This window comes from Sporomusaceae bacterium, from assembly GCA_031460455.1.
Lineage (GTDB): Bacteria > Bacillota > Negativicutes > Sporomusales > UBA7701 > Anaeroselena.
In genome coordinates, this window is record JAVKTQ010000001.1 from 170291 (window position 1) to 227961 (window position 57671).

The 57671-nt window shown below is 60.3% G+C and carries 57 protein-coding genes and 3 tRNA genes (2 of these 60 running past the window's edge); 54 read left to right on the top strand and 6 right to left on the bottom strand.

Annotated elements, in window-relative coordinates; translation table 11 throughout:
• The 35 genes from aroA to fusA all read left to right on the top strand — a co-directional run.
• Positions 1-1089 carry the 3' portion of a 3-phosphoshikimate 1-carboxyvinyltransferase gene (aroA, locus tag RIN56_00960; protein MDR7865351.1) on the top strand. 219 nt of this gene lie to the left of the window's left edge, so 1089 of the gene's 1308 nt are visible here — the last part of the coding sequence; the start codon falls outside the window, past its left edge; the stop codon is at positions 1087-1089.
• Positions 1086-1763 carry a (d)CMP kinase gene (cmk, locus tag RIN56_00965; protein ID MDR7865352.1) on the top strand — a complete coding sequence of 226 codons (678 nt, stop codon included), beginning with the start codon at positions 1086-1088 and terminating at the stop codon, positions 1761-1763. Before aroA ends, cmk begins: the two co-directional genes overlap by 4 nt.
• Positions 1753-2358 (top strand): lysophospholipid acyltransferase family protein, encoded by a 606-nt coding sequence (locus RIN56_00970; GenBank protein ID MDR7865353.1) that lies wholly within the window; start codon positions 1753-1755, stop codon positions 2356-2358. The genes cmk and RIN56_00970 overlap by 11 nt, the downstream gene beginning before the upstream one ends.
• Before the next feature lie 5 nt (positions 2359-2363).
• Positions 2364-4061, top strand: coding sequence for a sensor histidine kinase (locus tag RIN56_00975; GenBank protein MDR7865354.1), 1698 nt, complete (start codon positions 2364-2366; stop codon positions 4059-4061).
• Positions 4058-4822, top strand: coding sequence for a LytTR family DNA-binding domain-containing protein (locus RIN56_00980; protein ID MDR7865355.1), 765 nt, complete (start codon positions 4058-4060; stop codon positions 4820-4822). The genes RIN56_00975 and RIN56_00980 overlap by 4 nt, the downstream gene beginning before the upstream one ends.
• A 423-nt stretch (positions 4823-5245) precedes the next feature.
• The gene (locus tag RIN56_00985) at positions 5246-7114 is read left to right on the top strand and encodes a carbon starvation protein A (GenBank protein ID MDR7865356.1); all 1869 of its coding nucleotides are present in this window, start codon (positions 5246-5248) and stop codon (positions 7112-7114) included.
• Positions 7115-7395: 281 nt separating this feature from the next.
• Complete coding sequence (locus RIN56_00990) at positions 7396-9255, top strand: carbon starvation protein A (protein ID MDR7865357.1); 1860 nt, start codon at positions 7396-7398, stop codon at positions 9253-9255.
• 132 nt (positions 9256-9387) lie between these two features.
• Positions 9388-11358, top strand: a complete 1971-nt coding sequence (locus tag RIN56_00995) for a bifunctional 4-hydroxy-3-methylbut-2-enyl diphosphate reductase/30S ribosomal protein S1 (protein MDR7865358.1) — start codon at positions 9388-9390, stop codon at positions 11356-11358.
• Between the two features lie 14 nt (positions 11359-11372).
• On the top strand, positions 11373-12434 hold the full coding sequence (gene fni, locus RIN56_01000) for a type 2 isopentenyl-diphosphate Delta-isomerase (protein ID MDR7865359.1): 1062 nt from the start codon (positions 11373-11375) through the stop codon (positions 12432-12434).
• Positions 12435-12583: 149 nt separating this feature from the next.
• Positions 12584-13321, top strand: a complete 738-nt coding sequence (locus RIN56_01005; GenBank protein ID MDR7865360.1) for a DUF1614 domain-containing protein — start codon at positions 12584-12586, stop codon at positions 13319-13321.
• Positions 13314-14480, top strand: a complete 1167-nt coding sequence (gene spoIIP, locus RIN56_01010; protein MDR7865361.1) for a stage II sporulation protein P — start codon at positions 13314-13316, stop codon at positions 14478-14480. Before RIN56_01005 ends, spoIIP begins: the two co-directional genes overlap by 8 nt.
• Positions 14477-14890: a hypothetical protein gene (locus RIN56_01015; GenBank protein ID MDR7865362.1), complete on the top strand. Its 414-nt coding sequence runs from the start codon at positions 14477-14479 to the stop codon at positions 14888-14890. Before spoIIP ends, RIN56_01015 begins: the two co-directional genes overlap by 4 nt.
• The gene (locus tag RIN56_01020) at positions 14887-15345 is read left to right on the top strand and encodes a DUF3189 family protein (protein ID MDR7865363.1); all 459 of its coding nucleotides are present in this window, start codon (positions 14887-14889) and stop codon (positions 15343-15345) included. Before RIN56_01015 ends, RIN56_01020 begins: the two co-directional genes overlap by 4 nt.
• 109 nt (positions 15346-15454) lie before the next feature.
• A complete protein-coding gene (locus RIN56_01025) occupies positions 15455-16759 on the top strand; it encodes a DUF512 domain-containing protein (protein MDR7865364.1) in 1305 nt (434 codons plus the stop codon).
• A 1-nt stretch (position 16760) separates the two neighbouring features.
• Entirely contained in the window at positions 16761-17285 is a 525-nt protein-coding gene (gene cobO / locus RIN56_01030; GenBank protein ID MDR7865365.1) for a cob(I)yrinic acid a,c-diamide adenosyltransferase, read from the top strand.
• 23 nt (positions 17286-17308) lie between these two features.
• The gene (gene der, locus RIN56_01035; protein MDR7865366.1) at positions 17309-18637 is read left to right on the top strand and encodes a ribosome biogenesis GTPase Der; all 1329 of its coding nucleotides are present in this window, start codon (positions 17309-17311) and stop codon (positions 18635-18637) included.
• 171 nt (positions 18638-18808) lie between these two features.
• The gene (gene plsY / locus RIN56_01040) at positions 18809-19432 is read left to right on the top strand and encodes a glycerol-3-phosphate 1-O-acyltransferase PlsY (GenBank protein MDR7865367.1); all 624 of its coding nucleotides are present in this window, start codon (positions 18809-18811) and stop codon (positions 19430-19432) included.
• Complete coding sequence (locus RIN56_01045; protein ID MDR7865368.1) at positions 19429-20451, top strand: NAD(P)H-dependent glycerol-3-phosphate dehydrogenase; 1023 nt, start codon at positions 19429-19431, stop codon at positions 20449-20451. The genes plsY and RIN56_01045 overlap by 4 nt, the downstream gene beginning before the upstream one ends.
• A gap of 378 nt (positions 20452-20829) precedes the next feature.
• Positions 20830-22308, top strand: a complete 1479-nt coding sequence (spoIVA, locus tag RIN56_01050; GenBank protein MDR7865369.1) for a stage IV sporulation protein A — start codon at positions 20830-20832, stop codon at positions 22306-22308.
• A gap of 164 nt (positions 22309-22472) precedes the next feature.
• On the top strand, positions 22473-22919 hold the full coding sequence (locus RIN56_01055) for an ACT domain-containing protein (GenBank protein ID MDR7865370.1): 447 nt from the start codon (positions 22473-22475) through the stop codon (positions 22917-22919).
• Positions 22920-22937: 18 nt separating this feature from the next.
• A complete protein-coding gene (locus tag RIN56_01060; GenBank protein MDR7865371.1) occupies positions 22938-24236 on the top strand; it encodes a homoserine dehydrogenase in 1299 nt (432 codons plus the stop codon).
• A gap of 23 nt (positions 24237-24259) precedes the next feature.
• Positions 24260-25177, top strand: a complete 918-nt coding sequence (thrB, locus tag RIN56_01065) for a homoserine kinase (GenBank protein MDR7865372.1) — start codon at positions 24260-24262, stop codon at positions 25175-25177.
• Between the two features lie 37 nt (positions 25178-25214).
• A tRNA-Pro gene (locus tag RIN56_01070) sits at positions 25215-25291 on the top strand.
• Positions 25292-25553: 262 nt separating this feature from the next.
• The gene (locus tag RIN56_01075; GenBank protein ID MDR7865373.1) at positions 25554-25718 is read left to right on the top strand and encodes a hypothetical protein; all 165 of its coding nucleotides are present in this window, start codon (positions 25554-25556) and stop codon (positions 25716-25718) included.
• 89 nt (positions 25719-25807) lie between these two features.
• On the top strand, positions 25808-27061 hold the full coding sequence (locus RIN56_01080; GenBank protein MDR7865374.1) for an aminotransferase class III-fold pyridoxal phosphate-dependent enzyme: 1254 nt from the start codon (positions 25808-25810) through the stop codon (positions 27059-27061).
• Positions 27062-27074: 13 nt separating this feature from the next.
• Positions 27075-27515, top strand: coding sequence for an aromatase/cyclase (locus tag RIN56_01085; GenBank protein ID MDR7865375.1), 441 nt, complete (start codon positions 27075-27077; stop codon positions 27513-27515).
• Between the two features lie 146 nt (positions 27516-27661).
• Entirely contained in the window at positions 27662-28531 is an 870-nt protein-coding gene (htpX, locus tag RIN56_01090; protein ID MDR7865376.1) for a zinc metalloprotease HtpX, read from the top strand.
• 369 nt (positions 28532-28900) lie between these two features.
• Complete coding sequence (locus RIN56_01095; protein ID MDR7865377.1) at positions 28901-29659, top strand: fumarylacetoacetate hydrolase family protein; 759 nt, start codon at positions 28901-28903, stop codon at positions 29657-29659.
• A gap of 126 nt (positions 29660-29785) precedes the next feature.
• Positions 29786-30169: an adenosylmethionine decarboxylase gene (speD, locus tag RIN56_01100; protein ID MDR7865378.1), complete on the top strand. Its 384-nt coding sequence runs from the start codon at positions 29786-29788 to the stop codon at positions 30167-30169.
• Between the two features lie 344 nt (positions 30170-30513).
• Positions 30514-31587 (top strand): M42 family metallopeptidase, encoded by a 1074-nt coding sequence (locus RIN56_01105; protein ID MDR7865379.1) that lies wholly within the window; start codon positions 30514-30516, stop codon positions 31585-31587.
• Positions 31584-32108, top strand: coding sequence for a gamma carbonic anhydrase family protein (locus RIN56_01110; GenBank protein MDR7865380.1), 525 nt, complete (start codon positions 31584-31586; stop codon positions 32106-32108). The genes RIN56_01105 and RIN56_01110 overlap by 4 nt, the downstream gene beginning before the upstream one ends.
• A gap of 17 nt (positions 32109-32125) precedes the next feature.
• Positions 32126-32542 carry a nucleoside-diphosphate kinase gene (ndk, locus tag RIN56_01115; GenBank protein MDR7865381.1) on the top strand — a complete coding sequence of 139 codons (417 nt, stop codon included), beginning with the start codon at positions 32126-32128 and terminating at the stop codon, positions 32540-32542.
• Between the two features lie 13 nt (positions 32543-32555).
• On the top strand, positions 32556-33059 hold the full coding sequence (locus RIN56_01120) for a cob(I)yrinic acid a,c-diamide adenosyltransferase (GenBank protein ID MDR7865382.1): 504 nt from the start codon (positions 32556-32558) through the stop codon (positions 33057-33059).
• 6 nt (positions 33060-33065) lie between these two features.
• Positions 33066-33269, top strand: coding sequence for a zinc ribbon domain-containing protein (locus RIN56_01125; GenBank protein MDR7865383.1), 204 nt, complete (start codon positions 33066-33068; stop codon positions 33267-33269).
• Positions 33270-33660: 391 nt separating this feature from the next.
• A complete protein-coding gene (gene fusA, locus RIN56_01130) occupies positions 33661-35745 on the top strand; it encodes an elongation factor G (GenBank protein ID MDR7865384.1) in 2085 nt (694 codons plus the stop codon).
• A 75-nt stretch (positions 35746-35820) separates the two neighbouring features.
• Here the strand turns inward: fusA and RIN56_01135 are convergent, their stop codons facing one another.
• Both RIN56_01135 and RIN56_01140 read right to left on the bottom strand, forming a co-directional pair.
• On the bottom strand, positions 35821-36438 hold the full coding sequence (locus RIN56_01135; GenBank protein MDR7865385.1) for a hypothetical protein: 618 nt from the start codon (positions 36436-36438) through the stop codon (positions 35821-35823).
• 128 nt (positions 36439-36566) lie between these two features.
• Positions 36567-36641, bottom strand: a tRNA-Gln gene (locus RIN56_01140).
• Positions 36642-37152: 511 nt separating this feature from the next.
• Between RIN56_01140 and RIN56_01145 the strand changes: the two genes are divergently transcribed.
• Entirely contained in the window at positions 37153-38826 is a 1674-nt protein-coding gene (locus tag RIN56_01145; protein MDR7865386.1) for a hypothetical protein, read from the top strand.
• Positions 38827-38870: 44 nt separating this feature from the next.
• On the opposite strand, the gene RIN56_01150 is transcribed toward RIN56_01145, so the two are convergent.
• Positions 38871-38947, bottom strand: a tRNA-Pro gene (locus RIN56_01150).
• A gap of 166 nt (positions 38948-39113) precedes the next feature.
• Between RIN56_01150 and RIN56_01155 the strand changes: the two genes are divergently transcribed.
• Positions 39114-39809 (top strand): NlpC/P60 family protein, encoded by a 696-nt coding sequence (locus tag RIN56_01155; protein MDR7865387.1) that lies wholly within the window; start codon positions 39114-39116, stop codon positions 39807-39809.
• A 95-nt stretch (positions 39810-39904) separates the two neighbouring features.
• Here the strand turns inward: RIN56_01155 and RIN56_01160 are convergent, their stop codons facing one another.
• Complete coding sequence (locus RIN56_01160; GenBank protein MDR7865388.1) at positions 39905-41587, bottom strand: DUF4127 family protein; 1683 nt, start codon at positions 41585-41587, stop codon at positions 39905-39907.
• A 150-nt stretch (positions 41588-41737) separates the two neighbouring features.
• Between RIN56_01160 and rsmD the strand changes: the two genes are divergently transcribed.
• The 3 genes from rsmD to RIN56_01175 are packed head-to-tail and all read left to right on the top strand — an operon-like array spanning position 41738 to position 43272.
• Positions 41738-42292 (top strand): 16S rRNA (guanine(966)-N(2))-methyltransferase RsmD, encoded by a 555-nt coding sequence (gene rsmD / locus RIN56_01165; protein MDR7865389.1) that lies wholly within the window; start codon positions 41738-41740, stop codon positions 42290-42292.
• Between the two features lie 15 nt (positions 42293-42307).
• A complete protein-coding gene (coaD, locus tag RIN56_01170; protein MDR7865390.1) occupies positions 42308-42790 on the top strand; it encodes a pantetheine-phosphate adenylyltransferase in 483 nt (160 codons plus the stop codon).
• Between the two features lie 29 nt (positions 42791-42819).
• Positions 42820-43272: an HrpE/YscL family type III secretion apparatus protein gene (locus RIN56_01175; protein ID MDR7865391.1), complete on the top strand. Its 453-nt coding sequence runs from the start codon at positions 42820-42822 to the stop codon at positions 43270-43272.
• 54 nt (positions 43273-43326) lie between these two features.
• Here the strand turns inward: RIN56_01175 and ylbJ are convergent, their stop codons facing one another.
• On the bottom strand, positions 43327-44577 hold the full coding sequence (ylbJ, locus tag RIN56_01180; GenBank protein MDR7865392.1) for a sporulation integral membrane protein YlbJ: 1251 nt from the start codon (positions 44575-44577) through the stop codon (positions 43327-43329).
• Between the two features lie 96 nt (positions 44578-44673).
• Between ylbJ and RIN56_01185 the strand changes: the two genes are divergently transcribed.
• Positions 44674-45501 carry a patatin-like phospholipase family protein gene (locus RIN56_01185; protein ID MDR7865393.1) on the top strand — a complete coding sequence of 276 codons (828 nt, stop codon included), beginning with the start codon at positions 44674-44676 and terminating at the stop codon, positions 45499-45501.
• On the opposite strand, the gene RIN56_01190 is transcribed toward RIN56_01185, so the two are convergent.
• Positions 45422-46675, bottom strand: a complete 1254-nt coding sequence (locus RIN56_01190) for a nucleotidyltransferase family protein (GenBank protein MDR7865394.1) — start codon at positions 46673-46675, stop codon at positions 45422-45424. The genes RIN56_01185 and RIN56_01190 overlap by 80 nt on opposite strands.
• 200 nt (positions 46676-46875) lie before the next feature.
• On the opposite strand from RIN56_01190, the gene RIN56_01195 reads away from it, so the two are divergent.
• The 13 genes from RIN56_01195 to rnc form a co-directional block, all read left to right on the top strand.
• The gene (locus tag RIN56_01195) at positions 46876-48078 is read left to right on the top strand and encodes an acetate kinase (GenBank protein ID MDR7865395.1); all 1203 of its coding nucleotides are present in this window, start codon (positions 46876-46878) and stop codon (positions 48076-48078) included.
• A gap of 350 nt (positions 48079-48428) precedes the next feature.
• Entirely contained in the window at positions 48429-48932 is a 504-nt protein-coding gene (locus RIN56_01200) for a DUF177 domain-containing protein (GenBank protein ID MDR7865396.1), read from the top strand.
• 71 nt (positions 48933-49003) lie between these two features.
• On the top strand, positions 49004-49183 hold the full coding sequence (gene rpmF, locus RIN56_01205) for a 50S ribosomal protein L32 (protein ID MDR7865397.1): 180 nt from the start codon (positions 49004-49006) through the stop codon (positions 49181-49183).
• Between the two features lie 143 nt (positions 49184-49326).
• Entirely contained in the window at positions 49327-49893 is a 567-nt protein-coding gene (fapR, locus tag RIN56_01210) for a transcription factor FapR (protein ID MDR7865398.1), read from the top strand.
• 1 nt (position 49894) lies between these two features.
• A complete protein-coding gene (gene plsX / locus RIN56_01215) occupies positions 49895-50914 on the top strand; it encodes a phosphate acyltransferase PlsX (protein MDR7865399.1) in 1020 nt (339 codons plus the stop codon).
• Complete coding sequence (locus tag RIN56_01220) at positions 50904-51917, top strand: beta-ketoacyl-ACP synthase III (protein MDR7865400.1); 1014 nt, start codon at positions 50904-50906, stop codon at positions 51915-51917. Before plsX ends, RIN56_01220 begins: the two co-directional genes overlap by 11 nt.
• Positions 51910-52848 carry an enoyl-[acyl-carrier-protein] reductase FabK gene (fabK, locus tag RIN56_01225; GenBank protein ID MDR7865401.1) on the top strand — a complete coding sequence of 313 codons (939 nt, stop codon included), beginning with the start codon at positions 51910-51912 and terminating at the stop codon, positions 52846-52848. The genes RIN56_01220 and fabK overlap by 8 nt, the downstream gene beginning before the upstream one ends.
• A gap of 37 nt (positions 52849-52885) precedes the next feature.
• Positions 52886-53830 (top strand): ACP S-malonyltransferase, encoded by a 945-nt coding sequence (gene fabD, locus RIN56_01230; GenBank protein ID MDR7865402.1) that lies wholly within the window; start codon positions 52886-52888, stop codon positions 53828-53830.
• Position 53831: 1 nt separating this feature from the next.
• On the top strand, positions 53832-54575 hold the full coding sequence (gene fabG / locus RIN56_01235) for a 3-oxoacyl-[acyl-carrier-protein] reductase (protein MDR7865403.1): 744 nt from the start codon (positions 53832-53834) through the stop codon (positions 54573-54575).
• A gap of 38 nt (positions 54576-54613) precedes the next feature.
• On the top strand, positions 54614-54850 hold the full coding sequence (locus tag RIN56_01240) for an acyl carrier protein (protein ID MDR7865404.1): 237 nt from the start codon (positions 54614-54616) through the stop codon (positions 54848-54850).
• 88 nt (positions 54851-54938) lie between these two features.
• The gene (locus tag RIN56_01245) at positions 54939-55892 is read left to right on the top strand and encodes a nitronate monooxygenase (protein MDR7865405.1); all 954 of its coding nucleotides are present in this window, start codon (positions 54939-54941) and stop codon (positions 55890-55892) included.
• 15 nt (positions 55893-55907) lie between these two features.
• The gene (gene fabF, locus RIN56_01250) at positions 55908-57149 is read left to right on the top strand and encodes a beta-ketoacyl-ACP synthase II (GenBank protein ID MDR7865406.1); all 1242 of its coding nucleotides are present in this window, start codon (positions 55908-55910) and stop codon (positions 57147-57149) included.
• A 4-nt stretch (positions 57150-57153) separates the two neighbouring features.
• Positions 57154-57671, top strand: partial view of a ribonuclease III gene (rnc, locus tag RIN56_01255; protein MDR7865407.1) — the 5' portion only. It continues 196 nt past the right edge of the window; only the first 518 of its 714 coding nucleotides appear in the window; its start codon is at positions 57154-57156; its stop codon lies off the right edge, out of view.

The window sequence follows — 57671 nt, forward strand, 5'->3', positions numbered from 1 at the left end:
TTGGGCAATGGTCTCTACGGTCTCAGCGAACCTGAGGAAGTCCTAGATGCAGGCAACTCCGGCACCACCATCAGACTGCTGTCCGGCATCCTTGCCGGCCAGCCCTTCTTCAGCGTCCTCTCCGGCGACGGGTCGCTCCGCCGCCGCCCCATGGCCCGCGTAATCGCCCCCCTGGCCAAGATGGGCTGCCGCATATACGGGCGCGAGCAGTCCCGCTACGCCCCCCTGGCCATCGTCCCCGCCGACGGCATCCACGGCATCGACTACACCATGCCTGTCGCCAGCGCCCAGGTCAAATCGGCCCTGCTGTTTGCCGGCATGTTTGCCGACGGCCCCACCCGCATCACCGAACCCTACATATCCCGCGACCACAGCGAGCGCATGCTCCAGACCTTTGGCGCCAAAGTTACCCGCAGCGGCCTCACGGTCAGCCTCTCGCCGGTGCAGGAACTATCCGCCCCCCAGCTCATCGACGTTCCCGGCGACATCAGCTCGGCGGCCTTCTGGCTCGTCGCCGCCACCATCATCCCCGGCAGCCGGCTGCGGCTCACCAACGTAGGCATAAACCCCACCCGCACCGGCATCATCGATATCCTCCGCCAGATGGGCGCCGACATCGAGATAACCGCCCGGCACCAAGCCGGCGAAGAGCCGGTGGCCGACCTCGTCGTCACCGCGGCCGAACTCAACGGCACAACGATCGAGGGCGAAATCATCCCCCGCCTCATCGACGAGATACCCGTCCTGGCCGTCGCCGCCCTGTTCGCCAAAGGGCGCACAATCATCAGCGGCGCCGAAGAACTGCGCGTCAAGGAAACCGACCGGCTCAGGGCGATCACCCTCGAATTGACAAAAATGGGCGCGCGCATCGAAGAAACGGCCGACGGGCTCATCATCGACGGCCCACAGGCGCTTACCGCCGCCGTCTGCCACTCCCACGACGACCACCGCATGGCCATGGCCCTGGCGGTCGCCGGCCTGGCGGCAGGCGGGGCCGAAATAGAAGAAGCGGCATGCGTGGCCATATCATACCCGCGGTTCTTTGCGCAAATCGCCGCATTCCAGGAAGCAGCCGGAGGAGCGGAATGAAAAAACTCATCATCGCCATCGACGGCCCCGCGGGGGCGGGCAAAAGCACCGTTGCCCGGCTCGTGGCCGAACGCATGGGCTATACCTACATCGACACCGGCGCCATGTACCGGGCCGTTACCTGGGAGACAATTCGCCGCGGCATCGCCGCCGACGACGGCGACAAAACCGCCGCCGTCGCCCGGGCCATCAACCTGCAGCTTGCCACCGTCGCCGGCAAAACCCTCGTCAAAATCGACGACACCGACATTACCGACGCCATTCGCACCCCCGAAATATCGCGCCTGGTATCCGAAGTATCGAAAAACGGCGGCGTGCGCCAAGCCATGGTCCACCTCCAGCGCCAACTCGCCGGCCTCGGCGGCGTTGTCATGGACGGCCGCGACATCGGCACGCATGTTTTGCCAGACGCCGACATAAAAATATTTCTGACGGCGTCCATCGCCGAGCGGGCGCGCCGCCGCTGGCGCGAGCTAACCGACAAAGGCTATGCCGTCGACCTCGACGAACTGCAGGCAGAAATCGCCGGCCGCGACAAGGCCGACTGCGAACGCGCCATTGCCCCTCTCGTCCAGGCGGCGGACGCCGTCCTGGTCGATACCACCGACCTCACCATTCCCCAGGCGGTGGAAGCGATACTTCAGCTATGCGAGGCGAAGACCGGTGTTCTATAAAACCCTCCGCTCGCTCGTGCGGATTATCCTGCGCATCGCCTTCCGTTTCAGCGTCAGCGGCGTCGAAAACATCCCCGCCACGGGCGGCGTCATCATCGCCCCCAATCACATCAGCAACCTCGATCCTCCCGTCATCGGCTGCGCCCTGCCTGGCAACCGGCGCATTCGCTTCATGGCCAAGATCGAGCTCTTTCAAAACGCGGCCGTCCGCTGGGTCGTCACCGCCCTCGGCGCCTTCCCCGTCCGCCGCGGCATGGCCGACCGCACCGCCATCCGCACCGCCCTCGCCTTCCTTGAGCAGGGAGGGACGGTCGGCATCTTTCCCGAAGGGACCCGCAGCAGAACGGGCGCTTTAGGCCGCGCCGAGCCCGGCCTGGGCATGATTGCCGTCAAGGCAGGCGTCCCCGTCGTTCCCGTAGCCGTCTCCGGCACCAACAAACTCTTCCGCGACGGCCATATTCTGCCGCGGATCGCGGTCACATTCGCCGCCCCGGTAATCGTCCCTCCCGGCAGGACTGACAAAGAAGCCGTAGAATACATAAACGAACAGGTAATCGGCGAGATTGCCAGGATGCTGGCCAAGGAAGGAGGCTGACCGCCATGCAAGACAACCTCTCACTCGTGCTTGTGCAGCGCATCGCCATCATCGCTGTCGTCGCCTACGTCTTCTCCCACACCAAAGCCTTCCGGCTCATGTTCAAAGAACAGAGCTCATACCGGGAGAAAGCCGTCCTCATACTTTTCTTCTCCTCGATATCCATCGCCGGTACCTATCTCGGCATACCGATAGAGGACGCCATCGCCAACGTCCGCGATACCGGCACCATCGTCGCCGGCCTGCTCGGCGGCCCCGTCGTCGGCACCGTCACCGGGCTCATTGCCGGCATTCACCGCATATCCCTCGGCGGCTTCTCCGCCGAAGCCTGCGGCGTCGCCACCATCGTCGGCGGCGTCCTTGCCGGCTACATCCACACCCGCATGCAGCCCAAGAGTCCCGACTGGATCGTCGGCGTCATCACCGGGGTCGCCGTCATCCTCTTCAGCATGGGCCTCATCCTGCTCATCAGCAAACCGTACAGCGCCGCTCGCGTCCTCGTAGCCAACGTCATTCTGCCCATGTCGCTCGCCAATGCTGTCGGCATCTCGGTATTCATGATCATCATCCACAACGCCCGCGAACACCAGACCCGCATCGGCGCCCTCCAAACCCACAAAGCCCTGCGGATCGCCAACGCCGCCCTGCCATACTTCCGCCAGGGACTCAACCAGGTATCGGCGGAAAAAGTCGCCGCAACCATCCGCAGCATGACCTCGGCGGCCGCCGTAGCCATCACCAACCGCGAGCGCGTCCTCGCTCACGTCGGCCTTGGCGAAGAACACCACCGCCCGGCAAACCTCCTCATGACCAACGCCACAAAATCCTGCCTCGAAACCGGCCAGGTCACCGTTGCCCAGCGCGCCAGCGAGATCGGCTGCTGCGTAGAGGGCTGCCCCCTGAAATCGGCTGTCGTCGTCCCGCTCCACTGCCGCGACGAGATCGTCGGCACCCTCAAACTTTACTACGCCCGCGAAGAAGCCATGACAGCCCTCGACATCGAATTCGCCCAGGGACTGGGACAAATCTTCTGCACCCAGCTGGAACTAGCCAACCTCGAGCAGATGGCCGAGCTGGCCGCCAAAGCCGAGCTCAAAGCCCTGCGCGCCCAGATAAACCCCCATTTCCTCTTCAACGCCCTCAACACCATCGTATCCCTCTGCCGCACCAACCCCGAAGAAGCCCGCAGCCTCATCATCGAACTCAGCGACTTCTTCCGCCGCAGCCTCAAAACATCGCGCGACTTTGTCACCCTCAAAGAAGAACTCGAACACGTCGAATCCTACCTGACCCTCGAAAAAGCCCGTTTCGGGCCGCGGCTCACCATCGTCAGGATCATCGACGACGAGGCCCTTAACGTCCTCATCCCCACCTTCACCATCCAGCCGCTGGTCGAAAACGCCGTCAAACACGGCCTGCTCGCCCAGGAAACGGGGGGGACGGTCAGCATAACCGCCTGCCGCAACGGCAACTCCGTCGACATCGTCATCGCCGACGACGGGGCCGGCATCTCCAGCGCCACCCTCGCCCAGGTGCTTGTCACCGGCTTCGGCAAAGGCGCCGGCGTCGGCCTGTCCAACGTCAACGAGCGGCTGAAAAACATCTACGGGCCGAAGCATGCCCTGGCGATCGACAGCGTGGAAGGGCAGGGGACCAGAGTCAGCCTCACAATCCCCGCCACCGCGAGGGGGGTTGTTGCGTGACCGCTCCCATCATCCGCGCCATGGTCATCGACGACGAAGAACCCGCCCGCAGCGAAATACGCTATCTTCTCGAACAACACGACGACGTGTGCATCGTATACGAAACCGGCCACTTCCAGGACGCCCTCGCCGCCCTGCGCCAGACAAGACCCCACCTCGTTTTCCTCGACATCGAAATGCCGGGCATGAACGGCATTATCCTCGCCGAAAAAATCCAGGAAATCCTTCAGCCCCTCATCGTCTTCGCCACCGCCCACGAGGAATTCGCCCACAAAGCCTTCGAACTCAACGCCGCCGATTACCTGCTCAAGCCCTTCGCACCCAAGCGAGTCGCCCAGTGCATCGACAAAGTGCGCGCCCTCTTGAGCGCCAGGGCGCCCGTCCCGGTCAGCGGCAAAGCCGGCGAGAGCGAAGCGCCAGCCGCCTGCCGGCAGAAACTCGCTGTCGAACAGAACGGCAAGGCCCAAATCATCAACACCGCCGACATCATCGCCGCCAGCAGCTCGGAAGGCCAGGTCACCATCTATTCCGTACCGAAAACCTTCCAGGTCAATATCACCCTCCAGGACCTCCAGGCCAAGCTGGACGAAAACCAGTTCTTCCGCAGCCACCGCGGCTACCTCGTAAATATCGAGAAAATCCGCGAAGTCATTCCCTGGTTCAACGGCACCTACAATCTGGTGATGGACGGCCTGACCGGCATCGAAATTCCCGTCAGCCGCCAGCAGGCGCCCAAACTGAAGAAAATATTCGGCTTGTGACTGAGTCCGGCAGCTTGCTGCCGGCTGTTTTTCCTTTCCGGGCAGCGGGGGGGAGTATGGCATATTAAAACAGTAAAATATTTATGAAAACTTTACAGAAAATTATAATTATTGCTAAAATTGACACTCTTCAGATTTAAATCTCTGTTTCAGCAATTTATTCAATATTTTGTAATGCCGCGGTTCTGACCGCGGCATTACACTTTGCATGTGAAAAAAACAACAGCACCGTTCACAGCCACAACCAAGCCGTTCACCTGGTAAATAGTGCAATTGAACATAAATATATTGTCGTTTGACATAATGTGCGACTATACTTAAGTATGGCGCGAACTAGATTTTCGCAATATTAAGGCGAAAAGGAGGGAAGAAGAGCAACTAATCCGCAAATCCCAACGGACATACCAAAGGAGGTAATTCTGCGTGGAAAAGATCAACTCCATCTGGCTGCTCATCGTAGCCGCGTGCGCATTCATCCTCGCGTACCGCTACTACGGTGCATTCATCGCCGCCAAAGTCCTCATGCTCAACGACGCCAACGTCACGCCGGCTCACCGCTGCAACGACGGTCGCGAGTATGTACCGACCAATAAATGGGTATTATTCGGCCATCATTTTGCCGCTATCGCCGGCGCAGGTCCGCTCGTCGGCCCCGTCCTCGCCTCCCAGTACGGCTGGGGCCCCGGCTTCGCCTGGATACTGCTCGGTTCGATCTTCGCCGGCGCCGTCCACGACTTCATCATCCTCTTCGCGTCGGTACGCCACAACGGCCAGTCGCTGGCCACCATCGCCCGTAAAGAAGTCGGCCCCATTACCGGCTTTACCACCTCGATCGCCATCCTTTTCATCATCATTCTCGCCATGGCGGGCCTCGGCATCGTCGTCGTCTTCGCGATGATGAAAAACCCCTGGGGCGCCTTCACCCTATTCATGACCATCCCCATCGCCATCGTCATCGGTCTCTATATGTTCAAGATCTCCCCAGGGGCGATCCGCTCCGGTTCGATCGTCGGTTTCCTCCTCGTCCTCTTCGCCGTTTTCGCCGGCCACTGGGTAATGCCCGGCCAGGCGTGGGGCGGTCTTGCCCCCTACTTTAACCTCACCCGCGAGCAGGTCTCCGTCGCCCTGCCGATCTACGGCTTCATCGCCGCCGTCCTGCCGGTCTGGTTGCTCCTCGCCCCGCGCGACTACCTCAGCTCCTACATGAAGATCGGCACCGTGCTCGCGCTGGCCCTCGGTATCCTCATCGTTCAGCCGACCGTCAACATGCCGATGACCACCCCGTTCATCGCCGGCGGCGGCCCCATCATCCCCGGTCCCGTCTGGCCGTTCGTGTTCATCACCATCGCCTGCGGCGCCATCTCCGGCTTCCACGCCCTCATCAGCTCGGGCACCACGCCCAAGATGATTGAGATGGAAAGCCAGGCCCTGTTCATCGGCTACGGCAGCATGCTCGTCGAAGGCTTCGTAGCGATGATGGCCCTCATCTCCGCCGTTGTCATGTACCCCGGCGACTTCTTCGCCATCAACACCCTGGCGCCCGCTTACGCCAAAATTCAGGCCATGTTCCCCACCGTCGAGATCAAGCAGCTCGAGCAAATGGTCGGCATCCAGGTCATGCACCGCCCGGGCGGCGCCGTATCCCTGGCCGTCGGCATGGCCCACATCTTCTCCAGCATCGGCGGCATGAAGAGCCTCATGAGCTACTGGTATCAGTTCGCCCTCATGTTCGAGGCCCTCTTCATCCTCACCACCATCGACGCCGGCACCCGCGTAGGCCGTTACATCCTCCAGGACGTTCTCGGCACCTACGTCTACCCGCCCCTCAAGGAAACCGGCTGGTGGCCCGGCATCTTCTTCACCGGCGCCATCGTAAGCTTCAGCTGGGGCTATCTCCTTTACACCGGCAACGTTGGCACCATCTGGCCGATGTTCGGCGTCGCCAACCAACTGCTGGCCGTTATCGCCCTAGCAATCGGCACCACTGTCATCCTCAAGTTGGCCAAAAACAAATCTTACACCCTCGTAACCCTCGTGCCGCTGGTCTTCCTCGCAGCGACCACCATTACCGCCGGCTACCTCAACATCGGCAACTACCTCAAGCTCAACACCTTCAACGGCAACCTCATGGCCGCCCTCAGCATTATCCTCATTGTCATGGTTGTCGTTATCATCCTAGACTCCGTCCGCCTGTGGACACGCCTCTTCGGCACAGCTAAACCCGAAGGCATGAACACCGAAGTACCGGCTGTATGTCAGTTCGGCGAAACAAAACCCAACATTCCGAGCTAAGAGCCGCTGTAACTCCAAAAGGACCGCGCCATATAGCGCGGTCCTTTTTATATGCAGTTCACCGGCGAATTCGCCCCGTTTAACCGGCAAAATCGGCATTTGGCGCCGAAAGACTTGCCGTTTGACAAATTGGCAGGCTATACTAATAGATGGAGCATAATACACAGATTGAATTGAGTGAATTGTCGTTCTACTTAAAACCCCCTATCTTTAGTGATGAGGAGGTGAGGGACGCAGTCTTATTCCCCCGGTAATTTCACTATTACAAAGGAGGAAAAAGCATGAATTCAGTCTGGTTGCTGGTCATTGCCGCCTGCGCCTTCGTACTGGCGTACCGCTTCTATGGCGCGTTTATCGCCGCCAAGATCCTCATGCTCAACGACGCCAACGTCACGCCGGCGCACCGCTGCAACGACGGGCGCGAGTATGTGCCGACCAACAAATGGGTCTTATTCGGTCATCATTTTGCCGCTATCGCCGGCGCCGGTCCGCTCGTCGGCCCCGTCCTCGGCGCCCAGTACGGCTGGGGCCCCGGCTTCGCCTGGATCGTCCTCGGCTCCATCTTCGCCGGCGCCGTCCACGACTTCATCATCCTCTTCGCGTCGGTGCGCCACAACGGCCAGTCGCTGGCCACCATCGCCCGTAAAGAAGTCGGCCCCGTTACCGGCTTCACCACCTCGATCGCCATCCTTTTCATCATCATTCTCGCCATGGCCGGTCTGGGCATCGTCATCGTCTTCGCGATGATGAAAAACCCCTGGGGTGCCTTCACCCTCTTCATGACCATCCCCATCGCTATCGTCATCGGTCTCTATATGTTCAAGATATCCCCAGGGGCGATCCGCTCCGGTTCGATCGTCGGTTTCCTCCTCGTCCTCTTCGCCGTCTTTGCCGGCCACTGGGTAATGCCCGGCCAGGCGTGGGGCGGGCTGGCCCCGTATTTCACCCTCTCCCGCGAGCAGGTCGCCATCGCCCTGCCGGTCTATGGCTTCATCGCCGCCGTCCTGCCGGTCTGGCTGCTCCTCGCCCCGCGCGACTACCTCAGCTCCTATATGAAAATCGGCACCGTGCTCGCGCTGGCCCTCGGCATCCTCATCGTCCGGCCGGACGTCAACATGCCGATGACCACCCCGTTCATCGCCGGCGGCGGCCCCATCATCCCCGGCCCCGTCTGGCCGTTCGTGTTTATCACCATCGCCTGCGGCGCTATCTCCGGCTTCCACGCCCTCATCAGCTCGGGCACCACGCCAAAAATGCTTGAGATGGAAAGCCAGGCCATGTTCATCGGCTACGGCAGCATGCTCGTCGAAGGCTTCGTCGCCACCATGGCCCTCATCTCGGCCGTCGTCATGTTCCCCGGCGACTACTTCGCCATCAACACCCTCGCGCCTGTATACGCCAAGATTCAGGGCGCTTTCCCGACCGTCGAGCTCAAACAGCTCGAACAACTCGTCGGCATCCAGGTCATGCACCGCCCGGGCGGCGCCGTCTCCCTGGCTGTCGGCATGGCCCACATCTTCGCCAGCATCGGCGGCATGAAGAGCCTCATGAGCTACTGGTATCAGTTCGCCCTCATGTTCGAGGCCCTCTTCATCCTCACCACCATCGACGCCGGCACCCGCGTAGGCCGTTACATCCTCCAGGACGTTCTCGGCACCTACGTCTACCCGCCCCTCAAGGAAACCGGCTGGTGGCCCGGCATCTTCTTCACCGGCGCCGTCGTAAGCTTCAGCTGGGGCTACCTCCTCTACAGCGGCGAAGTCAGCACCATCTGGCCGATGTTCGGCGTCACCAACCAACTGCTGGCTGTTATCGCCCTGGCCATCGGCACCACAATCATTCTCAAGGTTTCGGCCAAAAAGGCCCACACTCTCGTCACCCTCGTGCCGCTGACCTTCCTCGCTGCGACCACTATCACCGCCGGCTATAAGAACATCGCCGTCTATCTCAAACTCAACACCTTCAACGGCAATCTCATGGCCGCGCTCAGCATCGTCATCCTCATCATGGTGGTTATCATTCTCATCGACTCCATCCGGGTATGGTCGCGCCTCTTCGGCACCGCCAAGCCCGAAGGCATGAACACCGACGTTCCGGTGGCCTGTCAGTTCGGCGAAACAAAACCCAACATTCCGAGTTAAGCTAGTTCATTAAGAAGGTCCGCGCCGTCGGCGCGGACCTTCTTCTTTGATAATTAAAATTTGCCGGGAAAAGGAATTATATTAAAAGTGGACGAATACCAATAAAAAACCTTTCCACCAGGGAGGCCAACAGTGAAGATCCTGCTTGCCGAACACCGCGGCTTCTGCTACGGCGTCGAACGGGCCGTCGCCATGGCCCGCGGCTGCGCGGAGCGACCAGGCAAAGCCGCCACCCTCGGCCCCATCATCCATAATCCCCAGCTTGTCGCCCGGCTAGCCGCCGAAGGCGTCGGCACCGTCGACAACCTTGATGCCATCGAAGGCGACACCGTCATCATCCGCTCCCACGGCGCCCCGCCGGAAACATACAGCCAGGCGGCCGCCAAAAACCTCACCGTCGTCGACGCCACCTGTCCCCATGTCAAAAAAGCTCAGACAGCCGCCCGCGAGCTGAGCGAAAAAGGCTACACGATCGTCGTGGTGGGGGAGAGGGGCCATCCCGAAGTAAACAGCATCGTCGCCTGGGCCGGCGACGGCGCCGCCGTCGTCGAAACCGCCGCAGAGGCGGCAGCCTTGCCTTCGATTCCGCGCCTGGGGGTCGTCTCCCAGACCACCTTTCCGCCGGCAAAGTTCGCCGACATCGTCGCCATCCTGAACACTAAATCCACCGACATCCAAGTCAACAGAACAATCTGCACCGCCACCGAACTGCGCCAGCAGGCGGCCGTCGACCTGGCGGCGCGCGTCGGCGTCATGATCGTCGTCGGCGGGCGCGGCAGCGCCAACACCACCCGCCTGGCCGAGCTATGCCGCGAGGCAGGCAGCAGGGTGTATCACATAGAAACAGCGGCTGAACTGGACCCCGCGTGGTTCAGGGGAGCGGAGGCGGCTGGCATAACCGCCGGCGCATCCACCCCCGAATGGGTTATTGAGGAGGTATATCGGAAAATGCAGGAATTCGATCAGGCAATGGAGCAAGAAATCAACCAGGTGGAGAAAGGCAGCATCGTCAAAGGCAAAGTCGTACGGGTGCGCGACGACGAAGTGTTCGTCGACATCGGCTACAAGGCCGAGGGCGTCATCCCGCTCGCCGAACTAGCCTACCCGCAGCCCGCCAAGGCCGATGAAGCCGTCAAGGAAGGCGACGACATCGACGTCTACGTCATTGACGCCGACAGCAGCGAAGGAGCCATCAAGCTATCCAAAGTCCGCGCCGACAACGTCATCGCCTGGGACAAACTCGAAAATGCCCAAAACGCCCGTCAATCGGTCGAAGGCAAAGTCATTGAAGCGGTAAAAGGCGGTCTCTCGGTGGCCGTATTCGGCGTACGGGGCTTCATACCAGCCTCTCAGGCCGACGTAAGGTTCGTCGAGGACCTTGGCATATTCTCCGGTCAGACCCTTACCGTCCTGCCCATCGAAGTGGACAGGGACAAAAAGCGGGTCGTCCTCTCCCGGCGCGCCGTTCTTGAAGAAGAACGCCGCCGCCGCGAGGAAGAAATCTTTGCCCGCTTCCAGCCCGGCCAGACCGTTCACGGCACTGTGCGCCGCCTCGCCGACTTCGGCGCCTTCGTCGACATCGGCGGCGTCGACGGGCTCGTCCACATCTCCGATCTTTCCTGGCACCGGGTCAAAACAGCCTCCGAAGTCGTCAATGTCGGCGACGAAGTTGACGTCGTCATCCTCAAACTCGACCCGCAGACCAGGAAAATATCCCTCAGCTTAAAAGCCGTGCAGCGCGATCCCTGGTTCGACATCGCGGGAACGCTCGCCGTCGGCTCCGTCGTACCCGGCAAGGTAACCAAAACCTCCAAATTCGGCGCTTTCGTCGAAGTTGCCCCTGGCGTCGAAGGACTTGTCCATATTTCCGAACTCGACGACCGCCGGGTTGAAAAAGCCGAAGAAGTCGTCACCGCCGGCCAGGAAGTCAACGTCAAAATCCTCGGCGTCGACCAAAAAACCAAACGCATCTCCCTCAGTATCGCCCAGGCCAAGCAGGACCGCGACCGCGCCGAATACAGCAACTACCTCCAGGAAAGCGGCAAAGGGCTGGGCTTCACCATCGGCGACAAACTCGGCCATCTCTTCAAACGCGAAGACTGAAGGGTTGTGGACCTGTGCGCCAATCGCGCAAACTCGACCATCTCAAATATTCCCTTGCCCTTGCTGACGGGCCGGCCGCCAACGGGTTCGCCGACTTCTCCCTCGTCCACAATTGCCTGCCGGGGTTAGCGTTCTCAGCCGTCGAACTGACCACAGCCGTCGCCGGCATACCCCTGCGCCACCCGGTCATCATCAACGCCATCACCGGTGGCGCGGCCGACGTCACCGCCGTCAACGCCCAATTGGCCGAACTCGCCAGGCGAACCGGCGCAGCCATGGCCGTGGGCTCGCAGTACGCCGCCCTTGAAAACCCGGCGGTAAACGAATCATATCAGGTCGTCCGTTCCGTCAACCCTAACGGCGTTCTGTTCGCCAATCTCGGCGCCCACGCCACCCCGGACCAGGCCGTCCGGGCGGTGGCAATGATCGGCGCCGACGCCATCCAGATCCACCTCAACACCGCCCAGGAACTTGCCATGCCCGAAGGCGACCGCGACTTCAGCGGCTACCTGGAAAACATCGCCGCCATCGTCGCCGCCAGCCCCGTGCCCGTCATCGTCAAAGAAGTGGGCTCCGGCGTCGCCCGCGAGCAGGCCGAGGCCCTGGCGGCGGCCGGCGTCAGAGCCATCGACACCGGCGGCGCGGGTGGCACAAACTTCGTCGCCATCGAGGCGGCCCGCGGCGCAGCCGAACTGCCTGCCGATACTTTGGCGTGGGGGATACCCACCGCCGTCAGCGCCGTCGAAGTAGTCTCCGTACTGCCCGCCACCGTCGACCTCGTCGTTTCCGGCGGCATCCGCAGCCCCCTCGACGCCGTCAAAGCCCTGGCCGTTGGCGGTCGCGCCGTCGCCATCGCCACCCCGGCTATCCGACTGCTGCAAGAAAAAAGCCTTGCTGACGCCGTCGCCTGGTTCGAAGCCTTCCTCCTCGAAATGCGCCGTTACATGCTCCTTGTCGGTGCGCGCAATATCCCCGCTCTGGCGAAAGTTCCGGTGGTCATCACCGGGAAGAGCAGGGAATGGCTCGACGTCCGCGGCATAGACACAGCCGGCTTTGCAAAGTACGGTCGCCGATAACCTCCATACGCTCGCATAATGTGTTAAGTTAAAGCATGGCCGCAAGGCCATGCTTTTGCATGTTTTCCCTCTGCCCAGGGCAAGCTAAATCCGTGCAAGCCATCATACTGGATGTGAGGTGAAAAACCACAATGAGTTTGCCGGTAGGAATGATCCTGCTCCTGGTGGTCGGCGTCCTGGTATATTTCGGGCTCGCCCAGCGCCTGCTCGACCGCATGCGGCTAACCGACAAGCAAGCGCTCTTCTTCATCGCCGCCATCGTCGTCGGCAGCTTCGTAGACATACCGCTGATGCGCTCGCCCGTCGAGCTGAGCGTCAACGTCGGCGGCGCCCTTCTGCCGGCCGCCCTGGCCATATGGCTGCTCGCCACCGCTGACGAGGCTGCGGAGCGGGTGCGGGCGGTCGTCGCCAGCGTCCTCGTCGCCGGGGCGGTGATGCTCGGCTCCCTATACCTGCCCTATGAACCGGAAAACATGTTCCTTGACCCCAAGCTGATCTACGGCATCGCCGCCGGCCTGATCGCCTACATCGCCGGCCGCTCCCGCCGCGCCGCTTTCATCGGCGGCACCCTCGGCATAATCATCAGCGACGTCTACCACTTCGCCACCATAGCGCGCGCCGGCATCCCCGGCACCACCGACATCGGCGGGGCTGGGGCGTTCGACGTCGTCATCATCGCCGGCCTCGTCGGCGTAATGGTAGCCGAACTTGTCGGCGAAACGAGGGAAAAGCTCCAGGGCGGTCCCGTACTCGGGCCCAACCGCCCCGAAGGCCTGTACGAATTCAGCAAAGAACTCGGCCATCACGGCACCAAACACAACAAAGACAAATCGCTCACAGCCGCCCAAAAAACCGAACAGCAGGACAGGGGGGAAGACAGTGAATAGGCTAGTCATCGCCGCGGCCCTCCTCATCGCCTGTCTCATCGTCGCGCCCGTCCAGGCGCACGAGCGCAACGACGGCGGTTACTACACCATCGTCGACGAACTGGGCCGCCCCGTCTTCATGACCGGCTGGAAAGTCAGTATCGGCGACCAGTGCCTCACCGCCGACAACAAGCGCTACGAAGTCACCGGCATCAGCGGCGACACCGCCCAGGCCAAATTCGTCGGCGAAGTCAACCTCGGCGCCTACACGCCTGCGAACGCCGTCCGCTACCACGCCTTCGCCGTCCACCTCGCCCCGCGGGTAGCGAGCGCCCAGGGCAACAAAGTCGCCATCTACCACACCCACTCCGACGAATCCTATATCGAAGGCGACGGCAGCGAAAGCATCCTCGGCAACGGCGGCATATACAAAGTAGGCAAATCCTTCGGCGACGCCCTCCAGGCCCAGGGTCTGCAGCCCGTTATCTCCAACGCCAAGCACGACCCGCACGACAACATGGCCTACGAACGTTCCCGCCGCACCGCTGCCGACCTCATCAAGCAGCAGCCGGCGGCCGTCTTCGACATCCATCGCGACGCCCTGCCGCCCGAAGGTTACGCCACCAAACTCAACGGCCAGGAGATGACCAAAGTCCAACTGGTTGTCGGCAAATACGGGCCGACCGGCAAACAAATCGAAGACTACGCCCTCAAGATCAAGGCCGCGGCCGACCAGAAGCACCCCGGGCTCATCAAAGGCATCTTCTTCGCCAAGGGTGGCGACTACAACCAGGATCTCCACCCGCGCTCCATGCTGCTCGAAGTCGGTTCCCACACCAACAGCCGTGAAGAAGCCCAGCGCGGCGCCGCCCTGTTCGCCGACGTCATCCCGTCCGTCCTCGGCCAGACCTCCGGCCAACAAGGCACTCCCGCCGGAGCCACCGGCCTCGGCACCCAGCAAGCCGGCCCCTCCGGCGCCAGCAAATCGATCGGCTGGATCGTCGCCCTGCTCGTCGTCGGCGTCATCGCCTTCCTGTTCATCAGCACCGGCAGCGTCAAAGAAGCCGGGGCGAAGCTAAAACGCTTCACATCCACCGAATTTGCCAACTTCCTCGGCCCCAAAGTCAGGCGCAAACGCCGGCAAGACGAACCTGACGACAAAGGCGACGCCCCGAAATGAACATCATCTACCACGCGAAGCGGCCCTACCTGCCGCTGCTGGCCTGTGCCCTTCACCTCGGCCTTGATAATGAGGCCGAGCCTTTTTTGCCTGCAAACCTACAGCGCGACTGGCGGACTGAGCCCCTCCTCGTCGCCGGCCGCGATGGCGCCGGAGCCTGCATATGTTGCCTCGCGCACGGGCGGCACAGCGGTCTATACCGGCGGACGCTGGCCGGCATGGCCGGCATATTTTCCTTCTCCCTCGCCTGGGTCGACCTCGACCGGGAGATTGCCGCCCGCGGCCTGCCCGCGCAGCTATGCGTCCTTCTGGCCGACCGCTGGCCGGCCGCCTTCGGTCGACGGTTCCGGCCGCGCATCCTCGCCGCCCTGCGCTCCAGTCTGCTCACCAGCCGGGAGGGCTGCCGTTGAACATCATCTACTACTGCTTCGCCGGCGCCCACGCCTCAGTCGTCGCCAGCGCCATCCACTGCGGCCTCCTGCCCGCCGACCGCGTCCCCGCCTACGGCGAATTCGTCGCCCTGCCGTACTACGACCGGACCGCTCCCCGGCTCATCGGCAGCCCCTACCTCATGGGGCAGGACGAATACGGTCACAGCGTCTACTTCCTGGGCCTGTGGGACCAGCGCCAGCCCCTCATGGCCGCGGCCCAAGCGCTGCTCGCCACCGCCGGCGTCGACGAACAGGACCGCCTCTTCCAGGACGCCTTCCCGCTCATCAACTTTTCCACCAAACTCGGCGGCCTGCTCTCCAAACGCTACCGTCTCACCAACATCGGCAGGCGGATGACCGTCTGGGGCATGCAGCGGCAGTACCCGGCCTTCGTAGCCATGGTCGCGGACGTCAAAAATAGATTACGCCAGTGAGGGCAGATTGGCCGTTTTTTTCCGTCCGGCAGGAAAAGCCTGCAAAAGACGGAATACATAGTAAAGGCCGAATCAAACGAGCCGCCCCTACCAGAGGTGAGAAAAAACTTTGACCAAAGGAACCATCAGCCGGGTTACCGACGGCAGCATCGCCGCCGAACTGGGGCTTCTCCCCGGCGACGCCCTGTTAGCCGTCAACGATAAACCCGTCAGCGACATAATCGACCTCAGCTTCGCGCTGGCCGACGAATACGTAGAGCTCCTCGTGAAGCGGCAGAGCGGCGAAGAGGAGCTTTTCGCCGTCGAAAAGGACTACGACCAGGACCTCGGGCTGGAATTCGACAGCGCCGTCTTCGACCGTGTCCGCCCCTGCGCCAACAAATGCGTCTTTTGCTTTGTCGACCAAATGCCCCCCGGCATGCGGGAAAGCCTCTACATCAAAGACGACGACTACCGGCTCTCCTTCCTCTACGGCAACTTCATCACCCTCACAAACCTCGCCCCGCGCGACCTCGCCCGCATCCGTCGCCTCCACCTGTCGCCCCTCTACGTCTCCGTCCACGCCACCGACGGCGAAATCCGCGCCATGCTGCTCGGCAACAAGCGCGCCCAAGACATATTGGGCCGCCTCAAAGACCTCACGGCCGCCGGCATCGAGCTTCACACCCAGGTCGTGCTCTGCCCCGGCCTCAATGACGGCCCTGTCCTAGAGCGCACCATCGCCGACCTCTACGCCCTCGCCCCCAGCGTCCTCTCCCTCGCCATCGTGCCCGTCGGCCTAACCCGCCACCGGGAAAAATGTCAGCCCCTGCGCGGCTTCACCCCCGCAGAAGCCACCGGCGTCATCGCTGCCGTCGCCGCCTGGCAGCGCCGCTGCCGGGCCGAAACAGGCGCCTCCTTCGTCTACCTCGCCGACGAATTCTACCTCGCCTGCGGCCAGCCCATCCCCGAATACGACCACTACGACGGCTTCCCCCAGCTCGAGAACGGCGTCGGCATCGTCCGCTCCTTCCTCGCCGAATGGGATGAGACCGCTGTTACAAGTGAAGGCTACTCCGTTCCACGGCACATCGACGTCGTCTGCGGCGTATCGGCCGCCGCCGTCCTTGCCCCCTTGGCGGCGGGCCTTTCCCTGCCCAACCTCACCGTCAACATCCTCCCTGTCGTCAACGCCTTCTTCGGCCCTGCCGTCACCGTCACCGGCCTCCTCACCGGCGCCGACATCATCGCCGCCCTCAAAGCCGCCGACCGGCCGCAAGGCGGCGTCATCATCCCCGGCGTCGCTCTCAGGAAAGGCGAAAACATCTTCCTCGACGGCCTCACCCCTGAAGACATCGCGCGGGCCAGCGGCCGCCCCGTGCGCATCGCCCACTTCGCCGCCGATCTCAAACAGCAGCTTGCTGCCTGGAGGTAACATGAAAGACCTCGGCCTCATCCAAGTGTATACCGGCAACGGCAAAGGAAAAACTACAGCTAGCCTCGGCCTGGCCTTCCGGGCCTCGGGCCACGGCTTTAAAGTCTGCATGCTCCAGTTCATGAAAGACTGCGCCGAATACGGCGAAGCCAAAGCCGCCTGTCTGCTGCCCGGCTTCGTCCTCCTCCAGGTCGGTCGCAACGACTTCGTCGACCTCGCCAACCCCGACCCCATCGACATAGAGCTTGCCCAAAAAGGCTGGGAGCGGGCCAAAGCCGTCATCGACTCCGGCGACTACGACATCGTCATCCTCGACGAAATAAACGTCGCCATGGCCTGCGGCCTCCTCGCCGCCGACGACGTTGCAGCCTTCCTCACCGCCGCCCGGCGCAGCGTCGAAATCATCCTCACCGGCCGCTACGCGCCGCCGGAAATAATCGCCGTCGCCCACCTCGTCACCGACATGCAGGAAGTGAAACACCCCTACCATAGCGGCGTCAAGGCCCGCCAGGGCATAGACTACTGAAGCAACGCGAAAAGGTGATGACAATGAGCAAACCGATCGTAGCCATAGTCGGCCGGCCCAATGTCGGCAAATCCACCCTCTTCAACCGCATCGCCCAGAAGCGCGTCTCCATCGTCGAAGACATCCCCGGCGTCACCAGGGATCGCATCTACATGGACGCCGAATGGCTCGGCCACGAATTCACCATGATCGACACCGGCGGCATCGAAATCGAATCCGCCGATAAAATCCTCACCTCCATGCGTCACCAGGCCAAGCTCGCCATCGAAGAATCCGACGCCGTCCTCTTCGTCGTCGACGCCAAGGCCGGGCTGACCGCGGCCGACGAAGAAGTCGGCCTCATCCTCAAGAGCGCCCACAAACCCGTCCTGCTCGCCGTCAACAAAGTCGACAGCGCTAAAGACGAAGCCGAAATATACGAATTCTACAACCTCGGTCTCGGCGAGCCCTATCCCATCTCGGCCGCCAACGCCCTCGGCCTCGGCGACCTCCTCGACCAGGTCATCGCCGTCCTGCCGCGGGAAACCGCCGTCGTCGACGAAACCGACACCATCAGGGTCGCCTTCATCGGCCGCCCCAACGTCGGCAAATCCTCCCTCGTCAACGCCCTGCTCGGCGAAGAACGGGTCATCGTCAGCGACATCCCCGGCACCACCCGCGACGCCATCGACACTCACTACTCCAAAGACGGCACCGACTTCATCCTCATCGACACCGCCGGCATGCGGCGCAAAGCCAAGATCGACCAGCCCGTCGAACGCTACAGCGTCATCCGCTCCCTCCGGGCCGTCGACCGGGCCGACGTCGTTCTCATGCTCATCGACGCCGTCGACGGCGTTACCGAACAGGACAAGAAAATCGCCGGCTACGCCCACGATGCCGGCCGCGCCGGTATCATCGTCGTCAACAAATGGGACCTCGTCGAAAAAGACAGCAAAACCACCCTCCGCTACACCGAAACCATCCGCAGCGAACTGGGCTTCATGCAGTACGCTCCCGTCCTCTTCGTATCCGCCCTCACCAAACAGCGCGTCCAGCGGGTCAGCGAACTGGTCAAATTCGTCGCCGACCAGCACGCCATGCGCGTCGCCACCAGCGTACTCAACCAGGTCGTCGAAGACGCCGTCGCCATCAACCCCCCGCCGTCCGAGCGGGGCCGCAAACTAAAAATCTACTACACCACCCAGCCGGGCGTCAAACCGCCCACCTTCGTCTTCTTCGTCAACGACGCCGAAATCATGCACTTCTCCTACCTCCGCTACCTCGAAAACAAACTGCGGGAAGCCTTCGGCTTTGAAGGCACGCCGCTGAAGCTTGTCGTGCGAGGCCGCAAAGACAAAGAAGAAGAGTAGCGGCCGTTGATAAGCGCCCATCTGCGGCGTTAGGTCTGCGGGCGCTTGCTAGCGTACAACCGAGTACGCGTCGCTGTGCGTCCTCGACCTGCCTTGCATCTGGGCACTTCTGAACGGCCTGAGCCAAAACTATTTGTAAGTTTTGCAAGCTTTATTTTGTGGGGTGAGAAAATGGACTACTTTATCATAATAGCCCTCAGCTACGTCATTGGCTCCATCCCCAACGGCCTTATCGTCGGCAAAACGTTCAAGGGCGTCGACATCCGCCAGTTCGGCAGCAAAAACATCGGCGCCACCAACGTCTACAGGGTGCTCGGACCATGGCCGGCCTTCTGGGTCCTCATCACCGACATCGCCAAAGGCGTCGCCGGCGTCTACATCGGCAAAGCCGTCCTCGGCACCCCGCCAGCGGCCCTTCTTGGCGGCATCGCCGCCATCGCCGGCCACAACTGGTCGCTCTTCCTCGGCTTCAAAGGCGGGCGCGGCGTCGCCACCGCCCTCGGCGTCATCGCCGTCCTCATGCCCAAAGTCACCGCCATCGTCTTCGTCGTCTGGGCGGTCATCGTCTTCCTCACCCGCTATGTCTCCCTCGGCTCGATCGTCGCCGCCGCCATCGCCCCGCCCCTCATCTGGTTCTTCGGCGAGCGGACGGAATACCTCTACTTCGGCCTCGTCGCCGCCGCCTTCGTCATCGTTCGCCACCGCCCCAACATCGAGCGCCTCCTCAAGGGCCAGGAGCTCAAGATCAAAGCCGGCAGCTCGGCGCCGGAAAAGAAGGACAGCGACAAACCATGAAAATAGCCGTAATCGGCGCCGGCGGCTGGGGCACCGCCCTCGCCGCCGTCCTCGGCGAAAACAACCACCAGGTAGCGCTCTGGGCCCGCAGCCAGGAGGCCGCCGCCGAACTCGCCGCCACCCGGCGCAACCCGCGCTACCTCCCCGACGCCGTCCTCCCGGCCGGCGTCGCCTGCACCGCCGACCTGGCCGCCGCCGCAGCAGGCGCGGCCATCGTCATCCTCGCCACTCCGTCCCACGCCGTCCGGGGCGCAGCCGCCGCTCTCGCGCCGCAGCTCGCCGCCGGCGCCATCGTCGTCAGCGCCGCCAAAGGGCTCGAAGTCGGCACCCTGAAACGCATGACCGAAGTCATCGCCGAAGAGATACCCGCAGCGGCCACGCGCCTTGTCGCCCTCTCCGGCCCCAACCACGCCGAAGAAGTAGCCCTCCGCCATCCCACCGCCACCGTCGCCGCCTCGCTCTCCCGCCCGGCCGCCGAGGCCGTCCAGGAAGCTCTCATGGCGCCCTACTTCCGCGTCTACACCAACCCCGATATCATCGGCGTCGAGCTCGGCGGCGCCCTCAAAAACATCATCGCCCTCGGCGCCGGCATCGGCGACGGTCTGGGTTTCGGCGACAACGCCAAAGCCGCTCTCATGACCCGCGGCCTTGCCGAAATAACCCGCCTCGGCGTCGCCATGGGCGCCCGGCCGCTCACCTTCGCCGGCTTGGCAGGCATCGGCGACCTCATCGTAACCTGCACCAGCCGCCACAGCCGCAACCGCCGCGCCGGCCTCGCCCTCTCCGCCGGCAAAACGGTGGGGGAGATAGAAGGGGAGAGCGGCATGGTCGTCGAAGGCATCCGTTCCGCCCTTGCCGCCCATCAACTCGCCGGTCACCTGGGGGTCGATATGCCCATCACCGCCGAGATCCACCGCGTCCTTTACGAGGGAGCCGACCCGCGCCAAGCGGTTGCGCGGCTGATGGGGAGGGGGAAAACCCATGAACTCGAAGAAGTCGCCCCCAGTTGGGACGCTTAGACTTTTGCAGACATTGATAAGCCCCCATCTGCGGCGTTGCTCCTCAGAACGCTTGCTTGCGTACATTCCGAGTACGCGGCGCGGCGCGCTCTTCCGGTGCGCCTTGCATCTGGGGGCTTCTGAACGTCTGCTCGCCGGTTAAAGAAAAAAAAGTATAAATAGGACGAGAAGAGTATGGTAGTTACCATACTCTTTTTTGTGTTTCGTCATATTCTTATTGGCATGTCATATATTTGTAATGATTAATCGGGCAATTCCCAGTAAGGACCTGAAGCTTCTGCGGCCCGTCGCGGAAGACGTTTTTCGGGGAGGGGTGACAGGCCAACGGAGCAAACTGTGCTCATACATACGAACATAGGGGGAGGGAAACGAAGACAAATGGAAAAGTTTGACCTGTTCCGGGACATTGCCGAGCGGACCGGCGGCGATATATACGTCGGGGTCGTCGGCCCCGTGCGCACCGGCAAATCCACCTTCATCAAGCGGTTCATGGAGACGATGGTGTTGCCGAACATCACCGATCCTTACGACAAAGAGCGGGCCAAGGACGAACTGCCCCAGTCCGCCGCCGGCAAAACAATCATGACCACCGAGCCCAAGTTCATCCCCAACGAAGCGGTCGAAATCGTCGTCAAAGAAAACGTCAAAGTCCGCGTCAGGGTCGTAGACTGCGTCGGCTACACCGTCGACGGCGCCCTCGGCTACGAGGAAGAGGACGGCCCCCGCATGGTCCTCACCCCCTGGGACGACCAGGAGATACCCTTCCAGCAAGCCGCTGAGATCGGCACCCGCAAAGTGATCGCCGACCATTCCACCATCGGCCTCGTCGTCACCACCGACGGCACCGTCACCGACTTGCCGCGCGAAAATTACATCGCCGCCGAGGAGCGGGTCATCGCCGAACTAAAAGAACTGCAGAAACCGTTCCTCATCATCCTCAACACCGGTCAGCCGACCGCCAAAGAAACCAGGGAGCTCGTCGCCAAGCTCGAAAACAAATACGACGTCCCCGTCATCCCCGCCGACTGCCTCCAGCTCACCACCGACGACGTATACGCCATCCTCCAGGAAGTCCTGTACGAATTCCCCGTCAAGGAAGTCAACATCACCCTGCCGCGCTGGGTCGAAGAACTCGAAGCCGACCACTGGCTGCGGCAGAAGTTCGACGGCGCCGTCCACGACATCGTCCAGTACGTGCGCCGCCTGCGCGACATCGACCGGGCCATCGACGACCTCTCTGGCTACGACTTTGTCGCCGACGTCATCCTCCACGACATGGACCTCGGCAGCGGCATAGCCGTCATCGAGATGACCGCCCGCAGCGAACTCTTCTACCAAGTCCTCGAAGAACTCACCGGCTTCACCGTCAGCGGCGAGCACCACGTCCTCCGTCTCATGCGCGATCTGGCCGTCGCCAAGCGCGAGCACGACAAAATCGCTTCCGCCCTGGAGCAGGTCCGTCAGACCGGCTACGGCATCGTTCCGCCCCAGGTCGACGAGATGGTCCTCGAAGAGCCCGAAATCATCCGCACCGGCAACCGTTTCGGCGTGCGCCTCAAGGCATCCGCGCCCTCGCTCCACATCATCAGGACCGACGTCCAGGCCGAAATCTCGCCCATCATCGGCACCGAAAAACAGAGTGAAGAACTCATCCACTACCTGCTGCGCGAATTCGAAGGCGAACCGGAAAAACTGTGGCGCACCAACCTGTTCGGCAAATCCCTCAACTCCCTCGTGCGCGAAGGCATCCAGAACAAGCTCAACACAATGCCCGAAAACGCCCAGATCAAACTGCGCGAAACGCTCCAGAAAGTGGTCAACGAAGGCAGCGGCGGCTTGATCTGCATAATCTTTTGAGCATAACGGGTCAATTACTTGTCAGACCCGCGATTTATCGGCGGCCGTCAACGGCCGGCCTTTTTTTTGCCCTTTATCCCCTTGTCTTGGTAGTAACCTAATGTTATAATGTCTACGATACGGGGATAATTATCCTTTTGTGCAATACTAAAGGAGGGAAAAAAATGTCCGGCCTTAAGTCGACATTTTACTTGGTGCGGGAAGAAATCCTGCCCGAAGCGATCAAGAAGACCATCAAAGTCAAAGAGCTCTTAAAACGCGGCGAAGCCCGCACTATCAACGAAGCTGTGGAAAAGACGGAGCTCAGCCGCAGCGCTTATTATAAATACAAAGACTACGTCTTCCCCTTTTACGAAGCCAGCAAGGAAAAAATCGTCACCCTTGCTCTGCTTTTAGAACACAAACCCGGCGTCCTGTCCCGCGTCCTCAACACCATTGCCAACGAACGGGGCAGCGTCCTTACAATCAACCAGGGCATCCCCCTCCAGGGCGTAGCCAACGCCACCATCTCCATCGAAACCGTCGAACTGGCCATCGACCTTGAGGCCCTCCTCGACAAACTCAGGATGGTAGACGGCGTCAAGCGCCTGGAAGTGCTGGGACAAGCTTAACAATAGGAGATGACCTCAATGAATGCCAATTCGCACAAGGATACGATCAATGTAGGCATGCTCGGACTAGGCACCGTCGGCACCGGCGTAGCCAAGATCCTCGACGCCAACGCCCACAACATCGCCCAGAAAGTCGGTTCGCCCGTCGTCCTCAAAAAAGTTCTCGTCCGCGACGCTGCCAAACCTCGGCAGATCAAACTTGCCGGCCTCACCACCGACCCGGCCGCCGTCATTGACGACCCCGACATCGACATCGTCGTCGAAGTCATGGGTGGCGAGGAACCGGCCAAGGATTACATTATCCGCGCCCTCCGGGCCGGCAAACACGTCGTCACCGCCAACAAAGACGTAGTGGCCAGACACGGCCGCGACCTCTTCGCCGCAGCCGAGGAAAACAACGTCGACCTGCTCTTCGAAGCCAGCGTCGGCGGCGGCATCCCCATCATCCGGCCGCTCAAGCAGTGCCTGGCTGGCAACCGCATCAGGCAGGTCATGGGCATCGTTAACGGCACCACCAACTACATGCTCACAAAAATGACCGTCGACAAGAGCGACTATAACGCCGTCCTCGCCGAAGCCCAGCAAAAAGGCTACGCCGAGGCCGACCCCACCGCCGACGTCGGCGGCTTCGACGCCGCCCGCAAAATCGCCATCCTCGCCTCCATCGCCTTCGGCACCCGCGTCACCTTGGACGATGTCTACGTTGAAGGCATCACCGGCATCACCCCCCAGGACATCGAATACGCCGGCGAATTCGGCTATGTAATCAAGCTGCTGGCCATCGCCGGCGAAACCGAATGCGGCGTCGACGTCCGCGTCCACCCCGCCTTCATCGCCAAAACCCACCCGCTGGCCTCTGTCAACGACGTCTTCAACGCCATCTTCGTCAAAGGCGACGCCGTCGGCGAAACCATGTTCTATGGCCGGGGAGCGGGGGAGATGCCCACCGCCAGCGCCGTCGTCGCCGACATAATCGACGTCGCCCGCGACATCAAGCATGGTGTCGCCAGCCGCGTCCTCTGCACCTGTTTCGACAGCAAACCCATCTGTCCCATCGCCCAGACCGAAGCGCCCTACTACATCCGCCTGCTCGTCGAGGACAAACCCGGCGTACTTGCGGCTATCGCCGGCGCCTTCGGCTGCCAGCACGTCAGCCTCAACTCCGTAGTTCAGAAACGCAAGGTGGGAGACTGGGCGGAAATCGTCCTCATCACCTATCGCGTATCCGACGCCAACATGCGCCTCGCCCTCAGCACCCTCGGCGGCATGCCGGTCGTCAACAAAATCAGCAGCGTCATCAGAGTGGTCGAGGAATAACGGCCACCCCTCATGGAGGATATATGGAATCGACAATCACGGTACGCGTGCCGGGAACGACAGCCAACTGCGGTCCCGGCTTTGATACGGTAGGCATCGCCTGCACCATCTACAACGACATGACCCTCACCCTCAGCGAACAGCCGGGCTTTACCCTCGCCGTCACCGGCGAAGGCGCCGGCGCCATCCCAGCCAACGAGCGCAACATCGCCTACATGGCCGTCAGCGCCGTTCTGAAGAAAGTCGGCGTCACCAGCCCGGGTATAAGCATAACAATGCACAACAACATCCCGCTGGCCCGTGGCCTCGGTTCGAGCGCCGCCGCCATCGTCGGCGGCCTGGTCGCCGCCAACGCCGCCACCGGCGGCAAACTCGGCAACGACGAACTGCTAGCCATGGCCACCGTACTCGAAGGCCACCCCGACAACGTCGCCCCGGCCATCTTAGGCGGCATCACCGTCAGCTTCACCGCCGGCGGCGTCCCGCAAACCCTCCGTTTCAACCCGCCCGAGCCGCTCAGGCTCGTCGTCGCCGTACCCGATTTCGGCCTCTCCACTAAAGCGGCCCGCCAGGTCTTGCCGAAAGCCGTCCCCTACGCCGACGCCGTCTTCAACGTCAGCCGCGCCGCTCTCCTTATCGGCGCCCTCTGCCAGGGCAAACTCGACTTCCTGCGCAGCGCCCTGGAAGACCGTCTGCACCAGCCCTACCGCGCCAAACTCATCCCCGGCATGGACGAAGTCCTCGCCGCCGCTGTCGAAAACGGCGCCCTCGGCGCAGCCCTCAGCGGCGCCGGCCCCTGCCTTATCGCTTTTGCCCGCCGCGAAGCCGCCGGCGCCATCGGCGGCGCCATGGTCGCCGCCTTTGCCCGCCACGGCGTGAAAGCCAAATCCCTCGACTTAGACATCGACGGCGACGGCGCAAAGATAATTATGGTGCCTTGACAGCGCCCCGAAAAAAGGGTACAATAGGTTTTGTCGTCGGGGCGTAGCGCAGTTTGGTAGCGCGCTTGCTTGGGGTGCAAGAGGTCGTGGGTTCAAGTCCCGCCGCTCCGACCATTTATATCAACATCAACAGGCCTCGCCGTCAGCGGCGGGGCTTTTGCTTTCTCGGTGAAATAAAGTAATTAAGCATATAATTACAACTAGCCAAATCCGCACATACCGGCAGGCCGCACCCTTGCAGCGCTAATATCGACACTCTTATAGGCAGCCGATGAAAGCAGGGCAAGGCTCGGCGGGCAAAACGCCATGACTAGGCAGCCCATTGGGTGTCAATACTATCCATGCAATCAAATATATACCAAAAAGAGGTTCTGCCATGAGTGAGTACATCTACATAACCGCCGCCCTCCTTGCCGCCCTCCACGCCCTCACCTACGCCCGCTGGCTTAGAATGAACGGCAATAAAACAGGCGCCTTCGGCGTCCTTGTCATAATTCTCATATCGCTTATTCTCCCTGTTTATCGGCTGCTTTTGCAGTAGGCGAAATTTCTTTGCCCAGACTGAGGGGAAGAAGGGTTTACCCCCCGGATTATAGAAAATAATACCAGTAAATCGAGGAGGTGTAGACGGTGGATAAAGAAAAAATTATCGCCGAAACCATCGAAAAATACGAACAATTCATCAACCCGGCCGTCGCGCGGCTGTTCCGCTTCATGGGGCTCGCCACCGTCGAGTGGCAGGCCGAAGGCGACATCATCCGCGACCTGGACGGCAAGGAATACATCGACTGCCTGGGCGGCTACGGCGTATTCAGCCTTGGCCACCGGCACCCCAAAGTCGTCGCCGCCGTTAAAGAACAGCTCGACATGATGCCCCTCTCCAGCAAAGTGCTGTTTGACAAGCCGCTGGCCGACCTCAGCGCCGCCCTGGCGGCGATAACCCCCGGCGACCTCACCTACAGCTTCGTAGTCAACAGCGGCGCCGAGGCCGTCGAAGGCGCCCTAAAGCTCGCCCGCATCCATACCGGCCGGCCCAAGTTCGTCGCCACCGCCGGCGCCTTCCACGGCAAAACCCTCGGCGCCCTCACCGCCACCGGCCGCGAACTCTTCCGCTCGCCGTTTCAGCCGCTTATGAACGGCTTCAGCCACGTTCCCTTCGGCGACACCCTCGCCTTGGACGCGGCCGTCGACGACGAGACCGCCGCCGTAATCCTCGAACCCATCCAGGGCGAGGGCGGCATCATCGTACCCCCGGACGACTACCTGCCTGCCGCCAGGCGTATCTGCGACCGCCACGGCGCCCTCCTCATCTGCGACGAGGTCCAGACAGGCCTCGGCCGCACCGGCGCCATGTTCGCCGTCGACCACCACGGCGTCGTGCCCGACGTCATCACCACCGCCAAAGCCCTTGGCGGCGGCGTAATGCCCATCGGCGCCTTCACTGCCCGTCCGCACCTATGGGACAAATACATAACCGCCCCCTTTCTGCACACCACCACCTTCGGCGGCAACCCCCTGGCCTGCGCCGCCGCCCTTGCCGCCATCGCCGTCACAAAGGAAGAAGACCTGCCGGCGCGCGCCGCCGCAACCGGCGGCTACTTCCTCGCCGCCCTCCGCCGCCTGGCTGCCGCCTTTCCCGAAGTAATCCGCGAAGTCCGCGGACGCGGCCTCATGATCGGCCTCGAACTCACCAAAGAAGGCATCGGCGGCCTGCTCATGTCCGAATTGATAGGCCGCGGCATCCTCGTCGCCTACACCCTCAACAACCCCAAAGTCATCCGCATCGAGCCGCCGCTCGCCATCAGCCGACAACACGTCGACTATGTCCTGGACTCTTTCAAACAGGCGGTCGAAGCCGCCCAGGACATGATAGAGGATCTATAAAGGAGGCGCCCCCATGCCGTACGTTGAAGTATCTCTGCCCGTAAACGCCAGCCGCGAAGCCATTTATCCCATCCTCAAGGAAATGGAAAAATACCCCGACTTCATGGCCGACCTCGTCAGCGTCGAAGTCATCGAACGCGCCGCCAACACCACCGTCACCAAATGGGTCTCCAACGTCGACGGCCGCATCATCAAATGGACCGAACGCGACACCTTCGACGACGCCAACTGCCACATCGCCTACGAGCAAATCGCCGGCGACCTCAAAAAGTTCTCAGGCGAGTGGATCCTCACCCCTGTCGAGGGCGGCGCCACCGAAATAAAACTCACCGTCGACTTCGAATTCGGCATCCCGATGATTGCGGGCCTGCTAAACCCCATCCTGAAGAAGAAAGTGAAGACCAACAGCGAAAATATGCTCAAAGCGATAAAAGACCGTTTGGAACGGCCGTAATTGACTGTTGTTAATTATAAGCATTTTACTTATAATTAATATCAGCAAACAAATAGGAGGGATTTCCGCGGGTGGAATAAACGACAGTCACCAAGCTATATAATACTACTGACATATCGGCTCAAATAAACGGAGGTGGATTCTCCATGAATTCGCTAAAAACAACCTTATTGCTGGCTGCCCTCACCGGCTTGCTGCTGGCCATAGGATACTCCTTCGGAGGCACCAGGGGCATGACCATCATGTTCGTGGTCTCCATCCTCATGAACTTCGTCAGCTTCTGGTACAGCGACAAAATCGTTCTCAACATGTACGGCGCCAGAGAAGTCAACCCCCAGCAAGCCCCTGACCTCATCCGCATGGTCTCCGGTCTGGCCCAGAAAGCCAAACTGCCCATGCCCAAAGTCTACATCATCGACACCGACGTCCCCAACGCCTTCGCCACCGGCCGCGACCCCGAGCATGCCGCCGTCGCCGTGACCACCGGCATCATGCGGGCCCTTAACTACGAAGAACTCGAAGGCGTCGTCGCCCACGAACTCGCCCACGTCAAAAACCGCGACACCCTCATCAGCACCATCGTCGCCACCATCGCCGGCGTCATTACCATGATCGCCCAGATCGCCCAGTGGGCTGCCATCTTCGGCGGCCGCTCCGGCGACGACGAAGAAGGCGGCGGCCTCGGCGGCATACTGGAATTCGTATTCCTCGCCGTGCTCGCCCCCATCGCCGCCACCCTCATCCAGCTCGGCATCTCCCGCGTCCGCGAATTCAAAGCCGACGAAACCGGCGGCTCCGTCAGCGGCAACCCGCTGGCTCTCGCCAGCGCCCTGCAGAAAATCGAAAACTACGCCCAGCATCGCGTCATGAACGAAGCCACGCCCGCCACCTCGCACCTGTTCATCATCAACCCCTTCTCCGGCGTCGGCGGGTGGCTCACCGGCCTCTTCAGCACCCACCCCGCCACCGCCCAGCGGGTGGCGAAATTGCAGGAACAAGCCAAGCGCATGCGCTAAACAGCCCAAAGGCCCCGCGGCCAATACCGTCGCGGGGCCTTTTCTTTGCGGCCGTTCAGAAGCCCCCATCTGCGTCGCACCCGCAAGGGGTAGGCCGCCGTTCTAAGGCGCTGATGCGCCAAGAACGGCGCACTTGCTCCTCAAGTCGCTGGCTAGCGTACGTTCCGAGTACGCTTACGATGCTGTTAAACGTGCCTGTGCAAACCAATCTAACAAACTTGGTCGCAGAGGAAACGGTGCCGCGCCCTTCCGGTGCGCCTAGCATCTAGGGGCTTCTGAACGGCCTTGGCCTTTTCTTTTTTCCCCGGCAGGAATAAACCGGTCGGCAAGGAATCAATATATATCCACATGGAACAGGGAGGTAAAAAAATGAAATTCGTCAGATTTCAGCAAGGTGCGGCCATCCGTTACGGAGTGCTCGAAGGCGAAAACATCCGTATCGTCGAAGGCGACATCTTCGGCAAATGGGCCATAGGCAACCAAATCATCAACCCCGGCACCGTCAAACTGCTGGCGCCATGCGCGCCCTCCAAGGCCGTCTGCATCGGCCTCAACTACCACGGGCACGCCAAAGAAATGAATGCCGAACTGCCCGCCCAGCCGCTCATGTTCCTGAAGCCGTCCTCCGCGCTCACCCATCCTGGCGGCGCCGTGGAATACCCGGCCATCTCCCAGAACCTCCACTTCGAAGCCGAACTGGCCGTCGTCATCGGCAAAGAAGCGCGCAAAGTTCCCGCCGCCGCCGCCCGCGAATACATCCTCGGCTACACCTGCGCCAACGACGTCACCGCCCGTGACATCCAAAAAGGCGACGGCCAGTGGACGCGCGGCAAATCCTTCGACACGTTCCTGCCGCTCGGGCCTTGTATCGCCACCGACATCGACCCCGCCGCCACCGACATCAAGCTCTACCTCAACGGCGAAATCAAGCAAACATCGAACACCCGCGACCTCATCTTCAAAGTCGAGGAACTCGTCGCCTTCGCCAGCCAGGTTATGACCCTCTACCCCGGTGACGTCATCCTCACCGGCACTCCCTCCGGCGTCGGCCCCATGCAGGTCGGCGACACCGTCGTCGTCGAGCTTTCCGGCGTAGGCAGGCTCGAAAATACCATCGTCAAAGGCTGAAAAAGGTCGTAATCGACCGTCAACGCGCACAAACCGCCGGGAAAGCGATATATTATAAATATATATTGACTTTCCCGGCGAATTTGCTACAATTTATCTGGAAATTCGTTTAAGGTGAAGGAGGTATTGGATGAGTTGAACGCCTTAGGTCGGCACATCCTGGCGGAATTTTACGGCTGTGACGCCACCGCCCTCAACGACCCCGCAAAGGTGGAACGCGCCATGGTCGACGCCGCCCTCGAAGCCGGAGCAGAAGTACGCGAAGTAGCCTTTCACAAATTCAGTCCCCAAGGCGTTAGTGGAGTCGTCGTGATATCCGAATCTCATCTGGCAATCCACACCTGGCCCGAACTCGGCTACGCCGCCGTCGACGTATTCACCTGCGGCGACAGGGTCGATCCCTGGGAAGCCTGCCGCTACCTCGTCGATAGCCTCAAAGCGGCCGAAGTGGACGCCACAGAAGTCAAACGCGGCAAATTGACCGGACAGTTGGCGCAAAAAGTATCTTGAGGAGGGATTTTTATTTTACTCCTGGCAAGTAGTAGGAGATTGGCGGAAGACTGACATTCCTGTTGTACGAAGTGTACAGCAGGATATTTTTTTGTTGGGCTCAATTGAAAACTGTAAGAGTCGTTTCAAAAGCTCCAGATGCAAGGCGCACCGGAAGAGCGCGCCGCGACGCGTACTTGAGGCGTACGCTAGCAAGCGCTCTGAGGAGCAACGCAGCAGATGGATTTTTGAAATGGCGACACCGTTTTGACAAGAGTATATCCTCTCCATATAATGGTAGTGTGGGAATAGCACCCCCCACTTCGCAGCACACTACGCATAAAGATAGGAGGGGACATACATACATGGACAAAACACTCTCATGGCTCCAAGAAATCAGTGAAGTCGCCGGCCCGTCCGGCTACGAACAACGGGTCAAAGCCCTGTTGGCCGCGCGCCTCGCGGGAAAAGCCGAAGTATCCTACGACCGCATCGGCAGCATCATCTTCAAAAAACAAGGCACAGCCGAAGCGCCCCGCATCATGCTCGCCAGCCACATGGACGAAATCGGCTTCATGGTCAAACACATCACCAAAGACGGCTACCTCAAATTCACCACCCTCGGTGGCTGGTGGGAACAGGTCATGCTCGGCCAGCGGGTAACCGTCATGACCGCCAAAGGCGACCTCCACGGCGTCATCGGCAGCAAGCCGCCCCACATCCTCACCCCCGACGAGCGGAAAAAAGTCGTCCAGAAAAAAGAAATGTACATCGACATCGGCGCCGCCGACGAAAAAGACGCCAAAGAACGGTTCGGCGTCCGCCCCGGCGACGCTGTCGCCCCCTACAGCACCTTCACCCCCCTCGCCGACGAAAAATACCTCATGGCCAAAGCCTGGGACAACCGGATCGGCTGCGCCGTCATGACCGACGTCATCGAAGCCCTCCACAACGAAATCCACCCCAACACCGTCTACGGCGTCGGCACAGTCCAGGAAGAAGTCGGCCTGCGCGGCGCCAAAACAAGCGCCAGCGTCATCGACCCCCACTTCGCCTTCGCCGTCGACACCTGCGTAGCCGGCGACACCCCCGGCGTCAGCGACGACCAGGCCTCCAGCCGCCTCGGCAAAGGCGTCGCCATCTCCATCTACGACGCCAGCCTCATCCCGCTGCCCAAGCTTCGGGACTTCGCCGTCGCCATAGCCGAAGAAAACAACATCCCCTACCAGCTCGAATTCACCGAAGGCGGCGGCACCGACGCAGGGCGCATCCACATCCACGGCCAGGGCGTCCCCAGCCTCGTCCTCAGCCTGCCCACCCGCTACATCCACAGCCACAACAGCGTCATCCACCGCGACGACTACGACGCCGCCGTCCGGCTCGTCGTCGCCATCCTCAAAAAACTCGACATCGCCAAATACGAGGAACTGATAAAATGAGCGGCCTGCTGCCCTACAAAGGCGTCTGGCCGAAGCTTGACGGCGAAGTATTCGTCGCTCCCGGCGCTCAGGTCATCGGCAACGTCGCCATCGGCCAGGGCAGCGGCATCTGGTTCAACAGCGTCGTCCGCGGCGACGACGCCCCCATCGCCATCGGCCGCTACACCAACATCCAGGACGGCTCCGTCGTCCACGTCCAGGACGCCGCCCGCCCCACGCGCATCGGCGACTACGTCACCGTAGGCCACAACGTCATCCTCCACGGCTGCACCGTCGGCGACAACTGCCTCATCGGCATGGGCGCCATCATCCTCACCGGCGCCGTCATCGGCGACAACTGCATCATCGGCGCCGGCTCGCTCGTCACCGAAGGCAAAACAATCCCCGCCGGCTCGCTCGCCGTCGGCTCGCCCGCCCGCGTCATCCGCGCCGTCAGTGACCAGGACATCGCCACGATCCGCGAGTCCGCCCGCCACTACTGCGAAAAAGCAAAAGACTATACCACAATCAATACTAGATAAAAAGGGGAGAGGACCAAATGGAAAAAACACTCGTACTCGTCAAACCCGACGGCGTCGCCAAAGGCCTGACCGGCGAAATCATCGCCCGCTTCGAGCGGCGCGGCCTCACCGTAGCCGCCCTCAAAATGCTCAAACTCTCCAAAACCAAAGCCGAAATCCACTACGCCGAACACAAAGAACGCCCCTTCTTCGGCGAACTTGTCGCCTTCATCACCTCCGCGCCCATCGTCGCCATGGTCATCAGCGGCGAAAACGCCGTCAAAGTCGTCCGTACCATGATGGGGCCCACCAACCCCGTCGACGCCGCTCCCGGCACCGTCCGCGGCGACTTCGCCCTCAGCATCGGCCAAAACATCATCCACGGCTCCGACAGCCCGGCCAGCGCCGCGCGCGAAATCGAAATCTACTTCACCCCCGACGAAATCGTCCAGTAACAGGGGGCACGAAATGAAAATTTACACCAAAACCGGCGACAAAGGCGAAACCTCGCTCTACAGCGGCGAACGCGTACCCAAAGACAGCCCGCGGGTCGAAGCCTACGGCACCATCGACGAACTCGACTCCGCCCTCGGCCTCGCCCGCGCCCTGTGCGCCAAAGAAGAAGTCCGCGCCGCCGTCTACGACCTCCAGAAACTCCTCTGGGCCGTCATGGCCGAAGTCGCCACAACAGGCGACCAGCCGCGCGTCACCGCCGCCGAAATAGCCGCCTTAGAGGCAACCATCGACAAATTCGACGCCGCCCTGCCGCCCCTCACCGCCTTCATCATCCCCGGCGACACCCCCGGCGGCGCGGCCCTCGACCTCGCCCGCACCGTTGCCCGGCGGGCCGAACGCCAGCTATGGCGGGTAGCCCGCGAGGAACCAGTCGGCGAACATATCCTTATCCTCGTAAACCGCCTGTCAGACCTGTGCTTTACCCTCGCCCGGGCGGAAATGGCCGGCAAACGGTGACCTAAAATGCCCATCTACGAATTCAAGTGCAATCAATGCAAAGCCAAATTCGAACAGCTCTGCCGCCACGACTGGCAGGGCGCCGTCTCCTGCCCGGCCTGCGGCGGCACAAACCTCGCCAAAGCCCTGTCCGCCTTCAGCTCGCCAGGCAGCGGCGGCGGCAAAAGCTGCGGCGGTTGCGCCGGCGGCAACTGCGCCACCTGCAAGTAGCGCCCGCAGGGCAGACAACGCGGTTGGAGCCTTATCGACAGCCGCGGCAAATAGTTGTCACAGGAACGCCCCCTACGTCATAAACTTATAGCGAGTATGTTGGGGAAGGGGCGAGGAGCAGTGAAGCTGAAAGTCTACTCAATGTCCGTGCCGCGGCCACTGCGGAGATTTTTGCGGATTTTTTGTAAAAATGGCTAAATACGGCAATACTAATAACCGCCTAAAGCAGGCGGTTATTCATTTCCTGCCTGCCTGCGACCGTCACCCGGCCATATTCTTTCCCAATCCAAAAGCAGGAATATTTGCATTTGACAGAGAATTAAGAGTACCGCATTTACTCGCGCCGCACTACCGTGTGGGACAGGAACTATACCAGCAGGGGGGACTTGATTTGAAAGAGTACAAAACCGACAAAATCCGGAATGTGGGCATCTTCGCTCATGGTGGCGCCGGCAAGACTTCACTCGCGGAAGCGCTCCTTTACAGCACCGGGGCTGTAAACCGTCTCGGCAAGGTAGACGACGGCACGGCCACCACCGACTTCGAGCCCGAGGAAGTCAAACGCAAAGTAACGATCAGCACCGGTCTGGCCCCTTGCGAATGGCGCGACCATAAAATAAATTTCCTCGACACGCCGGGTTACGCCGACTTCGTCGCCGAAGTCAAAGGCACGCTGCGGGCCGTAGACGCCGCGCTGATCGTCCTCTGCGCCGCCTCCGGGGTCGAGGTCGGGACCGAAAACGTCTGGAAATACGCCGAAGAAGACGGCGTGCCCCGCTTTGCCTTTATCAACAAAATGGACCGTGAAAACGCCGACTTCTACGCCACCCTCGACCAGATGAAAGAAAAATTCGGCAACAACATCTTCCCCATCCAGATACCCATCGGTGCCCAAGACAGCTTCAAAGGCATCATCGACCTCGTCAAAATGAAAGCCTACACCCCGGCCAACGCCCAGGGCACCCAGTACACCGAAGGCGCCATCCCCGCCGACCTCCAGGACAAAGCCGACGAAGCCAGGCTCGCCATGATCGAAGCGGCGGCCGAAGCCGACGACGACCTCCTCGCCAAATACCTCGAAGGCGAAGAACTCAGCGACGAAGAAATCCGCACCGGCCTTGTAAAAGGCGCGGCCCAGGGCAAATTCTGCCCTGTCCTGTGCGGCGCGGCCTATAAAAACATCGGCGCCCAGCAGCTCCTCGACGCCGTCATCGCCTACGCCCCCTCGCCGGAAAACACCGTCGCCAAAGGCCATCATCCCACCACCAAGGACCCCGTCGAACGCAAAACCGGCGACCCCTTCGCCGCCCTCGTCTTCAAAACGACCGCCGACCCCTTCGTCGGCCGTCTCAGCTACATCCGCGTCTTCTCCGGCCAGCTCAAGCCCGACTCCACCCTCTACAACGCCAGCCGCGAAAAAAGCGAGCGCATCGGCAACATCTTCACCATGCGCGGCAAAACCCAGGACACCCTCACCGTAGCCAACACCGGCGACATCGTCGTCGTTGCCAAGATGGCCGAGACCAAGACCGGCGACACAATCTGCGAAAAAGACAAACCCGTCATCTTCGAGCCCATCGCCTACCCCAAACCCATGTTCACCCTGGCCGTCGAAGCCAAAAACAAGGGCGACGAAGACAAAATCGGCAACGCCCTCGCCCGCATGGCTGACGAAGACCCCACCTTCACCCTCGAAAAGAACCTCGAAACCCACCAGCTCCTCGCCAGCGGCATAAGCGACATGCACATCGACGTCATCGCCGAGCGCATGAAACGTAAATTCGGCGTCGACGTCAAACTCAGCGACCCGCGCATCCCCTACCGCGAATCCATCCGTTCCAGCGTCAAAGTCGAATACAAACACAAAAAACAAAGCGGCGGCCACGGCCAATACGGCCACGTATGGCTCCAGCTCGACCCGCTGACCACCGGCGCCGGCTTCGAATTCGCCGAATCCATCTTCGGCGGCGCCGTCCCCCGCCAATATTTCCCGGCCGTCGAAAAAGGCGTCCGCGAAGCCATGGCCAACGGCATCATCGCCGGCTACCCCGTCACCGACATGAAAGTCACCCTCGTCGACGGCTCTTATCACGACGTCGACTCCTCGGAAATGGCCTTCAAAATCGCCGCCTCCGGCGCCATCAAAAAAGGCGCCCTCCAGGCCAAACCCATCCTCCTCGAGCCTGTCTACGGCGTCGAAGTCATCGTTCCCGAATCCTACATGGGCGACATCATTGGCGACTTCAACAGCCGCCGCGGCCGCATCCTCGGCATGGAGCCGATAGGCGGGGGCCTCGGCGTAGTCCGCGCCCAGGCGCCGCTCACCGAAGTCGTCCGCTACTCCATCGACCTCCGCTCCATGACCCAGGGGCGCGGCAAATTCGACATGTCCTTCGACCACTACGAAGAAGTCCCGCAGCGCATCGCCGAAGGCATCATCGCCGCCTACAAAAAAGACAAAGAAGACGAAGAATAACCAACGCAAAAACGCCGCCAATCACTGGCGGCGTTCTCTTTTCTTGTCGGGGCGGTTGAGTGACAACCACGTCAACTACCAGCGATGCCAGGGGCGATGCCGGTGATGATGCCAGGGCCGGTGCCAGTGCCCCCGGTAATAGCCATGGTGACCGCGGTACCACCAGTAATTGTGGCCGACGATGATAACCGTCCGGCTAGGAACGTAGCGCACCTGTTCGCTTTCCTGCTGCAGCGTGAACTTATAATCGCCGGGGTGCCAGCCATCCCGGCCGATAAATATCGCGGCCGGATCGGACTCGGCGCCGTCCAGCGACAAATTGAACGCCACATAACTGCCGCCGTCGATAAACATGTCGATAGCAGCCGTGTCGCCGAGATTGGTGAACTGGAAAGTTACCTTATCCCGATCGCCGCTCACCCGGAAAAAATCGTCGCCCCCCTTAGACTTCCCGAAAGTATCCCGGAACGCGCCGTCGGTGCGGATAGTGCCGCTGAACACATGCCTGCTCCCGTCGGTACTCGTCCGCAGATGCAAACCATCTCTATCCTGCCAGATAAAAAAGCCAGTATTGCGTCCCGGATCGAACGCCTCCGGCCTGTCCTCCAGATTGGGCGAATAAGCCGCCGCAAACCCTGTAAATCCGAGCGCCGCCAGCAGCACCAAAACAAAAACCGTCATCCGTTTCATCATATCCGCTCCCTTCAACAAATACAGAATATAACAATAATATGACAAGAATATGACAAAAACGCCCACCTGCGCTTGCCCTCAGGCAACGCAAAAACGCCGCCAGCATATCTGGCGGCGTCTCTTTTCTTTGGCAGGGGCGGCTGGATTCGAACCAACGCATGACGGAGTCAAAGTCCGTTGCCTTACCACTTGGCGACGCCCCTATATGAAGTTCCTTTAAATCCAATATACCACGGCAGTACGGTACGCCGCAACTCTTGCGGAGAACGCAGGCTGTGCGCCGGAGCTGCGGCTGAACGCGCCGTAAGGCTCGGGCCGACACAGCCGTACCGTCGCCAACGGACATCCGTGTCCGATGGCTCCTCGCCCGGCCGTCCATGGCCGGGCGTACGTTCGCGTTACCGGCTTCCTTCGCCAACGGCGCGGTAACAGCCTCCGCAACGGCGCATACGCCTGCGTTCTCCGCCGCCTCCGTCGCCACTGATTCAAGGTTATTTTGCTTACGATGTTCTCGTGAGGGTCTTATTCTTGGTTGGTCAGGGCGACAGGAATTAAACCTGCGGTCTCCGGCTCGACCCCAAGTGCACCATTTCCACCAAAAAGTTGAAATTATTGTATATTATAGGTACAAATAATATAATGAATTTGTTAAATAAAAGCAAATTATGCAATATAAAGGCGGTTGTTATGGTGAAATATGCTACACCTCGTATAATGGCAATTGACCTCGACAAAGATGCGATTACAAAACTAAAAGAAGATGGCTTCAACCTCTATAAGGGGACTTATGGATATAGGTATGAAACTGAAAAAAATGCAACCGTTGAATGTTTCCCAAACCACAAGTTGCAGCTATTGCATGAGATGGAGATCGCTATCGTCGATCTTAGTACACATAGTACAGGTCCTCAGACAATCCATGTAGGTAAAAGTCAGCAGGCAGAAAGAGAAGCCCTTATCTCTCCATATGGACAAAATTATTTTGATCCTACTTTTTTAGCAGCTAAATCTCATCAAGATTCGCTACAAAGTGTTCTTGATTCAGGAGGGGTAGTTATTGTTTTTGCTTCCCCCAAAAGAGAAGAAAAGTACTATACCGCGACTTATGAGAATGATTCGCGTGAGCGCGAATCTTCTTTTGAGATTTGTAATTATGAGTTTATAAACGAAAATATTTACATTAACGAATGCCTATTTGGAAAGGAAGTATACCCTGACGAGAAAGCTGACAGAAATAGGGAAATGGCGTCGTCGATTTCCGCTGGTTGTAACGACATTTCCTATGAATGTACATTCTATCTTGGAGATCAGGATATCTCTTTATTTAAAAACAAAGCAGGTAAAACAGTAGGTTTCTTACGGGTAAAGGATGTGAAAGGGAAACTCTGCCTGATGTTTGTCTTGCCACAATTTAGTGACAAGTACCGAGTTCTAAAGAATCTCTTTACTAATGTAATTCCCGATTTAAATCCAGATCTATTTCCTGACTTTGCCAAGAATAATTGGATGAACGATGATGAGTATCTTTTTCCAGAAGAAAAAGCGTTACTGTCTGAAAAAGCTCTAGTTGAAATGGAGTATAAGGATAAACTTGCTGGATACGAAAAACAAGTTGGCGATGTAAGGAGAAAATATGCGTTTTTATCTAACATTCTTTCAGTTGAAGGCTTCGACGATTACTTAGTCGATAATGTTGAAACAACATTGAATTATATAGGATATGAAAATGTCGTTAACATGGATACTGATAAGGAAAGGAAGGGAAACAAGCGAGAAGATTTACAAATCAGAGAAAAGGACAGACTGTCTATTATCGAGGTGAAGGGGCTAAAGAGCATTCCTTCAGAAAACGATTGTCGCGAAGTACAAAAATATGTAACTCGAGCTTTGAGAAGTGAAGACAGACCTCCAATTGTTCATGGTATTTTTATTGCTAACCACAAAAGGATATTACCTCCTTTAGAGAGAGATAATCCAGCTTTCACTCAGCCTCAAATTGAAGATGCTCTTGGAGAGAGATACACTCTTGTTTCGACCTGGGAACTGTTTCAAGCTACAAGACTACTACAAGAAGGGATACTGTCTTTTAACGATATCGACTTGGCGTTACATACTCCAGGCTTATTCCGGGCTATTCCTCCGTCCGCGACTTCAATAGGAAAAATTGAAGCACTTTACCAGGATACTGTTGCTTGTGTGATATTAGCCGCAGAACATATCAATAAAGGAGACGAACTGATAATAAAGAGCGGCAATGAATACTTCAAGCAAACGGTTAATGAAATGCGAGTTGATGACAAGCCTGTCAAGACAGCACAGCGAGGTGATAAGGTGTCAATCAAGATGAATCAGCCTATTAGAAAGTCAGCACAAATATACCTGAAATAGGAAAAGACCCTCACGATACGACTCGTGAGGGTCTTTACTTTCCATGGTCGGGGCGACAGGATTTGAACCTGCGACCTTTCGGTCCCGAACCGAACGCGCTACCAAACTGCGCTACGCCCCGTCATTCAACGTTTCTTAGTATACACCAAGGCGACGGAGAAAGTCAACTAGATACGCCTGGAAAGAAGGGACGAAAAATATAAAAAATATGGCCAATTGTTGGACAGGATTTTTCCTATTTTGGGCGAATGATTCAAATTACCACTCTAAAAGCGGGGGTCGATTGCATGAGGCGAACGAAAAAGGTTGTATTCACCGTGATAATTGCCCTGCTCATCGCCACTGCCGCCGCCCTGGCCGCGCCGTCCCCGCTTCTCAAACAGGGAATGAGCGGTGACGACATATACAAGCTTCAGATAAAATTGCTGGAGATCGGCTACTACGAAGACACCCCCGACGGCACATTCGGATCGCGGACCAAGGCCGCCGTCCAGGAATTCCAGCTCGACATCGGCATAGCCGCCGACGGCGTCGTTGGCCCCGCCACCCTGGCCGCCCTGCGCGACTACAAACCCGCCGCCGGACAGGCGAGCCGCGCCCCTGGCGACACCCGCAAGGGCCAGCAACTCGTCGCCTTCGCCAAACAATTCATCGGCGTCCCCTACGTCTGGGCCGGCCGTTCGCCGGGCGGCTTCGACTGCTCGGGCTTCATCTCTTACGTCTACGGCAATTTCGGCGTCCAACTGCCGCGGATGGCCGACGGCCAGTTCGAAGTCGGCGCCCCCGTCAGCCGCCGCGACCTAACATACGGCGACCTCGTCTTCTTCAGCACCTACGAACCCGGCCCGTCTCACGTCGGCATCTACATCGGCGGCGGCAAATTCATCCACGCCAGCTCCGGCGCCGCCGAAGTCGTCATAACCCCGATGGGCAAGCAGTATTATCTCGAACGTTATCTCGGCGCAAGACGCGTAATTAGATAGGCAATACCAAAACCGGGGTAATCCCCCGGTTTTTTTGTCGTCCATTTTCTGCACAGCATTTTTAGAAGGCCGAATAGGGTGGGGGAGGGCTATTTCTATTCATCCATTACCACGAAACTAAGCGTCGGCTCCAGCCACACCTCGAACGTCCGCTGCCAGGGCAGGCGGCTCTTCACCGTCAGCCCGTTCACCACATACCGCTTCCCGTCGGCGCTCGGCACCGGCAAAGACCGTCCCGCCAGCCCCTCGCGCAGCAACGCATTGGCCCGATCGGCCATCAGGCCGCTTATCCAGCCGTCGACCCGCGGCAGGTGTCCGCCGAGATTATAAGGATCGACCTTGAACTTCTTCAGCCGGCCGTTCACATACGGCTGGACATCCTTCTGATAATACCAGTCGTCCAGCATCCGGCTCGTCAGAAACTCCAGCTGGTGCTTATACAGCGCCAGCGATGCTTTCTCCTGGCCCTCGCGCTCCAGCGCCGCGGTGAAAATCGCCGCCTGGGTCACCGCCGTCCCCACCGAATTGCTCGTCGTGTTCCAGCCCGCATATGCGGCCAACCGCGTCAGATCGACACCTTCCTTAATGAGGTGGGGCAGCAGCGTCTCCTCGGCAAAGAAATGCTCGCTGAGATCCACCACCGCCACGCGGTGGCCGGCCGCCATCAGCTCGCCGACGGAGCGGGCGGCCGACGCCAGCAGCCCCGGGCCCGTCCTGGCGGTGCCGACATGGACGTAAAGAACGAAATCGGCATCTTCCGCCCGAAGGGCCGGCACGCCGCCGATCAGGCCGACCTTCTCGGCGATTGTGCGCGCCACCGAATGCGGCATATACGGCATCACCATCCCCGGCGCCCCCGCATGGGAATACTGCACAAATACCCGCGGCCGGTACGCGGCCGACAGCGACGCCACCCGTCCCAGCAGCGTCAGCGCCACCTCGTCCGTCCCGCGCGTTATAAACACCCGCTCCGCCAGAACGGGACGATGGCTGACATAATAATTCAGGCGGCTCTTCAGCATATTCGGCAGCCCGAAGGGGAAGCCGTCGTCCTGGCCGATCACCAGCCCGGACAGCACGCCCTCCTCGGCCATCGCCACCAGGCGGAAATTAAGCTGCGTGTTGGCCTCGTACAACGAAAGATAACGGTTGACCACCGCCGGCGGAATCTGGGCCGACACCCGCGCCAGCTTATCCCTGTCCAGCGGGTTCTCGAACGTCAGCACCACGTCCTTGAGGACCGAATACTCCAGCATCTTTTTCTGATAGCGGGCCGAATCGGCATTGTCGGCGACCAGCAGGCGGGGAATAATACTGAAAGCATAAATCTTCAGCCGCGGGTTTTGCCTGTGCAGTTGCGCCAGCGCCCCTAAAGTCGCCTCGGCGTCGGCCGCCGTGCCTTCGCCCAGCCGCGATGCCAGCAGCCCCCCGTGCAGCAGCATATCCACCGACACGATCGCCGCGTCGGCGGTCGGCGCCTTGTCGCGCAGCCAGTCGCGCAGGCCGGCGCGGTCAGCCGGTGTACGGTACTTGTCCAACAGCTCCGGCGGCGGCAGCACGAGGCGGATGCCGGCCAGCCTTGCCAACTGCTCCACGAACTGCGTGCACGGCGGACGGCTGTCGAGCGGCACCAGCAGCACCGTCATAGCGACTGGCGCCGACGCGGGCAGGACCACCGGCTGCGCGGTGCGGATATGGCCGAAATTGAACTGCAGCGCCGCCGCCGCGGCGGCAGCCGCCAGGATAATCGTCAGGCAGCACAGGAAACGTCTGAACATAAATCACCTCAGAACATGCTTAGCCTACAAGGATTTCGACCCCGTCGTCCGAAATCCTGTAAACGCGGGAATTTCTCACGGGAACTTGACAGAAGCTATCAATATTTTGTATAAATGTGGTAAGATATAAAAGATGAATGGTAACAAAAAATGCGGATAATCACCGGAACCGCCAAAGGGCTCAAACTCAAAACCCCTCGCGGCCAAGACGTCAGGCCCACCACCGACCGGGTAAAAGAATCGCTGTTCGCCATCCTGGCCGACCGCGTCGCGGGTGCGGCCGTAGCCGATCTTTTCGCCGGCACCGGCAACCTCGGTCTCGAAGCCCTCAGCCGGGGTGCGGCCGCCGCCGTCTTCGTCGACGCCAGCCCCGCCAGCATCGCCCTCATCCGCGACAACGCCGCCAAGGCCAGGCTTGCCGAGCGGGCCGAAATCCACCGCAAGGACGCCCTCGCCGCCGTCGGGCACTTCGCGCGCTCAGGCCGCACCTTCGACCTCATCTTCTGCGACCCGCCCTACAACAAGGGCCTGGCCGCAGCCATCATAGAGAAACTCGACGCCGGCAACATCCTCAGGCCAGGTGGCGTCGCCATAATCGAACACTCGCGCCACGAGCCTCTGCCAGCCGGACTGGTCAACCTCACAGTCAGCCGCACCGAACGCTACGGGGAAACATTGCTCACATTTCTCGAACACACCACCTGAATGGAGGGCTCAGCAGTGCGTATCGCAGTATGCCCCGGCAGTTTCGACCCAGTGACTAACGGCCACCTCGACATCTTCGCCAGGGCCAGCAGCATCTTTGACAAAATCGTCGTCGCCGTATTCCACAACCCCAACAAAAAGCCGTTCTTCACCATGGAAGAGCGCGTCGAAATGCTGCGGGTAGCCACCGCCCACATCCCCAACGTGCAAGTCGACTGCTTTTCCGGACTGGTCTACGAATACGTGCGTCGCCAGAACTCAACCATCATCGTCCGCGGCCTCAGAGCCCTGTCAGACTTCGAATACGAATTCCAACGCGCGCTGCTCATTAAAAAAATTGACCCCCAGATGGAAACAGTATTCATGATGACCACCGCCGACTACTCCTTCGTCAGCTCAACCGGCGTCAAAGAACTTGCCAGATTCGGCGGCGACATCGCCGGGCTTGTCCCGGACGCCGTAGCGGCGAAGATTATCGAGCGGCTTAACCAGGACTGAACCCCAAGGCAGGGGAGGAGGAGAATGGCATGACAGTAGAAGAGATCTTGGAAGAAATGGAAGGCTTACTCCTGGAAGCGTCGCGGGTGCCCTTCACCAACAAACGGGTCATCGACGAAGACGACCTCGGCCGCCTGATCGACGAACTCAGAGAAGTGCTGCCCGGCGAACTGATGGAAGCCAACCGCATCATCAGCGAACGGCAGCGCATCATGGAAGACGCCCAGAAAGAAGCCCAGGGAATCGTCGACCAGGGGAAAAACTACATCCACCGTCTCACCGACGAAAACGCCATAGCCCGCCAGGCCCAGGAACAGGCCAACGAAATCCTCCAGCAGGCCCAAAAAGAATCGCGCGACCTGCGTAGCGATGCCGTGGCCTACGCCGACGACGTCTTCTCCTACCTCGAAGAAAACCTCGTCAAAGCGCTCGAAGTAGTTCGCCAGAGTCACGGCAAGATTCACCAGGCCAAAAAGGACTAGCCGCCCCCAGGGCGACAGCCAGAACGATAACACACTTCGGGAGCCGCGCGCTCCCTATTTTTTTATCAGCACCCGCACCCCGCGGCCGACGTGACACGCCAGCGACAGCGCCACCAACAGCGCCGTGAACAGCAGCGCCACATACCCCATCTGCTCGAAGCGGGTCAGCCAGAACACCGGCGACCAGCCTCCCCCCGGCATCACCGCCACCGGCACACTGAGCGCCGCCGGCATAACTCCCCCCGCGTCCATCATCAGCAGCGTGATTAACGCCGCCAGCACGGCGTGCAGCGCTCGGCCGAAAATATACGGCGTAATCCTGATACCCGACTCGATAACGATACTGGCCACCTGACCGTGGACCGACAACCCGCTCCAGGCGATGATCGCCCCGGCCACCGCCACCTTCTCCACCAACGGGGCGTCGGCCTGGCTCGCTGCCATCGTGCCGATATCGATCTCGAAAAAACCGCTCACCAGCGACGGAGCAAGATTAGTGCTGAAGCCCACGGAGCTCAGCACCCAGGCGAACGCCGCCTCCAGGACGCCCGTCACCCCCATCACCGACACGATCCGCAGAAATACCGAAAAAACGATAATAAACCCGCCGATTAAGAGAATAGTATTCATCGAAGACTTCACCGCGTCGCCCAAAAGCTGCCCCATCGACCGTTTATCCTCCTGCCTGGCGCCATACAAAGCCCTAAACGCGCGGAGCACGATATTGCCGGGCGGCGTCGCCGCGTCGGGAGAATGCCGGTCGCGACCGCGGGCATGGAAACGGAAAACAATGCCCACGAGAAAACTCGACAAATAGTGCGCCAGCGCGATCGTCGCCCCCAGCTCAGGCATCGCGAACATCCCTACAGCCACCGCCCCGAACATAAACAGCGGATCGGCCGTATTCGTGAACGACAGCAGCCGTTCAGCCTCAACAGCCGTACACAGCTGATTCTTGCGGAACTTGCTCGTAATCACCGCATCCATCGGATACCCCGACGCCAGCCCCATGCTCAGCGCGAAAGCCCCGACCCCCGGCACGTTGAACACCGGGCGCATCAGCGGTTCCAGCAGCACGCCGATAAAATGCACCACCCCGAGCCCCATGAGAATCTCCGACAAAATAAAAAAAGGCAACAAAGCGGGGAAAACGACGTTCCACCACAGATTCAGCCCCATAATCGCCGAATCGAAAGCGTCTTTGGGGTACTGCACCATAGCCACAGTCACGAAAACCGTGGCGAAAGCCATAAAAAACGTCAGCAAGCGGGAACGGTAACGCCGCCCTTTTCCCCACAAGCCCATGCGAACCCTCCTCCTCAACCCCGGCGTCTGCTAATATATATATTGGGGCGGGAGAGGTAATATACCCCGACACACAGCCGTAGACAGGAGGCACACATGACCCGACCGACCATCGGCCTCGCCCTGGGCTCAGGCGGCCTGAGAGGCTTGGCCCACATCGGCGTCCTCAAAGTCCTCGAGCGCGAAGAAATTCCCGTAAACTACATAGCCGGCTGCAGTATCGGCAGCCTCATAGGCTCCCTCTACGCCGCCGGCCTGGACAGCGAAACAATATTCAAACTGGCGAAAAACCTCAAGCGCCGGCATTGGATCGACTTCGTCATCCCCAAAATGGGCCTCGTCTCCGGAGACCGGACCCTCGAAACAGTACAGCTCCTCACCCAGCGCAAACACTTCGAACAACTCGCCATCCCCCTTGCCGTCGTCGCCGCCGACCTCAACACCGGCCAGGAAGTCATCTTCCGCACCGGCGAAGTGGCCCACGCCGTCAGAGCAAGCATATCCGTTCCCGGCGTCTTTGTCCCATACAACTACGACGGGCGGCTCCTCGTCGACGGCGCCGTCGTCAACCCCACCCCCATGGACATCGTCCACGACATGGGCGCCGACATCGTCATCGCCGTCGACCTAGTACCCACCGGCGACGTCGCCGCCTTCGCCAACATCTTCGACGTCATAATCCAGACCATCGACATCGTCGAGCGGCAGCTCTTCAAACAGCGCGAACACTACTGCGACCTGCTCGTCAAGCCCGACGTCGGCCACATCTCCCCCAGCTCCTTCGACAGCCTCGACGAATGCGTCGACCTTGGCGCCAAAGCCATGGAAGCCGGCTTGCCCCAGCTCAGACAACTCCTGGCGGACAAACAACATACAGCGGCGACTGGCGGAAATCCCGCCCCCCGCGCCGCCACTCCGGAATAGGCATCCCCAGACTGTAAACATCCGTCGCCAGCGAATCCAGAGCCAGCATCCCCTGCAGCGGCGTCAGCTCCGACCCGTAAAGCTCGCGGCCATGGAGAAAATGCGTCGTCTTCGTCACCACCGGCACAGTTGCCCGCCGCGCCACCGTCCGCAGCAAGCTACGTCCGCGCTCGCCGAACGCCAGCACCCGTGCGTACAGCGGCCCGCTCTCATCCCAGGCCGCCACCTCCGCCCGGCGGGTCAGCAGCAGCGCGTGCACCATCATCCTCTGCAAACGGGTCAAAGAATACCGCTTACTCTTGAGGATCGACCAAAGCTCCTCCAGGCTGCCCGCGCCACCGGCCGCCTTCAGCTTAAACTCCAGGCCCTCGGAAACATCGGGAAGCTCAGCCAGCTCGGCCACACTCGCCCGGCGCAGCGCCGCCAGCAAAACCAGCGCCAGATCGCCCCACGCCACCGGGCCGCGGCCCGCCGCCAGGCAGCGTTCGGCCACCTCCCGGCAAGCGACAGGCAAGGCCCCATAGGCCTCCTCCGACCGGCCGCCCAGCAGCGCCCAGCGGACCGCCGTCGCGCTCGCGATCTCCCCGGCCACAACCCGGTCGTGATAATGCGCCGCGCGGCGGGCGACAGGGCAGGGGACAATAGCAGGCGCGTAGCGCCCGATAGCGCGCAAATACTCCACCGCCAGAATATTGTTCGGCGAAGCCACCATCGCCGGCGGCAGACCGCTGGCGGCGGCCAGCGAGCGCCCCAACGCCGCCGCATACGTCTCGCCCGCATCCAGCCGCTCGCGCATCACCGTCCGCACCGCCTCATCATCAATCGCCGCCGCCAGGCGCCGCAGCGCCCCGAGATCAGGATGCTCCGCCCCGAAGCTAAGCCTGTCCACCACCCCGAGAGAAGCGAGGAGGCGGACCGCGCCGGCCGCAAAAAACTGGGCGCTGCGCACCGCGAACGCCGCCGGCAGCTCCAGCACCACATCCACGCCCCCGAGCACCGCCATCTCCGCGCGGGTCCACTTATCGAACAGCGCCGGCTCGCCGCGCTGCACGAAATTGCCGCTCATCACCGCCACAATCGCCGCATCGCCGGCCTGGCGGCGCGTCTCCTCCACATGAAAGCGATGCCCGTTGTGGAACGGATTATACTCAGCCACAATACCGACCGCGCGCATACCCGGACACCTCCGAAAACATCGTAATTGCCACAGCCTTCGCCCTGCGGCGCGCCAAATCCTTCCACCAGGACAATACATATTTTTGATAATAGTTTCACAAAAAGGCAGGGAAAATAATACTGGTGTCGAAGAAACTAACTGAATATGTAGTCTGGTGGTCAGACCAGATATGACGAAACAGCACTGGAGGAATTGTCATGATAATCCTAGTGGTCAATTGCGGAAGCTCGTCGATCAAATACCAGCTTTTCAACATGGCCGACGAGTCGGTATTGGCCAAGGGCTTGGTAGAGCGCATCGGACTGGAAGGTGCACTTTTGACCCATCAGCCCGCCGGCAAAGAAAAAGTAGTCCTTACCGCTGACATCAAAAACCACAGCATCGGCATCAAAATGGTCCTCGAAGCCCTCACCAATCCCGCCCACGGCGTTCTCAAAAGCATGTCCGAAATCAACGCCATCGGCCACCGTGTCGTCCACGGCGCCGAAAAATTCGCCGACTCCGTCCTCATCACCCCCCAAGTCATGGACGCCCTCGAAGAATGCATCGACCTGGCCCCCCTCCACAACCCGCCCAACATCCTCGGCATCAACGCCTGCACCGAACTCATGCCGAAAACTCCCCAGGTCGGCGTCTTCGACACCGCCTTCCACCAAACCATGCCCAAACACGCCTTCCTCTACGGATTGCCCTACGAAGCCTACGAAAAATACGGCGTCCGCCGCTACGGCTTCCACGGCACCTCGCACCGCTTCGTCTCCCAGAAGGCCGGCGAAATGATGGGCGAGCACATGACAAACCTGCGGATCATCACCTGCCACCTCGGCAACGGCGCCAGCCTTGCCGCCGTCAAAAACGGCAAATCCGTAGACACCAGCATGGGCTTCACCCCCCTCGAAGGCCTCGTCATGGGCACGCGCTGCGGCGAAATCGACCCGGCGATCATCACCTACCTCATGAAAAAAGAAGGCCTGACCCCCGACCAAATCGACACCTACCTCAACAAAAAATCCGGCGTCCTCGGCCTCTCCGGCATCTCCAGCGACTTCAGGGACATCGAGGAAGCCGCCAACGAAGGCAACGAGCGGGCCCAACTGGCCCTCGACGTCTTCGCCTATAAAGTCCGCAAATACATCGGCGGCTACGCCGCCGCCATGGGCGGCGTCGACGCCATCGTCTTCACCGCCGGCCTCGGCGAAAACTCCATCTCCATGCGCGACAAGATCTGCCTCGGCCTCGAATACCTCGGCACCCGCATCGACCCCGTCAAAAACAACATCCGCGGCAAAGCCGCCGAAATCAGCGTCGACGGTGCCAAAGTCAAAATATTCGTCATCCCCACCAATGAAGAGTTGGTTATTGCCAAAGACACAGAGCAAATCTGCGCCAACCTGGTTTAAGTTACCAAACATAGTGGCCGTTGATAAGCCCCCATCTGCGTTGTTGTTCCTGCGGGCGCTTGCTAGCGTACGTCGAGTACGCGTCGCTCGCGTCCTCGGAGCCGCCTAGCATCTGGGGGCTTCTGAACGGCCTGCAAAATGAAACTACCGAAGAGAAACAGGATAGGGGAGGGGAGACCCTCCTCTTTTCATCCTAATCTATAATGAAGAAAACCCGTTTTCTTCCCCTCGAAAATACGTTGTCCAGCGGCGAAAACGGCCGGCGACGGGAATAATAACCGATAACAAGCCGATTTCTTGACAAACCCCGGTCCTATCGCTATAATTAATGAGGGTTAGGGTGGAAAATGATGAAAATAAACATCGCGCAGCTTCGACAAGCGATTGGCGCCAGCCAATCATTTAGTTTTCATACCCCCGTCGAAGACCTTGCCGGCGCAGCCGGCGAACTCTGGCTTACCGGCCGGATCGAAGTCACCGGGGAAGCAGTCAACACCGGCCGCCTGCTCGCCGTCTCAGGCGTCATCAAAGGCGCCGGCGGGTTAAACTGCAACCGCTGCCTGGCCGACTTCACCCGCGAAGCGGTCATCCCCTTCAGCGAAACCTTTCGCGAAGCAGGCTCCGCCGCCACCGACCCGGACGCGCTCGTCTACCAAGGCGACGAAATCGACATCGCCGAAATAGTGCGCGAAGCTATCATCGTCGCCGAGCCCCTCAAAGCGCTCTGCGACGCAGAATGCCGCGGCCTGTGCCCCACCTGCGGCGTAAACCGCAACGAAACGCCCTGCGACTGCGTCACCACCAGCATCGACCCGCGTCTCGCGGCGCTGGAAAAATTACTACCGAAAAAATAGCGCATCCCAAAACGATGCAAAGACACGAACGGCGGCCCTTTAGCCCGCCCGCAAGGAGGTGGATACGGACCATGGCAGTACCCAAGCGCAAAATGTCCAAAGCCCGTCGCGACAAGCGCCGCGCCAACTGGAAACTCACCGCTCCCGGCTACGTCGAGTGCCCCCAGTGCCATCAGATGAAAATGCCGCACCGCGTGTGCCCCGAATGCGGTTACTACAAAGGCAAGGAAGTAGTCAAAGTCGCCGAGTAACCCCCGCATAAAAAGGTTCCGAATGAGCAAGATAAAAGGCAAAATGCCATTTTTATCTTGCTTTGTTTTTTTCTTGCAAAACACAAAAACCCTCGCTATACTAGTAATAGGTTATAATACTTGCTGATAAAAAAGGTGATAATGTGACACGCCCCGAGAAAAAGCTCAGGCATGAAGCCCTGCTGGAAAAACTGCAAACCAGCCCCTTTATGACCGACGAAGCGCTGTCGGAAGCGATGGGGGTCAGTGTCCAGACCATCAGGCTTGACCGCCTGGCGCTCGGCATACCCGAGCTGAGGGAAAGGACCAAACAGATGGCCGAGGCGGCGCGCACCAAGCTCAAAGCCATCGGCACCGGTGACGTCATCGGCGAACTCGTCGACCTTGAGCTCGGCCGGTCCGGCATCTCCGTCATGACCGTCGGCGACAGCATGGTCATGGAAAAAACCCATGTCGCGGGCGGCCACTACATCTTCGCCCAGGCCAACTCCCTCGCCCTTGCCGTCCTCGACGCGCCGGCGGCCGTCACCGGCGTCGCCAACATCAAGTACAAAATCCCCGTAGCATCAGGCGAAAAGCTCATCGCCAAAGCCGAAGTCGTCAAAAAAAGAGGCAATAAATATTTTGTTTGGGTAAAGACTAGGAACGAAAAACAGGAAGTATTCCGCTCAAAATTCATAATGGTCTCACTAGACAATGAGGGGAGATAAAATGAAGGTTGCCATTGATGCAATGGGTGGGGACTTTGCACCAGAGGAAATCGTTCGCGGCGCCATCGACGCCGCCCGTGAATACCGCTGCCAAATCGTCCTTGTAGGCGACGAAGCGAAGCTAATCCCCCTGCTCGACAACGCCGGCAACTGGCGGGACATCGGCATAAGCGTCCACCACGCCAGCCAGGTCATCGAAATGACCGACCATCCGGGCGCCGCCGTCCGCAAAAAGAAAGACGCCTCGGTAGTAGTAGCCACCCGTCTCGTCAAACAAGGCGAATGCGACGTCGTCATATCGGCCGGTAGCACCGGTGCGGCCGTAGCCGCCGCCCACTTCGGCCTCGGCCGCATAGCGGGCATCGAACGCCCGACCATCGCCACGCCCATGCCCAACCTCTCAGGCACCACCGTCCTTCTGGACTCCGGCGCCAACACCGACTCCAAACCCAAGCACCTCCTCCAGAGCGCCGTCATGGGCTCCATATACGCCGAATACGTCCTCGGCATCAAAAAACCCCGCGTCGGCCTCCTCAACATCGGCGAAGAAGAAACCAAGGGCAACGACCAAGCCCTCGCCACATACCCGCTCCTGCAGCACGCCAAAACACTCAACTTCATCGGCAACGTCGAAGGGCGCGACATACCCAAAGGCGGCGTCGACGTAGTCGTCTGCGACGGCTTCGTCGGCAACATCGTCCTCAAATTCGGCGAAGGACTGGCCAGCGCCATCCTTCAGCTCGTCAAAGACGCCATCAAAAACGCCGGATTCCTGGCCAAAGCGGCCTCGCTCCTCGTTCTCCCGGCCCTGCGCGGCCTCAAGAAAAAACTCGACTACGCCGAATACGGCGGCGCGCCGCTGCTCGGCGTCGACGGCGGATTCATAATCTGCCACGGCAGCTCCAAAGCCAAAGCCATAAAAAACGCCGTGCGGGTCGCCAAAGAATTCGCCGAAAAGAAAGTAGTCGAACACATCCGCGAAAACATTGCGAAGGAGGGCAATATCGCCAATGAAGACTGAAATGGGAGTAGGAATACTTGGCCTGGGAACCTATGTGCCGGAAAGAATACTGACAAATAAAGACCTCGAAAAAATGGTCGACACCTCCGACGAATGGATCGTCGAACGCACCGGCATCCGCGAACGGCGCATCGCCGCACCCGATCAGGCCACCTCCGACCTTGCTACCATTGCGGCCGAGCGGGCCCTGGCCGAAGCCAAAACCAGCCCCGACGAAATCGAACTCATCATTGCCTGTACCGCCACCCCCGATATGTTCTTCCCCTCGGTCGCCTGCCTCGTCCAGGCCAACCTGCGAGCTACGGGTGCCGCAGCCTTCGACCTGGCCGCAGGCTGCTCCGGCTTCATGTACGGCCTGGCCACCGGCGCCCAGTTCATAAAAACCGGCCTTTATAAAAAAATCCTCGTCATCGGCGCGGAAACCCTCAGCCGCATCATGGACTACACCGACCGCAACACCTGCGTCCTCTTCGGCGACGGCGCCGCCGCCGTCGTCCTCGGCGAATGCCAGCCCGGCTGCGGCGTCATCGGCATCAACATCGGCGCCGACGGCGCCGGCGGCGACCTCCTCAAGCTGCCTGCCGGCGGCTCCCGCCTGCCCGCAACCGCCGAAACCGTCGCCAACCGCCAGCACTTCGTTCATATGAACGGCAACGAGGTATTTAAATGGGCCGTCAAAGCAGTTGGCGAATCGGCCTTCAAGGCGCTGGAATCGGCCGGCGTCGACGCCAGCCAGATCGATTGGCTCATTCCTCATCAGGCCAACATCCGCATCATCCAATCGGCCGCCAAACGCCTTAAGATGCCGATGGATAAAGTCATCGTCAACATCGACCGCTACGGCAATACCTCGGCCGCTTCCATCGGCATCGCCTTGCGCGAGGCGATCGACGACGGCCGCATCAAAGAAGGCGACATCATCGTGGCCGTCGGCTTCGGCGCCGGCCTGACCTACGCCTCCTGCGTCATAAAGTGGTGCAAGGAGGATAAAACTATTGCTTAAAAGCAGGCTCTGCGAGCTACTGCGCATCGAATACCCCATCCTGCAGGGAGGCATGGCCTGGGTAGCAACCGCCGAACTTGCCGCCGCCGTCTCGAATGCCGGCGGGCTCGGCCTCATCGGCGCCGGCCACATGCCCCCCGAACCCCTGCGCGCGGAGATCCGCAAAGCCAAGGCGCTTACCTCCAAACCCTTCGGCGTCAACATCATGCTCATGTCGCCGTTTGTCAGAGAAGTAATGCAGGTCATGCTTGACGAAAAAATCCCCGTCATTACCACCGGGGCCGGCAACCCAGCCGAATACATCGGCGCTCTCAAAGAAAACGGCACCCGCGTCATCCCCGTCGTCGCCTCGGTAGCCCTCGCCCGCAGACTTGAGCGCACCGGCGTCGACGCCGTCATCGCCGAAGGCCTGGAGAGCGGCGGCCATGTCGGCGAAGTAACCACCATGACCCTCGTCCCCCAGGTCGCCGACGCCGTAAAACTGCCCGTCATCGCCGCCGGCGGCATAGGCGACGCCCGCGGCGTCATCGCCGCTTTCGCCCTCGGGGCCGAAGGCGTCCAGATCGGCACCCGCTTCGTCGCCTCACAGGAATGTACCGCTCACCCCGACTACAAAGCAGTCGTCATCAGGGCCAAAGAACGCTCCACCGTCGTCACCGGCCTCTCCGGCGGCCACCCCGTGCGCGTCCTCGACAACAAGCTCGCCAAAGAATTCGCCGCCCTCGACCGGCGCGGCGCCCCCATAGAAGAATTCGACCGCCTCGGCGCCGGCAAGCTCAAAGCCGCCGCCGTAGACGGCGACATCGAGAACGGCTCGGTCATGATCGGCCAGGTAGCCGGCATGATAACCGAAATCAAACCCGTCGCCGCCATCATCGACGAAATCATCGGCGACATCCCGCGCGTGCTCGCCGGTCTCAACCGGCTGTAAACCATACCAAACCCACCGGCAAAGGGGGACACAAACAATGACGAAAACGGCCTTTGTCTTTCCCGGCCAAGGCTCCCAGACCGTAGGCATGGGCAAAGACCTCCACGACCTATACCCCGTGGCCCGCGCCACCTTCGCGGAAGCCGACGCCGCCCTCGGCTTCTCCATCACCGACCTCTGCTTCGGCGGCCCCGAAGAAGAACTGCGCAAAACCTTCAACACCCAGCCAGCCATCCTCACCGTCAGCGTCGCCTGCCACCGTGTCCTCGCCGAAAAAGGCCTCGCCCCGGCCATCGTCGCCGGCCACAGCCTCGGCGAATACTCGGCCCTCGTCGCCGCCGGCGCCCTCAGCTTTCCCGACGCCGTCCGCCTCGTCCGCAAACGCGGCCAATTCATGCAGGAAGCCGTACCCCTGGGCGAAGGAAGCATGGCCGCCGTCCTCGGCCTAGAGCGCCACGAAATCATCGCCATCTGCCAAAAAACCGAACAGCAGACCGGCCCCGTCCAGGCCGTCAACTTCAACTGCCCCGGCCAGGTAGTCATCGCCGGCGCCGCCGCTGCCGTCGACGCAGCCGGCGAAGCCCTCAAACAGGCCGGCGCCAAACGGGTCATTCCACTGCCGGTCAGCGCCCCCTTCCACAGCACCCTCATGAAACCGGCCGCCGAAAAACTCGCCGCCGAACTCGACAAAATAACCGTCGCCGACGCCGCCATCCCCGTCGTCGCCAACGTCGACGGCCGCATAGTCACAAAAAGCGACGCCATCAAAGCCTCGCTCGTCCGCCAGGCGGCCAGCCCCGTCCTGTGGGAAGACTGCGTTGCCGCCATCGCCGCCTTCGGTTCCGCCATATTCGTCGAAGTCGGTCCAGGCAAGGTACTTACCGGTTTTACCAAGAAGATTGCCAAGGACGCCGTCACCTTGAATGTCGAAGATGACGCATCCCTGCAAAAAACCCTTGATTATTTCAAGGAGGTTCGCTAAAATGCTTTTAGATGGGAAAGTGGCAATTGTAACCGGCGCTTCCAGAGGCATAGGACGGGCCACCGCCCTCAGGCTCGCTCAGGAAGGCGCAAAAGTAGTCGTTAACTACGCCGGCAACCTCGCCGCCGCCGAAAAAACGGTCGACGACATCAAACAAGCCGGCGGCGACGCCATCCTCTTCCAGGCCGACGTGGCCGACCCCCAGGCTGCCGGCGAACTCGTCAAAGCAGCCACCGCCGCCTTCGGGCGCATCGACATCCTCGTCAACAACGCCGGCATCACCCGCGACAACCTCCTCGTCTTCATGAAAGAAGACGACTGGGACGCCGTCATGAACACCAACCTCAAAGGCGTGTTCAACTGCACAAAAGCCGTCGCCAAAACCATGATCAAACAACGCGCCGGCAGAATCATCAACCTGACCTCGGTCGTCGGCATCATGGGCAACGCCGGCCAGACCAACTACGCCGCCGCCAAGGCCGGCGTCATCGGCTTCACCAAATCGGCGGCCAAAGAACTCGCCGCCAGAGGCATAACCGTCAACGCCGTCGCCCCCGGATACATAACCACCGACATGTCGGCAGCCATCCCCGAGCAGGCCAAAGCCGACCTTGCCCAGAAGATACCGCTCAGTCGCCTGGGTAAGCCGGAAGATGTCGCGGACGCCGTGTTATTTTTGGCATCCGAAGCGGCAAACTATATTACCGGCCAAACAATAAACGTTGACGGCGGCATGGTAATGTAACCTGACTACCCAGGATGTTCCGGAAGGAGGTGAACAATATGACGACTTTTGACAAAGTAAAAGAAATCGTTGTCGAACAACTCGGCGTAGACGAAGCCGACGTTACTATGGATTCCACCTTTATCGACGACCTGGGTGCGGATTCGCTCGATATCGTCGAGCTGATCATGGCCTTTGAAGAGGAATTCAACATCGAGATTCCCGACGAAGCCGCCGAAAAAATCAAGACGGTTAGAGACGCTGTGGAGTACATAGACAAGGAAAAGCAGGGTTAAAAAATTACCTAAAAGAAGAAAGTCCCGTGGAATATGTTTCGCGGGACTTTCTTGAGGGTAATTGTCCGGCGAATGGAGGAGTTGTTTCTTGAAACTTCCTGAACTAAGGATAGGGAACCTGGTTGCGCGCGTGCCCATCATCCAAGGCGGCATGGCCATCAGGATATCCACAGCCCGGCTGGCGGCCGCCGTAGGCGAAGCGGGCGGCATCGGCCTCATCGCAGCATCCGGCATGACACTGGACGAACTGCGCTACGAAATCCGTCTCGCCCGGTCGCTCACCCCCAAAGGACTCATCGGCATCAACGCCATGGTCGCAGCGAGGGTATTTCCCGACCTTGTCCGCACAGCCATCGAAGAAGGCATCGACGTCGTCGTCGCCGGCGCCGGCTTTTCCCGTGACATGTTCGGTATCGGCAAAGAAACCGGCACACCCATCGTCCCGATCGTCTCCAGCGCCAAACTGGCCAAAATATCCGAATCGCTCGGCGCCTCGGCCGTCGTCGTAGAAGGCAAAGAAGCCGGCGGGCACCTCGGCACCGACCGTTCCATGAAAGAAATCGTCCCCGAAGTCAGGGCCGCCGTCAAAATACCCGTCATCGCCGCCGGTGGCATCATCCACGGCAGCGACATCGTCGAAGCGCTCAAGCTCGGCGCAAACGGCGTGCAGATGGGCACCCGCTTCATGGCCAGCGAAGAATCCAACGCCGCCCCCGCCCTTAAGGAATTCTACCTCAAAGCCAAACCGGAAGACGTCGTCCTCATCAAAAGTCCGGTCGGTCTGCCCGGGCGGGCCGTAAAAAACCCCTATGCCGAGAAAATACTTGAAGGTACAGTCGCCGTTCCAGACTCCTGCGACGCATGCCTCAAACACTGCGAACGCAACTTCTGCATCATCAAAGCCCTTATCAGGGCCCAGCAAGGTGATACGGAAACAGGTCTGGTATTTACCGGCGAGTACATTCATAAAATAGACGCCATTCTGCCTGTCAAAGAAATATTCGCCCGCCTTCTCAAAGAAGCCGAAGATACTAATGACTAACGTGAGGTGAAACCCGTGAAAAAGCGAGTCGTAATAACCGGTATGGGAACGGTATCGCCGGTCGGCAACAACCTCGATGAATTCTGGAGCGCCCTTCTGGCCGGCAAATCGGGGATATCGAAAGTCACCCAGTTCGACGCCAGCGAATACGCCACCCAGATCGCCGGCGAAGTCAAAGGCTTCGATCCGGGCAGCTATATGGACAAAAAAGAAGCCCGCCGTATGGACCGCTTCACCCAATTCGCCATCGCCTGCACCCGGATGGCCCTCGACCACGCCAAACTCGACCTCACCGCAATTGACCGCGACCGCGCCGGCACCATTATCGGCACCGGCATCGGCGGCATGGAAACCCTGCACGACCAGTACAAAGTCCTCTTCGATAAAGGGCCCAACCGCGTCAGCCCCTTCTTCGTCCCGATGATGATCGCCAACATGGCCTCCGGCCTCACCTCGATCACCTACGGGCTCCAGGGCCCCTGCCTGTGTGTCGTCACCGCCTGCGCCACCGGCACCAACTCCATCGGCGAAGCCTTCAAAATCATCCAGCGCGGCGACGCCGACATCATGGTCTGCGGCGGCACCGAAGCCACCATCTCGCCGGCCGCCATGGCCGGATTCAGCTCCATGAAAGCCATGTCCACCCGCAACGACGAACCCGAAAAAGCCTCCCGGCCCTTCGAAAGCGGCCGTGACGGCTTCATCATGGGCGAAGGCTGCGGCGTCGTAATCCTCGAAGACCTCGACCACGCCAAAGCACGCGGCGCCAAAATCTACGCCGAACTCGCCGGCTACGGCACCAACGCCGACGCCTACCACATCACCGCCCCGGCCCCCGAAGGCGCCCAGCAGGCCAAAGTCATGGCCAAAGCCATCGCCGACGCCGGCCTCAAACCCGAGGACGTCGACTACGTCAACGCCCACGGCACCTCGACCCCCCTCAACGACAAAAACGAAACCCTCGCCATAAAATCGCTCTTCGGCGACCACGCCAAAAAACTCGCCGTCAGCTCCACCAAATCCATGACCGGCCACCTCCTCGGCGCCGCCGGCGGCATCGAATGCATCGCCTGCGCCCTCACCGTAGCGAACGACATCATCCACCCCACCGTCAACTACGACAACCCCGACCCCGAACTCGACCTCGACTACGTCCCCAACAAAGCCCGCAAACAGGTCGTCAACGTCGCCATCTCCAACTCCTTCGGCTTCGGCGGCCACAACGCCACCATCCTCGTCAAAAAGTACGTCGGCTAATATCATGGACAGCCGGCAGGAGAGCGGCACACTGGACGACCTCGGCCATAAACTCGGCCAGACCTTCGCCGACCCGGACCTCTTGAAGCAGGCTCTCATCCACACCTCCTACGCCAACGAACGCAAAACAGGCAGCCTCGCCCATAACCAGCGGCTGGAATTCCTCGGCGACGCCGTCCTCGACCTCGTCATCAGCGAACACCTCTACCGCCGCTTTGCCGACCTCCCCGAAGGCGAGCTCACAAAAGCGCGGGCCGCCGTCGTCTGCGAGCCCACCCTTGCCAGAAGGGCCAAAGAACTCGGCATCGGCCGCCACCTCCTCCTCGGCAGGGGGGAAGCAGCCTCGGGTGGCAGAGAACGCGACTCCATCCTTGCCGACGCCTTCGAAGCAATCGTCGGCGCCGTATACCTCGACCGCGGCTTCGCCGCCGCCAGTGACTGCGTACTCACCCTGCTCGCCGGCGAACTCGACGCCCTGGCCGGCGGCGACTTCGGGCGCGACCACAAAACCATCCTCCAGGA

Coding starts and splice junctions, on each gene's coding strand:
- RIN56_01155 (MDR7865387.1), top strand. CDS start 39,114: ATGAGGCGAACGAAAAAGGTTGTATTCACCGTGATAATTGCCCTGCTC.
- RIN56_01105 (MDR7865379.1), top strand. CDS start 30,514: ATGGACAAAACACTCTCATGGCTCCAAGAAATCAGTGAAGTCGCCGGC.
- RIN56_01190 (MDR7865394.1), bottom strand. CDS start 46,675: ATGCGCGCGGTCGGTATTGTGGCTGAGTATAATCCGTTCCACAACGGG.
- fabG (MDR7865403.1), top strand. CDS start 53,832: ATGCTTTTAGATGGGAAAGTGGCAATTGTAACCGGCGCTTCCAGAGGC.
- RIN56_01160 (MDR7865388.1), bottom strand. CDS start 41,587: ATGTTCAGACGTTTCCTGTGCTGCCTGACGATTATCCTGGCGGCTGCC.
- fabD (MDR7865402.1), top strand. CDS start 52,886: ATGACGAAAACGGCCTTTGTCTTTCCCGGCCAAGGCTCCCAGACCGTA.
- RIN56_01085 (MDR7865375.1), top strand. CDS start 27,075: ATGCCGTACGTTGAAGTATCTCTGCCCGTAAACGCCAGCCGCGAAGCC.
- htpX (MDR7865376.1), top strand. CDS start 27,662: ATGAATTCGCTAAAAACAACCTTATTGCTGGCTGCCCTCACCGGCTTG.
- der (MDR7865366.1), top strand. CDS start 17,309: ATGAGCAAACCGATCGTAGCCATAGTCGGCCGGCCCAATGTCGGCAAA.
- cobO (MDR7865365.1), top strand. CDS start 16,761: ATGAAAGACCTCGGCCTCATCCAAGTGTATACCGGCAACGGCAAAGGA.
- thrB (MDR7865372.1), top strand. CDS start 24,260: ATGGAATCGACAATCACGGTACGCGTGCCGGGAACGACAGCCAACTGC.
- rpmF (MDR7865397.1), top strand. CDS start 49,004: ATGGCAGTACCCAAGCGCAAAATGTCCAAAGCCCGTCGCGACAAGCGC.
- RIN56_00975 (MDR7865354.1), top strand. CDS start 2,364: ATGCAAGACAACCTCTCACTCGTGCTTGTGCAGCGCATCGCCATCATC.
- cmk (MDR7865352.1), top strand. CDS start 1,086: ATGAAAAAACTCATCATCGCCATCGACGGCCCCGCGGGGGCGGGCAAA.
- RIN56_01120 (MDR7865382.1), top strand. CDS start 32,556: ATGAAAATTTACACCAAAACCGGCGACAAAGGCGAAACCTCGCTCTAC.
- RIN56_01005 (MDR7865360.1), top strand. CDS start 12,584: ATGATCCTGCTCCTGGTGGTCGGCGTCCTGGTATATTTCGGGCTCGCC.
- RIN56_01185 (MDR7865393.1), top strand. CDS start 44,674: ATGACCCGACCGACCATCGGCCTCGCCCTGGGCTCAGGCGGCCTGAGA.
- RIN56_01015 (MDR7865362.1), top strand. CDS start 14,477: ATGAACATCATCTACCACGCGAAGCGGCCCTACCTGCCGCTGCTGGCC.
- RIN56_01045 (MDR7865368.1), top strand. CDS start 19,429: ATGAAAATAGCCGTAATCGGCGCCGGCGGCTGGGGCACCGCCCTCGCC.
- RIN56_01220 (MDR7865400.1), top strand. CDS start 50,904: ATGAAGACTGAAATGGGAGTAGGAATACTTGGCCTGGGAACCTATGTG.
- RIN56_01175 (MDR7865391.1), top strand. CDS start 42,820: ATGACAGTAGAAGAGATCTTGGAAGAAATGGAAGGCTTACTCCTGGAA.
- plsY (MDR7865367.1), top strand. CDS start 18,809: ATGGACTACTTTATCATAATAGCCCTCAGCTACGTCATTGGCTCCATC.
- RIN56_01075 (MDR7865373.1), top strand. CDS start 25,554: ATGAGTGAGTACATCTACATAACCGCCGCCCTCCTTGCCGCCCTCCAC.
- RIN56_01200 (MDR7865396.1), top strand. CDS start 48,429: ATGAAAATAAACATCGCGCAGCTTCGACAAGCGATTGGCGCCAGCCAA.
- RIN56_01145 (MDR7865386.1), top strand. CDS start 37,153: ATGGCAATTGACCTCGACAAAGATGCGATTACAAAACTAAAAGAAGAT.
- RIN56_01095 (MDR7865377.1), top strand. CDS start 28,901: ATGAAATTCGTCAGATTTCAGCAAGGTGCGGCCATCCGTTACGGAGTG.
- ylbJ (MDR7865392.1), bottom strand. CDS start 44,577: ATGGGCTTGTGGGGAAAAGGGCGGCGTTACCGTTCCCGCTTGCTGACG.
- rsmD (MDR7865389.1), top strand. CDS start 41,738: ATGCGGATAATCACCGGAACCGCCAAAGGGCTCAAACTCAAAACCCCT.
- RIN56_01240 (MDR7865404.1), top strand. CDS start 54,614: ATGACGACTTTTGACAAAGTAAAAGAAATCGTTGTCGAACAACTCGGC.
- RIN56_00990 (MDR7865357.1), top strand. CDS start 7,396: ATGAATTCAGTCTGGTTGCTGGTCATTGCCGCCTGCGCCTTCGTACTG.
- plsX (MDR7865399.1), top strand. CDS start 49,895: ATGAAGGTTGCCATTGATGCAATGGGTGGGGACTTTGCACCAGAGGAA.
- RIN56_01135 (MDR7865385.1), bottom strand. CDS start 36,438: ATGATGAAACGGATGACGGTTTTTGTTTTGGTGCTGCTGGCGGCGCTC.
- ndk (MDR7865381.1), top strand. CDS start 32,126: ATGGAAAAAACACTCGTACTCGTCAAACCCGACGGCGTCGCCAAAGGC.
- RIN56_01110 (MDR7865380.1), top strand. CDS start 31,584: ATGAGCGGCCTGCTGCCCTACAAAGGCGTCTGGCCGAAGCTTGACGGC.
- RIN56_01055 (MDR7865370.1), top strand. CDS start 22,473: ATGTCCGGCCTTAAGTCGACATTTTACTTGGTGCGGGAAGAAATCCTG.
- RIN56_01195 (MDR7865395.1), top strand. CDS start 46,876: ATGATAATCCTAGTGGTCAATTGCGGAAGCTCGTCGATCAAATACCAG.
- RIN56_01060 (MDR7865371.1), top strand. CDS start 22,938: ATGAATGCCAATTCGCACAAGGATACGATCAATGTAGGCATGCTCGGA.
- spoIVA (MDR7865369.1), top strand. CDS start 20,830: ATGGAAAAGTTTGACCTGTTCCGGGACATTGCCGAGCGGACCGGCGGC.
- RIN56_01125 (MDR7865383.1), top strand. CDS start 33,066: ATGCCCATCTACGAATTCAAGTGCAATCAATGCAAAGCCAAATTCGAA.